Annotated in this window: 60 protein-coding genes, 1 tRNA gene and 1 pseudogene (2 of these 62 cut by a window edge); 29 read left to right on the top strand and 33 right to left on the bottom strand. The window is 56.3% G+C overall.

Going from position 1 to position 55,173, the window contains the following annotated elements; genetic code table 11:
- The 8 genes from dmpH to G411_RS0111195 form a co-directional block, all read left to right on the top strand.
- Nucleotides 1-74: the 3' end of a 2-oxo-3-hexenedioate decarboxylase gene (dmpH, locus tag G411_RS0111165; RefSeq protein WP_028968357.1), read on the top strand. Its footprint begins 721 nt before the window's first position; only the last 74 of its 795 coding nucleotides appear in the window; its start codon lies off the left edge, out of view; its stop codon occupies nt 72-74.
- Between the two features lie 11 nt (nt 75-85).
- On the top strand, nt 86-277 hold the full coding sequence (locus G411_RS0111170) for a 2-hydroxymuconate tautomerase (protein WP_022959295.1): 192 nt from the start codon (nt 86-88) through the stop codon (nt 275-277).
- Nucleotides 278-318: 41 nt separating this feature from the next.
- A complete protein-coding gene (locus G411_RS0111175; RefSeq protein WP_022959296.1) occupies nt 319-957 on the top strand; it encodes a hypothetical protein in 639 nt (212 codons plus the stop codon).
- Between the two features lie 2 nt (nt 958-959).
- Nucleotides 960-1,913: a ketopantoate reductase family protein gene (locus tag G411_RS0111180; protein ID WP_022959297.1), complete on the top strand. Its 954-nt coding sequence runs from the start codon at nt 960-962 to the stop codon at nt 1,911-1,913.
- A 247-nt stretch (nt 1,914-2,160) separates the two neighbouring features.
- Nucleotides 2,161-2,334 (top strand): hypothetical protein, encoded by a 174-nt coding sequence (locus tag G411_RS22120; protein ID WP_157581232.1) that lies wholly within the window; start codon nt 2,161-2,163, stop codon nt 2,332-2,334.
- A gap of 358 nt (nt 2,335-2,692) precedes the next feature.
- The gene (locus G411_RS0111185; RefSeq protein ID WP_022959298.1) at nt 2,693-3,724 is read left to right on the top strand and encodes an isopenicillin N synthase family dioxygenase; all 1,032 of its coding nucleotides are present in this window, start codon (nt 2,693-2,695) and stop codon (nt 3,722-3,724) included.
- A 10-nt stretch (nt 3,725-3,734) separates the two neighbouring features.
- On the top strand, nt 3,735-4,682 hold the full coding sequence (locus G411_RS0111190) for a hypothetical protein (protein WP_022959299.1): 948 nt from the start codon (nt 3,735-3,737) through the stop codon (nt 4,680-4,682).
- A gap of 80 nt (nt 4,683-4,762) precedes the next feature.
- Nucleotides 4,763-5,794 (top strand): putative urea ABC transporter substrate-binding protein, encoded by a 1,032-nt coding sequence (locus G411_RS0111195; RefSeq protein WP_374962305.1) that lies wholly within the window; start codon nt 4,763-4,765, stop codon nt 5,792-5,794.
- Nucleotides 5,795-6,066: 272 nt separating this feature from the next.
- Here the strand turns inward: G411_RS0111195 and hsdR are convergent, their stop codons facing one another.
- The 6 genes and pseudogenes from hsdR to G411_RS21870 all read right to left on the bottom strand — a co-directional run bounded on the left by hsdR (nt 6,067) and on the right by G411_RS21870 (nt 13,640).
- Nucleotides 6,067-8,478 (bottom strand): EcoAI/FtnUII family type I restriction enzme subunit R, encoded by a 2,412-nt coding sequence (gene hsdR, locus G411_RS0111200; protein ID WP_022959301.1) that lies wholly within the window; start codon nt 8,476-8,478, stop codon nt 6,067-6,069.
- Nucleotides 8,479-8,509: 31 nt separating this feature from the next.
- Nucleotides 8,510-9,490 carry a virulence RhuM family protein/type II toxin-antitoxin system death-on-curing family toxin gene (locus G411_RS0111205; protein WP_022959302.1) on the bottom strand — a complete coding sequence of 327 codons (981 nt, stop codon included), beginning with the start codon at nt 9,488-9,490 and terminating at the stop codon, nt 8,510-8,512.
- Nucleotides 9,491-9,573: 83 nt separating this feature from the next.
- Complete coding sequence (locus G411_RS0111210; protein ID WP_022959303.1) at nt 9,574-10,725, bottom strand: restriction endonuclease subunit S; 1,152 nt, start codon at nt 10,723-10,725, stop codon at nt 9,574-9,576.
- The gene (locus G411_RS0111215; protein ID WP_028968361.1) at nt 10,725-12,191 is read right to left on the bottom strand and encodes a class I SAM-dependent DNA methyltransferase; all 1,467 of its coding nucleotides are present in this window, start codon (nt 12,189-12,191) and stop codon (nt 10,725-10,727) included. Before G411_RS0111215 ends, G411_RS0111210 begins: the two co-directional genes overlap by 1 nt.
- 177 nt (nt 12,192-12,368) lie before the next feature.
- Nucleotides 12,369-12,506 (bottom strand): annotated as a pseudogene (locus G411_RS22565) (Arm DNA-binding domain-containing protein); the annotation flags it as partial.
- Between the two features lie 294 nt (nt 12,507-12,800).
- A complete protein-coding gene (locus tag G411_RS21870) occupies nt 12,801-13,640 on the bottom strand; it encodes a tyrosine-type recombinase/integrase (protein ID WP_211218304.1) in 840 nt (279 codons plus the stop codon).
- A 496-nt stretch (nt 13,641-14,136) separates the two neighbouring features.
- Here G411_RS21870 and G411_RS22350 point away from each other — a divergent pair, with 496 nt between their 5' ends.
- Nucleotides 14,137-14,373, top strand: coding sequence for a hypothetical protein (locus G411_RS22350; protein WP_157581235.1), 237 nt, complete (start codon nt 14,137-14,139; stop codon nt 14,371-14,373).
- Between the two features lie 119 nt (nt 14,374-14,492).
- Here G411_RS22350 and G411_RS0111235 read toward each other — a convergent pair whose 3' ends face one another.
- The 14 genes from G411_RS0111235 to G411_RS21490 all read right to left on the bottom strand — a co-directional run bounded on the left by G411_RS0111235 (nt 14,493) and on the right by G411_RS21490 (nt 22,224).
- The gene (locus G411_RS0111235; RefSeq protein ID WP_022959306.1) at nt 14,493-15,611 is read right to left on the bottom strand and encodes a zonular occludens toxin family protein; all 1,119 of its coding nucleotides are present in this window, start codon (nt 15,609-15,611) and stop codon (nt 14,493-14,495) included.
- The gene (locus G411_RS21480; protein ID WP_022959307.1) at nt 15,611-15,901 is read right to left on the bottom strand and encodes a DUF2523 family protein; all 291 of its coding nucleotides are present in this window, start codon (nt 15,899-15,901) and stop codon (nt 15,611-15,613) included. Before G411_RS21480 ends, G411_RS0111235 begins: the two co-directional genes overlap by 1 nt.
- Entirely contained in the window at nt 15,898-17,103 is a 1,206-nt protein-coding gene (locus G411_RS22125; RefSeq protein ID WP_157581238.1) for a hypothetical protein, read from the bottom strand. Before G411_RS22125 ends, G411_RS21480 begins: the two co-directional genes overlap by 4 nt.
- Before the next feature lie 116 nt (nt 17,104-17,219).
- Entirely contained in the window at nt 17,220-17,357 is a 138-nt protein-coding gene (locus G411_RS22270) for a hypothetical protein (protein WP_022959309.1), read from the bottom strand.
- Nucleotides 17,358-17,380: 23 nt separating this feature from the next.
- Entirely contained in the window at nt 17,381-17,677 is a 297-nt protein-coding gene (locus tag G411_RS20215) for a hypothetical protein (RefSeq protein WP_022959310.1), read from the bottom strand.
- Nucleotides 17,678-17,679: 2 nt separating this feature from the next.
- Nucleotides 17,680-17,973 carry a single-stranded DNA-binding protein gene (locus G411_RS20220; protein ID WP_022959311.1) on the bottom strand — a complete coding sequence of 98 codons (294 nt, stop codon included), beginning with the start codon at nt 17,971-17,973 and terminating at the stop codon, nt 17,680-17,682.
- 17 nt (nt 17,974-17,990) lie between these two features.
- Nucleotides 17,991-19,070: a phage/plasmid replication protein, II/X family gene (locus tag G411_RS0111265; RefSeq protein WP_157581241.1), complete on the bottom strand. Its 1,080-nt coding sequence runs from the start codon at nt 19,068-19,070 to the stop codon at nt 17,991-17,993.
- Nucleotides 19,071-19,391: 321 nt separating this feature from the next.
- A complete protein-coding gene (locus G411_RS22130) occupies nt 19,392-19,559 on the bottom strand; it encodes a hypothetical protein (RefSeq protein ID WP_157581244.1) in 168 nt (55 codons plus the stop codon).
- Nucleotides 19,559-19,699 (bottom strand): hypothetical protein, encoded by a 141-nt coding sequence (locus G411_RS22135; protein ID WP_022959314.1) that lies wholly within the window; start codon nt 19,697-19,699, stop codon nt 19,559-19,561. The genes G411_RS22130 and G411_RS22135 overlap by 1 nt, the downstream gene beginning before the upstream one ends.
- On the bottom strand, nt 19,692-19,919 hold the full coding sequence (locus G411_RS22140) for a hypothetical protein (RefSeq protein ID WP_157581247.1): 228 nt from the start codon (nt 19,917-19,919) through the stop codon (nt 19,692-19,694). The genes G411_RS22135 and G411_RS22140 overlap by 8 nt, the downstream gene beginning before the upstream one ends.
- A 409-nt stretch (nt 19,920-20,328) precedes the next feature.
- Nucleotides 20,329-20,404: transfer RNA gene (locus G411_RS0111285), tRNA-Phe, on the bottom strand.
- An 85-nt stretch (nt 20,405-20,489) separates the two neighbouring features.
- Complete coding sequence (locus G411_RS0111290; RefSeq protein ID WP_022959315.1) at nt 20,490-20,762, bottom strand: oxidative damage protection protein; 273 nt, start codon at nt 20,760-20,762, stop codon at nt 20,490-20,492.
- Nucleotides 20,763-20,767: 5 nt separating this feature from the next.
- On the bottom strand, nt 20,768-21,847 hold the full coding sequence (gene mutY / locus G411_RS0111295) for an A/G-specific adenine glycosylase (protein ID WP_022959316.1): 1,080 nt from the start codon (nt 21,845-21,847) through the stop codon (nt 20,768-20,770).
- Nucleotides 21,826-22,224 (bottom strand): acetyl-CoA sensor PanZ family protein, encoded by a 399-nt coding sequence (locus G411_RS21490; protein ID WP_022959317.1) that lies wholly within the window; start codon nt 22,222-22,224, stop codon nt 21,826-21,828. The genes mutY and G411_RS21490 overlap by 22 nt, the downstream gene beginning before the upstream one ends.
- A gap of 82 nt (nt 22,225-22,306) precedes the next feature.
- Between G411_RS21490 and hisB the strand changes: the two genes are divergently transcribed.
- The 6 genes from hisB to G411_RS0111330 all read left to right on the top strand — a co-directional run bounded on the left by hisB (nt 22,307) and on the right by G411_RS0111330 (nt 27,273).
- On the top strand, nt 22,307-22,900 hold the full coding sequence (hisB, locus tag G411_RS0111305) for an imidazoleglycerol-phosphate dehydratase HisB (RefSeq protein WP_022959318.1): 594 nt from the start codon (nt 22,307-22,309) through the stop codon (nt 22,898-22,900).
- Nucleotides 22,901-22,915: 15 nt separating this feature from the next.
- On the top strand, nt 22,916-23,581 hold the full coding sequence (gene hisH / locus G411_RS0111310; protein WP_022959319.1) for an imidazole glycerol phosphate synthase subunit HisH: 666 nt from the start codon (nt 22,916-22,918) through the stop codon (nt 23,579-23,581).
- A gap of 21 nt (nt 23,582-23,602) precedes the next feature.
- Nucleotides 23,603-24,334: a 1-(5-phosphoribosyl)-5-[(5-phosphoribosylamino)methylideneamino]imidazole-4-carboxamide isomerase gene (gene hisA, locus G411_RS0111315; protein WP_022959320.1), complete on the top strand. Its 732-nt coding sequence runs from the start codon at nt 23,603-23,605 to the stop codon at nt 24,332-24,334.
- Between the two features lie 15 nt (nt 24,335-24,349).
- Entirely contained in the window at nt 24,350-25,126 is a 777-nt protein-coding gene (gene hisF / locus G411_RS0111320) for an imidazole glycerol phosphate synthase subunit HisF (RefSeq protein ID WP_022959321.1), read from the top strand.
- A gap of 174 nt (nt 25,127-25,300) precedes the next feature.
- Nucleotides 25,301-26,410, top strand: coding sequence for a PilT/PilU family type 4a pilus ATPase (locus G411_RS0111325; protein WP_022959322.1), 1,110 nt, complete (start codon nt 25,301-25,303; stop codon nt 26,408-26,410).
- Nucleotides 26,411-26,562: 152 nt separating this feature from the next.
- A complete protein-coding gene (locus G411_RS0111330; protein WP_022959323.1) occupies nt 26,563-27,273 on the top strand; it encodes a hypothetical protein in 711 nt (236 codons plus the stop codon).
- Between the two features lie 2 nt (nt 27,274-27,275).
- On the opposite strand, the gene G411_RS0111335 is transcribed toward G411_RS0111330, so the two are convergent.
- The 5 genes from G411_RS0111335 to gpmM form a co-directional block, all read right to left on the bottom strand.
- Nucleotides 27,276-27,689 carry a PaaI family thioesterase gene (locus tag G411_RS0111335; protein ID WP_022959324.1) on the bottom strand — a complete coding sequence of 138 codons (414 nt, stop codon included), beginning with the start codon at nt 27,687-27,689 and terminating at the stop codon, nt 27,276-27,278.
- A gap of 55 nt (nt 27,690-27,744) precedes the next feature.
- The gene (locus G411_RS0111340) at nt 27,745-28,467 is read right to left on the bottom strand and encodes an SDR family NAD(P)-dependent oxidoreductase (protein ID WP_022959325.1); all 723 of its coding nucleotides are present in this window, start codon (nt 28,465-28,467) and stop codon (nt 27,745-27,747) included.
- 33 nt (nt 28,468-28,500) lie between these two features.
- Entirely contained in the window at nt 28,501-29,850 is a 1,350-nt protein-coding gene (locus tag G411_RS20230; protein WP_022959326.1) for a S41 family peptidase, read from the bottom strand.
- Nucleotides 29,851-29,941: 91 nt separating this feature from the next.
- Nucleotides 29,942-31,072, bottom strand: coding sequence for a murein hydrolase activator EnvC family protein (locus G411_RS0111350; protein WP_022959327.1), 1,131 nt, complete (start codon nt 31,070-31,072; stop codon nt 29,942-29,944).
- A 28-nt stretch (nt 31,073-31,100) separates the two neighbouring features.
- The gene (gene gpmM, locus G411_RS0111355) at nt 31,101-32,660 is read right to left on the bottom strand and encodes a 2,3-bisphosphoglycerate-independent phosphoglycerate mutase (protein WP_022959328.1); all 1,560 of its coding nucleotides are present in this window, start codon (nt 32,658-32,660) and stop codon (nt 31,101-31,103) included.
- 231 nt (nt 32,661-32,891) lie between these two features.
- On the opposite strand from gpmM, the gene G411_RS0111360 reads away from it, so the two are divergent.
- Genes G411_RS0111360 through G411_RS0111375 form a run of 4 tightly spaced genes read left to right on the top strand, consistent with a single transcriptional unit; the run spans nt 32,892 to nt 34,615 of the window.
- Nucleotides 32,892-33,308: a rhodanese-like domain-containing protein gene (locus G411_RS0111360; protein WP_022959329.1), complete on the top strand. Its 417-nt coding sequence runs from the start codon at nt 32,892-32,894 to the stop codon at nt 33,306-33,308.
- A 13-nt stretch (nt 33,309-33,321) separates the two neighbouring features.
- Nucleotides 33,322-33,579: a glutaredoxin 3 gene (gene grxC, locus G411_RS0111365; protein ID WP_022959330.1), complete on the top strand. Its 258-nt coding sequence runs from the start codon at nt 33,322-33,324 to the stop codon at nt 33,577-33,579.
- A gap of 37 nt (nt 33,580-33,616) precedes the next feature.
- Nucleotides 33,617-34,111: a protein-export chaperone SecB gene (gene secB / locus G411_RS0111370; RefSeq protein ID WP_022959331.1), complete on the top strand. Its 495-nt coding sequence runs from the start codon at nt 33,617-33,619 to the stop codon at nt 34,109-34,111.
- Nucleotides 34,112-34,150: 39 nt separating this feature from the next.
- On the top strand, nt 34,151-34,615 hold the full coding sequence (locus tag G411_RS0111375; protein ID WP_022959332.1) for a tRNA (cytidine(34)-2'-O)-methyltransferase: 465 nt from the start codon (nt 34,151-34,153) through the stop codon (nt 34,613-34,615).
- 5 nt (nt 34,616-34,620) lie between these two features.
- On the opposite strand, the gene ntrC is transcribed toward G411_RS0111375, so the two are convergent.
- From ntrC to glnA, 4 genes are all read right to left on the bottom strand, one after another.
- A complete protein-coding gene (gene ntrC, locus G411_RS0111380) occupies nt 34,621-36,048 on the bottom strand; it encodes a nitrogen regulation protein NR(I) (protein ID WP_022959333.1) in 1,428 nt (475 codons plus the stop codon).
- Nucleotides 36,045-37,121, bottom strand: a complete 1,077-nt coding sequence (gene glnL, locus G411_RS0111385) for a nitrogen regulation protein NR(II) (protein WP_028968366.1) — start codon at nt 37,119-37,121, stop codon at nt 36,045-36,047. The genes ntrC and glnL overlap by 4 nt, the downstream gene beginning before the upstream one ends.
- Before the next feature lie 242 nt (nt 37,122-37,363).
- Nucleotides 37,364-37,864: a DUF4124 domain-containing protein gene (locus G411_RS0111390; protein ID WP_169530669.1), complete on the bottom strand. Its 501-nt coding sequence runs from the start codon at nt 37,862-37,864 to the stop codon at nt 37,364-37,366.
- Nucleotides 37,865-37,981: 117 nt separating this feature from the next.
- Nucleotides 37,982-39,388: a glutamate--ammonia ligase gene (glnA, locus tag G411_RS0111395; protein ID WP_022959336.1), complete on the bottom strand. Its 1,407-nt coding sequence runs from the start codon at nt 39,386-39,388 to the stop codon at nt 37,982-37,984.
- Nucleotides 39,389-39,784: 396 nt separating this feature from the next.
- Here glnA and thiI point away from each other — a divergent pair, with 396 nt between their 5' ends.
- Complete coding sequence (gene thiI, locus G411_RS0111400; RefSeq protein ID WP_028968367.1) at nt 39,785-41,239, top strand: tRNA uracil 4-sulfurtransferase ThiI; 1,455 nt, start codon at nt 39,785-39,787, stop codon at nt 41,237-41,239.
- Nucleotides 41,236-41,679: an acyl-CoA thioesterase gene (locus G411_RS21495; RefSeq protein ID WP_022959338.1), complete on the top strand. Its 444-nt coding sequence runs from the start codon at nt 41,236-41,238 to the stop codon at nt 41,677-41,679. Before thiI ends, G411_RS21495 begins: the two co-directional genes overlap by 4 nt.
- A gap of 9 nt (nt 41,680-41,688) precedes the next feature.
- Here the strand turns inward: G411_RS21495 and G411_RS0111410 are convergent, their stop codons facing one another.
- The 3 genes from G411_RS0111410 to G411_RS0111420 are packed head-to-tail and all read right to left on the bottom strand — an operon-like array spanning nt 41,689 to nt 45,752.
- A complete protein-coding gene (locus G411_RS0111410) occupies nt 41,689-42,126 on the bottom strand; it encodes a hypothetical protein (RefSeq protein WP_022959339.1) in 438 nt (145 codons plus the stop codon).
- Nucleotides 42,127-42,148: 22 nt separating this feature from the next.
- Complete coding sequence (locus G411_RS0111415) at nt 42,149-43,495, bottom strand: sodium-dependent transporter (protein WP_022959340.1); 1,347 nt, start codon at nt 43,493-43,495, stop codon at nt 42,149-42,151.
- Nucleotides 43,496-43,550: 55 nt separating this feature from the next.
- Nucleotides 43,551-45,752, bottom strand: coding sequence for a molybdopterin-containing oxidoreductase family protein (locus tag G411_RS0111420; protein ID WP_022959341.1), 2,202 nt, complete (start codon nt 45,750-45,752; stop codon nt 43,551-43,553).
- A gap of 216 nt (nt 45,753-45,968) precedes the next feature.
- Here G411_RS0111420 and G411_RS0111425 point away from each other — a divergent pair, with 216 nt between their 5' ends.
- The 6 genes from G411_RS0111425 to G411_RS0111450 all read left to right on the top strand — a co-directional run bounded on the left by G411_RS0111425 (nt 45,969) and on the right by G411_RS0111450 (nt 51,498).
- Nucleotides 45,969-47,042 carry a phosphotransferase family protein gene (locus tag G411_RS0111425; RefSeq protein WP_022959342.1) on the top strand — a complete coding sequence of 358 codons (1,074 nt, stop codon included), beginning with the start codon at nt 45,969-45,971 and terminating at the stop codon, nt 47,040-47,042.
- Nucleotides 47,039-47,650, top strand: coding sequence for a TetR/AcrR family transcriptional regulator (locus G411_RS21500; protein WP_022959343.1), 612 nt, complete (start codon nt 47,039-47,041; stop codon nt 47,648-47,650). Before G411_RS0111425 ends, G411_RS21500 begins: the two co-directional genes overlap by 4 nt.
- Nucleotides 47,651-47,674: 24 nt before the next feature.
- Nucleotides 47,675-48,541, top strand: a complete 867-nt coding sequence (locus G411_RS20245) for an SDR family NAD(P)-dependent oxidoreductase (protein WP_022959344.1) — start codon at nt 47,675-47,677, stop codon at nt 48,539-48,541.
- A 10-nt stretch (nt 48,542-48,551) separates the two neighbouring features.
- Nucleotides 48,552-49,364 carry an SDR family NAD(P)-dependent oxidoreductase gene (locus G411_RS20250; RefSeq protein WP_037509195.1) on the top strand — a complete coding sequence of 271 codons (813 nt, stop codon included), beginning with the start codon at nt 48,552-48,554 and terminating at the stop codon, nt 49,362-49,364.
- Nucleotides 49,364-50,392: a medium chain dehydrogenase/reductase family protein gene (locus G411_RS0111445; protein WP_022959346.1), complete on the top strand. Its 1,029-nt coding sequence runs from the start codon at nt 49,364-49,366 to the stop codon at nt 50,390-50,392. Before G411_RS20250 ends, G411_RS0111445 begins: the two co-directional genes overlap by 1 nt.
- A gap of 80 nt (nt 50,393-50,472) precedes the next feature.
- The gene (locus G411_RS0111450; RefSeq protein ID WP_022959347.1) at nt 50,473-51,498 is read left to right on the top strand and encodes a hypothetical protein; all 1,026 of its coding nucleotides are present in this window, start codon (nt 50,473-50,475) and stop codon (nt 51,496-51,498) included.
- 36 nt (nt 51,499-51,534) lie between these two features.
- Here the strand turns inward: G411_RS0111450 and G411_RS0111455 are convergent, their stop codons facing one another.
- Nucleotides 51,535-52,527, bottom strand: coding sequence for an NAD-dependent epimerase/dehydratase family protein (locus tag G411_RS0111455; RefSeq protein WP_022959348.1), 993 nt, complete (start codon nt 52,525-52,527; stop codon nt 51,535-51,537).
- 193 nt (nt 52,528-52,720) lie between these two features.
- Here G411_RS0111455 and typA point away from each other — a divergent pair, with 193 nt between their 5' ends.
- Complete coding sequence (gene typA / locus G411_RS0111460) at nt 52,721-54,538, top strand: translational GTPase TypA (RefSeq protein WP_022959349.1); 1,818 nt, start codon at nt 52,721-52,723, stop codon at nt 54,536-54,538.
- A gap of 84 nt (nt 54,539-54,622) precedes the next feature.
- Nucleotides 54,623-55,173, top strand: partial view of a prolyl aminopeptidase gene (pip, locus tag G411_RS0111465; RefSeq protein WP_022959350.1) — the 5' portion only. 427 nt of this gene lie beyond the right edge of the window; 551 of the gene's 978 nt are visible here — the first part of the coding sequence; its start codon is at nt 54,623-54,625; the stop codon falls past the right edge of the window.

The following is a 55,173-nucleotide window of genomic DNA, read 5'->3' on the forward strand; positions in this document are numbered from 1 at the left end:
TTGCGGTTGAGGCAGGCGATAATATCTGTGTGCGTTATCAGGGCCTGGGGTCAGTCTCGACACGTTTTGAATAAGGAGGGCGTTTATGCCAATAGCACAGCTTTACATTATTGAAGGTCGCAGCGATGAGCAAAAGGAAACGCTGATCCGCGAAGTGACAGAGGCCATGTCGCGCTCGCTGGACGCGCCGGTGGAGCGCATCCGCGTGATGATTACCGAAATGCCCAAGCAACACTTCGGGATCGCCGGGCAGTCGGCCAAGCAACTGGGGCGCTGAACGGCGCTCCGTCACACTAAAACCAGAAGGGCGAGCGGCGTATGCAGAGAGTGCCGGTGATTTACCTGTCATCCAGCATGGAAGTTCTGCTGAGCAGCAATGGCCGCTCGCCGCTTCATCAGGTCTTTGCACCGCTTGGCGAGGTTGAAGCGTTGCTCTTCGTTTCGCAAAGTGATTTGGGATATACCGTCAAAATCTGCCATGGCGGCGAGGGTGGGCCCTATGCATCGCGGCTTAAAACCAAGTGCGCGGCGGCAGGTATTGATGTGGAGATGGACAGATACATCTCCTCGAGCCTGACCTTGCTGGCCGGTTCTCTGCTTCCAAAAAGGCAGGTGTCGGTTATGGAATTGCGCTTGCCACCGGGGAGATCTGCCGAGGAATACATAAGATTGGGTGAGCATATTGCCCAAGGGGTGGAGGACGGTGTTGCCGTTGTCTGTCTCGACCGTCAGGGCAGTCGCGAAAACCTGACAGGGCATCGGGATGTGCAGTCGGCTTTGCAGCGATTGAAGGGGCTGAAAATGCCGTCAGGGAAGTGCACGTCGTTGCCCGGCGATCTGGTTCGCGATCTCATATACATAGCGGTCGGCATATCCGGTCGTTTGGCGCCCTCGCATCTTTTCGGCAGTGCCCCCGCCGACAGTCAGCGAGCCTTTAACGGCTGCGGCTGGTTTTAGTCATGCGCTGGTTGATTCTGGGAGCGGGGGGGATTGGTGGATACTACGCCGCCCGGCTCGCTGCCGCAGGTGATCAGGTGATGGTAACTGCACGTGGCGAACATCTCGCTGCGATACAGGCGCGCGGACTCAGGCTGAAGTGGGAAGGCGGTGAGCTGCATCAAGGGCTGCTGGCAGTGGATCAGTCCACATTGATTCGGGCATACCGTGCCGAGGATTTCGACGTCATTGTGCTGGCGATCAAGGCGGGCGCCACGGCGGCGGTCATGGCGGCGCTTGACGGCTGGCTGGCAAATGCGGCAGTGCCGGTACTATCGCTGCAAAATGGTGTGGACAATGAGGGGGTTATTGCTGCACAGCTCGGCAATGAACGCACACTGGGCGGCCTTGCAGTGAAAATCGGTGGGCATATTGTCGCCCCTGGTGTGATCAGCGCCGAGGGGGAGGCCAGGGTGGTGATGGGCTGTTGGCCGCACTATACCAATGTGGCAGACCGGCGCATGCCGCTGCTGGGTAGGATGAAGAGCGCCTTTGATGTCGCGGGAATCCCCGCTGATATCAGTGGCGACATTCGCCACGCATTGTGGCGTAAATTGATTATTAACAACGGTGTAAACCCCCTTTCTGCCCTTACAGGGCTGGATACTCGTCAGCTTACTCATCACGCTGAATTTAGCCGTATTGTGCTGGGAATGATGGATGAAGTGGTTATAGCCTCCGCGGCCGACGGCGTTAACCTTACCGCCTGTGACCGCGACGAGATGTTTGAACTTATCAGCCGGTTTAACGCTATCAAAACCTCTATGCTGGTGGACGTTGAAAAACAGCGACCGCTGGAGATAGACGCCATCTGCGGCGCAGTGGTCGAGCGCTGTCGAGTGCTGGGGCAGGAGCCTGTCTACACCGCGACTGTAATGTCTCTGCTTAGGCAGCGTAACGCTGATGTTTCGCTCTAGTTTCTCCGCTGCTTAGGTATTGGAGAAGCTCGTTGTTGCATCCTGGGTAGAGACGTCCACGCTGACACCGTATCGTTTCGGAAGAGCTTTGTTCAGATATAGTGCGCCAAATGTTATATTTTGGGTCATGTGATCTTATTTGGTGCGTCGACAGGGTGTTGTCGCAGCCGGACGACAACCCAATAGGCCCATGATGGCGAGAGCAGGGCGTTCGGAACGTTTTCTTATATCAGTAAATGAGGTAGTTATGCGTTCTCTCTCCATGATGACGGTGTTGTTGTTGGCGATATTTTCAGTGGGCTGTGCGTCGACACCCGATCAGCAAAACCGTCAGTCCAATGCGGTTTCTGAGCTCGATAATGGTGCAAAGTGTAAGGTCAAGATTGTGGCGAATACCCATCGTCGAGTGAAAGTCTGCTGAGCTGGTCCCATCCGCTCAGGCAATAAGGGTGGCTATAGGCCGCCCTTTTTTGTGCCTAGCCGGTGCCGTGGTGCAGGTTTTTTCCGTAGCGCAGCCCGTAGAAAACGATCCTCTTGTGGTGCGCTGCTATATTCCCGTGCACTGCAATGGCACCTGTTAAACCGTCCTGGGCTTTTTGCGCCTTTCCAATAATTGCTTGTGGCTCAATCTCTTAGGTTTATTTTCAGGTGTTGGTACAGGCCTTGCTCTAGCTAGGGCAAGAAGTATCCGGGACGACCCGGAGCGGTCAGTGCCGTTTCTTTGTCTGGACGACCAGGCGACATTTTGAATATTCAACATTATTCAGGAGGTTGCCAAAGTGTCAGACAAATCCTCGCCACACTCTGCCTTTACCCAGCTACCCACCGTCGATATCAGCGGTCTTTTCAGTGATGACCCGTTGTGCCGATTGGCGGTGGCCAATGAGCTGGGCCGCGCGGCACGCGACGTTGGCTTTTTATACATTACCGGCCACGGTGTCAGCCCCGCCCTGCAAATGCGTTTGATCGAGCAGGCTAAGGCCTATTTTGCCCAGCCGCTGGACGACAAAATGCGCTTTTACATCGGCCAGTCGGAGAACCACAGCGGCTACGTACCTGAGGGTGAGGAGCGCTTCGGTGATGGCGTCGCCGATTGCAAAGAAGCCTACGATATCAATTACGACTACCGCGCCGAACTCGGTCGTCGTCCCATGCTGGGGCCCACGCAATGGCCAGATGCGCCGAGCTTTAAGGACGACGTGCAGGCCTATTATCAGGCGGCGCTCCACGTGGCGGATGCCTTGTTCCGCGGTTTTGCGCTGGCGCTGAACCTCGAAGAAGACGCGCTGAGCCGCATGGTGAATCACCCGCCGAGTCAGCTGCGGATGATTCACTACCCCTACAATGAAAATGCGGTTCACGACCGCCCGGGTATCGGGGCACACACCGACTACGAGTGTTTCACCATTCTCATGCCAACGGCTCCCGGTCTGGAGGTGCTGAATGGCGCGGGAGAGTGGATTGACGTGCCGCTGAAAGACAACGCCTTTGTGATCAATATTGGCGATATGCTCGAAGTGCTAAGCAACGGACAGTTCGTAGCTACCTCGCATCGGGTACGCAAGGTAAAGGAAGAGCGTTATTCCTTTCCGCTGTTTTGCGCTTGCGACTATGACGCAGAGATTTCGCCGATTGCATCCCTGCCCAAAGGCCGTGAGGATCGCGACTACGGAAGTCTGAAATGTGGCGACCATCTTTACGCACAAACCATTCAAACCTTTTCCTATTTAAAGCAGCGTCTGGCGAGCGGCGAAATTTGCCTGCCCGAGAATGCGCGCAGCGTGGATAGCTTCGGCTATCACGGACAATAGGGAGCGGAGCATGCATTTAGCTGAACTTCTGCAACATCATCAGTATCGGCCGGACGACGGTGTGCCCGACTGGATGCTGGGCTATTTCAAGCGCCGCAGCATCAGCTTTGCCAATGGCGATACGGATACCCGCACTCACGTCTGCTGGCTGCAAAGCCGCAACTTCACCATCGACCTGCGCCTGCCGGTGGACGCCGAACAAGTCGCCGCCAAAGCCTGGCGAGATTACAGCGCGGCAGAGTTGCGCGCGATGGGCAATTACGAAGGCTGGGTGGCCGACAGCGTGTGGGATGGCGAAACCCTGTCCTGGCAGAACGAAAAGGCCCTGCAGCTCCACGGCCGCTGGCAGGAGCCCGCCTATTTAAAACGGGTGGGCAACTGCATGATGGAGTTTTGCCCCAGCAATGTTTATGTCGAGGATTGGCGGCTACAGCCCAGCCAGCCCGGCCCGCTGATTGGCTTGCGGCTGCTGCAGGAGACGAATCTGAGCACGGGAGAGCAGTATTCCCGCGACGGTGGTCTCATCATCTGTGGCGACTATGCCGCGCTGGTGCTTGCGCGGCCCGAAGCGATTTTCGCCGAGAGCGACAATGCCCTGCGCGCGAAGGCCGAACAGGCCGTGGGTGATGCCGCTGCGCTGGCGCAACTGTTCAATTTCGAAACCTCCGTCGCCAGCGGCTCGCTGGCTCAGGGCTATACCGTTGAACTGAGCACGTGCCCAGAGCGACAAGGGCAGACACTGTTATCGCTGGACGGCTTTTCAATGACGGCCAATGGTCGCGCACTTACCCAGCGCATTGCGCAGCAAGACGGCCGCGACATTGAGCGGCGATTTGTCATCGATACCCTGGAAGTGTCTTGCGCCTTCCCACAATTCACTCAGACAAGCGCACAGGCAAACCAATGGTTTGAGCGCGAGCGCGAAACCCTGTGTCGTTATACCCAACCCTGTTACTGATGCCGAGAGGTCAAATGATGAAGAAGTTTTTTACGCGAATGAAAGACAGTCGAAAGCGAGTGGCCGCCGCCCTGTGCCTGATGGTCTGTGCAATGGGTGTTGGTGCTGTCCACGCCGAGGAGAAAAAATCTTTTACGGTTGCCTGGTCGATTTACTCCGGCTGGATGCCCTGGGCCTATGCCACTGATAAAGGCATTATCAAAAAGTGGGCGGACAAGTACGGCATCGAAATTGAAGTCGTGCAGATGAACGACTACATCGAATCCATCAACCAGTTTACGGCCGGGAAATTTGACGCCTGCGCCATGACCAATATGGACGCCCTGACTATCCCGGCCGCCTTCGGCGTGGAAACCACCGGGCTGATTCTTGGGGACTACTCCAACGGCAACGACGGCCTGGTACTCAAAGATGCCAAGAGCATTGCCGATATCAAAGGCCGCCAGGTGAACCTGGTCGAGCTGTCCGTTTCCCATTACTTCCTTGCCCGCGCGCTGGATATGAATGGCATGTCTGAGCGCGACGTGACGGTGGTGAACACCTCGGATGCCGACGCCGTGTCGTCCTTCATGACCGACGACGTGACGGCGGCTGCCGTGTGGAACCCGCAGCTCGGCATCATCCTCGACAATGCCGAAGACGCGATTGAGGTCTTCACCTCCAAGCAAATCCCCGGCGAAATCATCGACATGATGGCCGCCAATACCGAAACCCTGAAAGCCAATCCGGCCTTTGGGAAGGCGCTGGTCGGCGCCTGGTTTGAAACCCTCGCGCTGATGCAGGGCGATTCTGCCGAGGCTATCGCCGCGCGCAGCTACATGGCCGAACAAGCCGGTACCGATCTGGCAGGCTACGATGCCCAGTTGGACGACACCATGCTGTTCTACAGCCCCGCTGATGCCTACAAATTTGCCAGCAGCGACGAACTGCCCGTGGTGATGGACAAAGTCCGCCAGTTCTCCTTCGACAAAGGCCTGCTCGGTGAAGCCAGCCCCAGCCCCGACGTGGTGGGTATGAGCTTTTCTGATGGCTCGGTGCTGGGCGACAACAGCAACATCAAACTGCACTTCGATGCCAGCTACGTGAAAATGGCGGCTGACGGCAAGCTTTAAGCCCTGCGTCGTCTAATAACACAAGCCTCGGGGGCGTTAAGCTCTCGAGGCTTTTTTATTTGGCTCAGGGAAAGCGGTATTGCGCTAATACGCCGCAGCGAACTACGGGCGGATTGAGGGTGTGTGAGCAGTGAGAAACTGAGGAAGAAGAGTGGTGCCAGAGGCATCTCGCTATCTTTTTCGTAACTGTTTGATAATTTTATATTTATCCCGTTTACTAAATTCCATGTACCCCTAAATAGCAGCCCTTTCTAGCTGTGCCTAAGCTGGGTTTAATCTGTTTTTTGCTCATACAGGTGGCGCTGAAATCCAAAAAAAGTGTCTTTTATCAGTGCTGGTGAGCCTAGCTCTGATGCTGCGTCGCTAATGGTGTTGTAGCGAATTTTTACCAGGCCACTCATATTCTTGATGGAAAGCTGTCCTACGCCATCCTCAATATATTTATCCAACACAAAGTTTATAAAGGCCTGTTGCTCATTGTTGGTAAAGGCCTGACTGATTGCCGGTTTCGCCAGTCTTACCCTGTCGGTGCGAGTTTGTGTTTCAGCGGCATAGGCGACAAAGGCCAATACGTCGTAAACATCACTGTCTTTGGCGTCGATCAGTTCCTTCATGCTATTGAGCTTTTCGGTGTCGTAGCCTTCCTCAGCCAAATCGTCTAGCAGCTTCTCTCTGGTAGTCGGATCACTCCATATTTGACGAAGCTGGTCTTCGTTGCTGAAAAACCGGGGTAGGTCGTCAAACATCCGCTCAACAAATTCCCGCGCGGTGATGGGCTTGCCATCAGGGCTCCAGTACATTGTTGAGGAGATATGGCGTATCTGCCGGGCTTTGCCGTCACTTAACTGGATGGTGATTTTTTCGGGTGTGGTTTCAGACTCGGGGCCTCCGGCAATCGGGCCTGCTGGCTCTTTTACTCCGCCAGAAGGGGGCTCCGGTGTTGGATACGAATCATCGGGCTCTTCGACTATCGGCTCACCATCCCACTCCGGGTCGGCAAAGTTGTAATGCGCTTTAACAAAGTCGTAGATGGTGAAGAAATCTTTGCCGTCGTACATGCGCGTGCCACGGCCGATAATCTGCTTAAACTCGACCATATTGTTGCAGGGGCGCATCAGCACGATGTTGCGCACGTTGCGGGCATCAACCCCCGTTGAGAGCTTGCGCGAAGTCGTCAGCACCGTGGGAATGGTTTTTTCGTTGTCTTGAAAGGTTTTTAGGTCATTTTCGCCAGCCACACCATCATTGGCGGTAATGCGCACACAATAGCCGGGGTTGCTCGTCCAGCCTTTCTCCACGGCGTATTGGTTGATGTAATCCCGCACCATGCCCGCATGTTCCTGTGTGGCACAGAATACGATGGTTTTCTCCCGGGGATTGAAGTGATCCATCCAGTAGCGAACACGCTTTTTCTCGCGCTCGGGAATAGTAATAATGCGGTTAAAGTCGCCCTCTTTATAAACTTTACCCGGCTCCGGGTTACCGGTGATCACCACCCCATCACCGAGGGTATACACGTACTCGTCCATCGTGCCGACAATGGGCAGCACCTTGAACGGGGTTAGAAAACCGTCGTTTATGCCGTCTTTCAACGCGTAACTGTACACCGGCTCGCCAAAGTAGGAATAGGTATCGGCGTTTACCGTGCGCTTTGGGGTCGCCGTTAAACCCAACTGCACCGCCGGGGAGAAGTAATTGAGTATCTCTCGCCAACTGCTTTCATCGTTGGCACCACCCCGGTGGCACTCGTCGATAACGATAAAATCGAAGAAGTCCGACGGGTATTCACCAAAGTATGGGGTTTTATTGCCGCTGTCGTCTTCTGGCCCGCTCATAAAGGTCTGGAAGATGGTAAAGAACACACTAGCGTTCTTGGGCACGGCCCCTTTCTTTTTAATCTCCCCCGGTTCCAGCCGCACGATGGCATCCTCGCCAAAGGGGCCGAAGTCGTTAAAGGCCTGGTTAGCCAATACATTGCGGTCAGCCAGAAACAAAATGCGCGGACGCTTTTTGGCAGCTGCAGGATCGGTTTGGGCCGTCAGGCTCCAGCGGCTATGGAACAACTTCCAGGCGATTTGAAAGGCGATGCAGGTTTTGCCGGTGCCCGTGGCCAGGGTCAGCAGAATACGCTGCTTGCCCTGAGCGATAGCCTCCAAGGCATTGTTGATGGCGTTTTCCTGATAGTAACGAGGCTGCCAATCGCCTTTACATTCGAAGGGGATCTGGGCGAAACGCTGGCGCCAGATGGCAGTAAAATCAGGTTCAGGCAGATCAGCATCGGGCCCCTGGGTAGGATCAAAGGTCAGCTCCCAGAGTTGATCCGGCCCCAGAAACTGTTCGACCAGCTTTTCCTCGCCTGTGAGCATATCCATCTGATAGATGTCGTGGCCATTGGCGGCATAAGCAAATCGGCACTGCAGACGCTGGGCGTAGTCCTTGGCCTGTCGTACGCCTTCGGTATAACTCAGGCTCTCCTTTTTGGCCTCAATCGCCGCCAGCTTGCGGCCTTGGTATTCCAACACATAGTCGCTGCTTAACGCCGATGCACGTTTTCCACCACCAATGATGCGGCCCTGAGTAATACTGACTTCACGACGGATATAGCTGCTTTCCACTTGCCCCCAGCCCGCCTCAACCAGCTTGGGGTCAATAAGCTCCGCGCGTGTATTTGCCTCGTTCCGCATCCGTTCGCATCCTGATTCTGGTATCGCCTGATTATTGCCTGTTTGCCAGCATTGTCATAATCAGGCGAATAATCACATCTTTTTGTTTTGGGTCAGATTCTGCTACCAACAACGTCAAGGCAGCCAGTCCCGTGTCGTTGATCACCGGCTCGTCGCGAGCATTTAGCAAACGGCCATTGCGGTGCAAAAAATCCACAAACAAAAAGGCGCCACTTCGCTTGTTGCCATCGCTGAACGGGTGATTCTTCACAACAAAGTACAGCAGATGGGCCGCTTTGCTTTCAATACTCGGGTAAGCAGGCTCACCAAACACGCTTTGGTCGAGATTGCCCAAAATGGCGGCCAAGCCATCCTCTCGCAGTTGGGCAAACAGCTCGGTGGCTTCGCCCCGCGCCATTAACTGCTCTTTTAGCTGCCTTAAGCTATTCATGGCCTCGGCCGCTGTCGGCAGCTTGCCGCCGGTTTGCCCGCCCGGTTCTTCCAGCAAGCCCTCGTCATACTGCTGGAGCCAGAGAAAAGTCTGGGTATAGCGACTGACAATTTCGACCAGACCGCCGCCAACTTCTGCCGTCAAATTGGGGGACTGGGCGGCTTTTTCGATCAGTGCCAGCGCCTGTTTTAGGGCTTCGGCGTTCTGCTCGAAACGCTGCTGGTTCAGGGTATAACCCTGTAACAGATGTTCTTTTAAGCGCTGGGTCGCCCAGATACGGAACTGGGTACCCGTCTTGGAGTTCACCCGATAACCTACAGAGAGAATGGCATCCAGATTGAAGTATTCAACCTGATAGGTTTTGCCATCGGCGGCAGTTGTTGCACTTTTTGCAACAGCTGAATCCCGCTCAAGCTCCTGATCTTTAAAGATATTTCTCAAGTGCCGCGATATTACTGACTTGTCCCGTCCAAACAGGTCGGCGATTTGCTGCAAGCTCAGCCAGAGCGTTTCAGCATCGCTGTCAAAGCGAACTTCTATGGTTTGCTGGTCGGTTTGGTAAATTTCGATGGGCTTGGTCATGATTCACATCCTTGTGATGACGTTGGATAACAGGGGCCTTACCGCCCCTGCCGGAGTATGCGGTTGGCCGGTTGCCTGTGGCATCAGGCGGCGGCCTCTGAGCTAGAGTTTGTCAGTTCGCCGGAGAAGGCTTTTTGGAGGAGGGATTTTTTAAGTTCGTCGAGAGCCTCTAATTTAGAGGAGTAAAGACCCTCCAAATGTTTTGTGTTTTCAAAAATTCGGTCCAAATTCTCAGCAATGCTCTTCTGCTGCTCTAGAGGCATGAATGGAACATGGATGTTTCTGAGCAATTTCAGCGACACCGTTTTCTGTGCAGTTCCCGTAGCACCACTTTCAGCCTGAGTGAAAACAATTGGAGACATTAGAAGATAGTACAGCCACCTGCTATCTACCGAGTCTAATGGCCGCAGGAGCCCAATATGTCGCTGAAAACAAAACGCCCGATCACTTGGAACAACAACTGGAATGCCAAACGACCCCGTCACGGTATAAAGAACATCTCCAGCTTTTGGAACTCTAGTCTCTTTCAAATTCTCAAAATACTGTTCCGGCACTTTAAAGGTATCCGAGAAATCAATTGTGTTTGTGGACTTGTCGATGTTCGATATTGTAATAAATGGAATTCCCTCTGCAGATTTTGGCGGCGGCGCGTGATCCCCATCTGAAATACATTCCGTTATTTCAGCTAGCGCCACGTCAACCCACCCCTCCCCACGCTGGCTAAACACCTGCTGCAAATAGCTTTCAAACAATTCGCGGGCGTTCTTGAGGTTTTGTTCGGTTAAGGCGCGAGCTTTGTCGATGTCGGTAAAGGCCTGATCGAGGATGGCGACAATGCGTTTTTGTTCATCCAAATCCAAGGGAATTAGAACATCTTCATCGTGCACATGGTTGCGATTTAGTGTTGGAACACCGGCACCACTTGTATATCGGCCTAGATCAAAGCTTTCCAACAGGTAGTAGATGAATCGAGGGTAATTGCCATGGAATTCTTTGATATACAAAGATGTATTTAACGGCCAAAAGTCTTCTTCAACAAAGTAAACCTGACCAATACTCCCAGATCGACCAGTTACCACCCCAGGCCCAGTCACTTTTGCTTCGTCATGGAAATCAATTATTCCACTAGAGCTGACAAGCGGGAAATCTCCACTCTTACGATCATTTTTGGGTAAATCGAACCCCCTTTGTAAAACACAAACGTCTTTGAATTTTTTAGTTACCCAATGGGACATCACACCAGCTCCTGAATCTTAGCCAGTATCGCCTCGCTCTCTTTATCCAGCGCAATAATCTCAGCAATGATGTCCTTCGGCTCGCGAAGCTCAGCCTCGTCCTTGGCATTGGGGTTTTTCACCGACAGATCGCAGGTGGACTGATCCAGCTCCGCCACATTAAGTGACCAAGAGTTATTGGAATCCGCAGAGGTCTTCTGCAGCTCCACAAACTCTTGCAGATCGTTGTCGTTCAGCGGGTTGGTTTTACCCAAGCTACGGCCTGGATCGAGCTGGTAATACCAGACTTTTTGCGTCGGTTCGCCTTTGGTGAAAAACAGCACCACGGTTTTTACACCCGCTCCGAGGAAGGTTTTGGCCGGACAATCCAACACAGTATGCAGGTTATGGTTTTGCAGCAGCTCTTTTCTCAGGGCAACGGTAGCGTTGTCGGTATTGCTTAAAAAGGTGTTCTTGATCACCACCGCCGCCCGGCCACCGGGTTTGAGCATTTTCATAAAGTGCTGCAGAAACAGAAAAGCGGTTTCGCCAGTTTTTATGGGGAAGTTCTGCTGCACCTCTTTGCGCTCTTTGCCGCCAAAAGGCGGGTTGGCCAGAATGATGTCGTGCTGGTTGCTGGGCTGTATGTCCTGCAGGTTTTCCGCCAAGGTGTTCGTATGAATCACATTGGGGGTTTCGATGCCATGCAGGATCATATTCATGATGGCGATGACATAGGCCAGGGATTTTTTCTCCTTGGCGTAGAAGGTGCGCTCCTGCAGGGTTTTCAGGTCTTGGGTGGAGAGCTGCTTTTTCTCCCTGCCGCCTTGGCGCAGGTAGTCATAGGCCTCACACAAAAAGCCCGCTGAGCCCGCCGCGCCGTCGTAGATGGTCTCGCCGATCTTGGGCTGGGTTATGTCGATCATAGCGCGGATTAGGGGCCGTGGCGTGTAGTATTCGCCCCCATTGCGCCCGGCATTGCCCATATTCTTGATTTTGGTTTCGTAGAGGTGGCTAAGTTCGTGCTTTTCCTCCTGGGAGCGAAAGCGCAGTTCGTCGACCTTTTCGAGGGCATCGCGCAGTGAATAGCCGCTCTGAATCTTGTTTTTGATCTCACCGAAGATTTCACCGATTTTGTATTCGATAGTGTCGGGGCTGTCGGCGCGCTGTTTGAAGCCTTTTAGGTAGGGGAACAGCTCGCCATCTACATAATCAATTAAGTCTGCGCCGGTTAGCGCGTTGTCGTGGTCGAAATTGCCGCTGGCGTCCTTCGGCGCTGCCCAGCTGCTCCAGCGATGCGCCGAATCGAGAATGTACTGATAATCCTCACCCATCAGCTCCGCTTCCATGGCGCGCTCCTGCTCGAAATCATCGAGATATTTCAGGAACAACATCCACGAGGTCTGCTCGGTGTAATCCAGCTCGCTAGAACACCCTGCATCTTTGTGTAGGATGTCGTCGATATTCTTAAAGGCTTGTTCAAACATGGGGTTTTGGTGCGTCCGTGTCGATACTGCTCGGCTGTTGGCTTTGGCTGATTTTGCCTTATCTACAATGCGGTGTCTGGTTTTATTCCGGTGCGCGCAGGTAAGCCGGGGTGTCGTACAGGGAGTAGTCGCGAAGTTCCAGCTGCCAATTGGTGGCGATTCAGCATTACCTTCTTTGCCGTTGAAGTAGTATTTGTGGCGCCAGTATTTTGCTCCGTTGGGCATTACATGCAGGCGAAGGCCTTTTTCGTCAGAGAGTTTGTACATCTTGTCTCTGGGTTTGGCTTGCCGTATCGCTCTATCGGTGAGTGCTATTCGGTGCTCCCTACTTGTGGGGGTACCTTAAAACGGGGAGTGGACATGTACCCCCGTTTGTACCCCGTAAATTCTCCGGCTGGAGCTGGACGGGTATGGACAAGCTGGGAGTATTGTTGCGAGAAATTAGCGGATCTGGAAGGGTTTGAGGACGTGCTTGTATTTTTTTGGATTTAGAAATGGTGCCCAGAGGCGGAATCGAACCACCGACACGAGGATTTTCAATCCTCTGCTTAAAAATCAAAGACTTCGGCGCAATTCTTGTCAACTCTCTGAGCAGCAGCGACCAACTGATCACCGCATAAGTGCGCGTACCGCAAGACCATATCCAGCGTTTTCCATCCCCCCCAATTCCTGTAATTCGTAGAGACTGGTTCCGTTCTGAACATGCCAACTGGCCCATGTGTGCCGGAGATCGTGCCAGCGAAAATCCTGTATGCCTGCTCGCTTTTTGGCTTTTGTCCATGCGGCCGTTGAGCAGCGAGAGACAGGATTACCCTGGTAAACAAATACATAGTTGGGATGGGTGCCGGACCACTCAGTAAGGACTGATTGAGCAGCGCGATTGAGAGGCACAGAAAAAGATCGCCGAGATTTGCTATCTGCTGCATTAACCCACGCCAAAGAGCGCCGCATATCTATTTGATCCCACCGCAGGTAGCTGACATTGCTCTGGCGAAGTCCTGTTGCAAGGGTAAAGCGAGCCATTGCAGACAAGTGGGGAGGGAGCTGGTATATCAGATTTCGAGCTTCTAACGGCCTTAACCAGCGTACGCGGTGCTCAGGCTCTGGAAAGAAGCGTATTCGAGGCACCCAGTGTATCCAGTGCCAATCATCACGGGCTGCCCGAAGTATCGATCTGATCAGTGCCAAATGACGGTTCGCAGTTGACGGTGAGGCTTCCTGCTTTTTGATATGGGAAACCTGAAAAAGTAAATCCTCGTCTATGTCAGACAAACGAAGCCCAGAGAAGTAGGGCGCCAGCCACTGAAGCTTCGCAATATCACGGTGGTGATCAGCTTTATGAGAGGTGGTCATCACCCACCGATCGGCAGCCTCATCCCAAGATCGAGACTGCACACGCCTTAAACCATAGTCCCTTAAAACCTGCTCAATATCAGCAGAGCTATTCACACGTGATCATCCATAACGGCAATGACATAAAAATAGAGCCATAAAATCACATTAAAAACAATAGGTTGCGAATGGCTTAACCTGGCGTTGCAGATCCTCGGCGCATAACGTCCGGGGTATGCGCCGCAGGCTGGGGCGACTTGCCCCAGACCCCCGTCAGGCTGCGCCTGAACGCCATATCCCAAAGGCACGTTTGGCCGGTGATTAAAATTTGTCGCCGCTAATGCCCTCCTTCACATGCTCCCGCCTCGACCCAAACAAAGCGGACGCCTTAAAAACTATTTGCTCAAGGTTATACGGAGCGCGATAGGACGCGACCTTGCTCAAATAGTTTTTAAGGCGTTATCCCGCTTTGGGTCGATACGGGAGCATGTGAAAACAGGAGGGCAAACGCTATGAAGACAACAAATTTTAAAAGCATCACCGGCCAAGCCGCCGCGAAGGGTTCCACCCCTCGCCTCCCCGGGGCCTCCCCAAGAGCATGTGGGGGTGCAAGATGATAAAGCAGATCACCGAACAGTTAGAGCTGCCGTTAGAGTGCATTTATCAATTGTCGCTAAAGATCGCCACGACCGTGAAGATGGCCCGAAAATCGGTGCCGAGAATACCTGGGTATATCCAGCTATTGCTGGACTTCGACTCACCTGTAACGAACAAACAAAAATACCTCAAGTGGTGGATAGCTGGACTAATAGGCATAGCAGGAATCCTCTCAGGATTGGCGATAGGATGATCGCACGTGGATCAACGGGCCGCACCAACCCCTTGACGGAGATAGGCCTCAGAACGCCGATGAGGGACTACAGGAAGTACCCGAGTATCCCTGTGATGGCTGCCCCTGCGGTGCAGGCATCACAGGGATGCTCGGGTGTCGTTGTCTACCCTGCCCGGCTTGTCGATGGGCCAAGCGCGTGCGATGTGGGTTTTGTTGGCCTTGCTGAGGTGCAGGCCTGAGGGGCGGTAAGTGACTTTCCAGCCTAGATCACGAATAGCCGCAAGATCGAAACTATCCTGCACATGGTAACGAGCATCGAGGACGTCTACCTGCACATAAAGCTTTTCAGGGTCTTTTTCCGACTGAACATAGGCAGATAGTCTCAGCCGGTTACGCTGCGCCAGCTCGTCAAACATATCGATCGGCGGTGGCTCTGGTGGTGGCTCTGTGGACTGAACCTGCTTTGCAGGTGATGGTTTTTCAAGCTTGGCTGGTGCAGTGCTGACAGTCCTTGCCTTCGGGGCTTGAGTTACCGGCTGGACAGGCTCCGCATCAGTGAAAAAATCGTAGATCGTTGAACCGGCGAAATACAAAACCATCGGCAGCGCCAGCGCCGCAAATCGTAGTTTCTTGTCTGCGAACACAGTGGCACGTTTATCAGCGTAGACACTTTTATTCTCTGTGCCGTCGGTGTGGCTCTTGTAGCAACCGTAATACGTAGGGTCATAGCTGCGAGTGCCGCCGGTGGTCTTTTTAAATTTCTCGGGGTGCGTTGCCTCATAGCATACCCAGCGATATTTTTTATCAAGACCAACAGCCGATAATTTGTTGAATGTGATCACTCGCTGAATTCGACGGCGCCACATGGAATGGCAGTCGCGGCGGTCCTGCCCCATAAGAAGGATATCTAAGCCGTCATGCCGGTGCTCAGTGATGTAGTGATTCCATAAGTCTGAAAGCTTGGCGCGCTCTGAGGGGAACAGATTCTGAATTTCATCGATGATGACCAGAGCATCTTTGCCGGATTCCGCGAGTATGCGTTCTTTCTGTACTTCAATGTCGGGATCATAAATACAGATCAGCATTTTTTTAACGACGGGCAACGGGATGCCTGAAAGATCGGCAAATTTCGCATGGTCGATGCCTTCGATATTGGTCACAACACGACGACCCGCCTTGAGCGCCGGGAGAATGTGAAACACGCAGGCCTCGTAGCTTTTACCCGATCCGGGCAGCCCTTCATGAAATACGATCATTACCAGATACCCAAGGTGAGAATGCGGCGCAGAAAACGGAACAGCAACGCCCCGCCGATAATGCCCAATGCCGTATCAACACCCGACATCGCAAGGAACCATGCGATATCTGAATGGATGTAATCGGCAGGGCTGAAGTTAGCAACGAAGTCAGGCACCGGGATCGTTTCGAGAATCGAAGCAATGCCGTTTAATATGCCCTGCAGAACGATTTTCGGCAGGTCAGTAAAGAAGGCCCACACAGCCGCAAAGGCATCTACGATCCACTGTGATACAGCATCCCAACTCATCCGAATGCAATCCTACCCGCTGTCATCAGCGAGACGAAAATAATGCAGTTAAAGACCAAGTCCCAAGGGATATCAGGTGAGCACCACTGATCTAGCACAACGGTAAAAGGACCTGTAGAGACTTGGTAAACCGGGCAGCTACCACCAAGGCTTAGGTTAAAGTAATTGCCCAGGGCACCGGTCAAATCTGTCGCCATTGCGCGATCGCGAAAGTCTGACAATATGCCCTCATAAGTCAGGTCTTCGGCTTCTGAGCCGTCGTACAGATCACCGGGAAGCTCGCCAATGCCTGAACCGTCAGAGCCGTCTACATCACCATCACAATCAGTGTCGGCACCACAACCAGCATCGCCGCTACCGTCACCACCTGAACCACCGCCACCTGTACCCCCATCACCTGAGCCACCGTCTCCGCCGCCGTCTCCCCCATCACCTGAACCACCGTCTCCGCCGCCGTCACCGGGATCGCTTGGGCCAGTGGGGTGACCATAGGGATCAGACGACCAATTAGGATCATCTGTTGGGCCGTCACCACTGCTACCACTGGGAGCGCAAATGCCGACCCCCTCATAGGTGCCGTATACACTGCCATCGGGACAGCCGCCATCGGGATTATTTTGGTCAGGATGATCCCAATCACGACAGGTGCCAGATTCATCTTTTACATCGCACCATTCCGGGGTGCCCGGATCGTTCGGGGAGTTAGTAACCGCGTCATTTTCATCAAATTGAGCAGGCCAGCCGGTAAACTTACAAATCTGCTTATTACCGGTCGTACCGTTGCCGTCAGCGCCGGAGCTAATCAACAAAGAGCACGTCGCAAGGCAGTTGTTCTGGTCGACATGAGCAGACGGAGAATGCGTAACAATGTCATGACCACCTTCAATCGTATGACCCTCAAGATCACTACAGTCGGGCGGGTCTGCGTAGAACGTAAATATTTGACCTAGATACCCATCATTTTCTTTCGAATACATAGGCATGCCGTGGTAACGCTGGTAAGCCGTTCCGATCCCTCCGCCACATGTTCCGGGTGTCTCCATCATCGTGCCGGGTGCACCAAGATAAACGTCAGCAGAGTTGTATGTCGGAAACGACGCCGACCAGTTGTCATTACCCTTTCGATAACAAACAATCGGATCACTTGCGTAGATATGAGGTGACGCTACGGCAAAGGCGATAAAAAAAATAAGCCTATACATGGCGAAATCCCTGCATGATCCCAAAGCAAGTGAGCATGCCGAGCGTGAAGGAGAAACAGAGAATAATCATAGTGATGCCCTGAACGGTAACCGGGGGCCGAAGCCCCCAGCCAACGTCAGCCCCGGAACCAGCCGATGACCTTGTTGTAACCCCACTTGGCAACGCCGGGGGAGATTTTGATTGCCGCGAGGGCAGTGATAGCAGCAACGACAGTCGTTGCATCGACAGCAGAAGTGACAGCAGTAAAGTCCATGAGAAGTCTCCTATATTGGACTGTTAGGGGTTATCGTGGTCACGGGTAGCGAAGTCGATCACGACCGAATACGCCCACGCCGTAAGCCACGCAATTAGCGGGATAGTGCACCCCGCCATAAACGCCGCCTGAATTTCGGCGGTGTCCGGTGTTGAGAAAATCAGTTCAAGCCACTGGCTCAAGTTGGTTTCGGCCAACTTCTCGATCAGCTCGCTTTCAGTGACGTTCTCAAGCGTTCCGGTGCAGCGCATCTGAGCACCAGACAGAGTGCCGTACTGCTCAAACTGGCCCCCAGTACACGCTGCGTAAAAGTCGGCCATCGTTACGAGGCCTTCGCCTGTTGCGGCGCTTGAGCAACAGGAGCGCGGGCAGGAAGTAGCTTGATCTGAAACGGATTGATCTCCAGATCGCCATACTTACCAACGCGAAAAGACGAATTGTCCAACGTGTAATCGCCGACGAGGTAAGCACCATTGGGGTCAGCAAGAGGAATGCGAATCTCAGCAGGATAAGCGCCGCCAAAATGGGCATATGCGATCTGATGCCAGCGGGTGCCTTTCTCAGTGTTGCGAGAGACGGGCTGATCAAAGCCTTTAACGATAGATATTTTCAGCATGGTATTTTCTCCAGTAATTACGCCGCGATTTGCGACCAGTCATTGACCATCTGTGCATCGATGATCCGTTTGCGAAGCGCGACGACATTACCCGCGCTGATGTCCGCGTCACCGAGTCCGGCAGCACGCAGAATCTTTAAATTTCGATACCATGTTGGGCGCGAACTACATTCGCGGGCTGCCTCCCAGCCTTGCGCCTTGATGATGCACCAGAGGCCCCACGCGGCCCGGCCTTGGCCCTCTGTGGGGGCAGCTTCTAAAATTCGTTTCTTGAGATCGTGTTCTGTGCTCACTTCGGCACCCCCTATCATTCGCTCAAAATATGAGTCCCACTCGGCCTTCAAATCGGCTGGGGTTAAGGCTTTCCAATCATCACAACGGGCGAAAAATTCGCGTTTCAACGACAGCTCAAGACGCAGCAACTGACTGGCGTCTGATAATTCCTGTGGTGTGTAAGATCGCCCGGTGTAGTCGGGCTTTTTCATCATGTGGGCGAGATGCGGGCCTTTGGCGTAAGCCTTGCCGCTACGATGTTTGGAGCTGTGAGACCAATAGACGGTATCGCCCTGCTGCTGGCTAACCCGGTACCGACCGCCCTCACAATTGCGCAAGATCGATAGGGCTTCCCGGACAGCACCCAAGTCCTTGAGCTTCAGATTACCGGTGACGTCAACACGAGTGACTTTCCAAAGATCAATAGCCGGTAATTGACCCGCGCCGAGATAGTCCTGAACAAACTGGGTCATGCGGTTAACGCAACCGACAAGATCAAGGGCGCGGGATGCGCCAGATCCGAAGACAGCGCAACCGTCACCCATGAGGCGAGCGGGACTCCCCTGTATCCAGAGATCACCAGTGCAGCGGATGGATACCTGATGGCTGTCTGAACGGATGGAGTCCCATGCTTGAGACTCATAGCGTATTTCGCCAGAGGTCGGGCAGTAGCGGCAAATACGGTCACCAAGTGCAAGGGCTGCGGCGCGCACTTGTTCGCTGCAATGCTCGAGATTTACACGGACAGTTACCCAGTCAATAAGCATTATTTTGGCGCCAGTGATCTGCGTAATTTTTGAGCGATTTGCGGTGGTGAGTCTCACCCATGAGACAAAGGGGCGGTGTTACAGGGACCGCCCCTGCCAGCTCGGCGAGTTCGGCAAGCTCTGCGAGGTATTCACGACGAAAAATATCAGTGCGAGCGATACAGCCACCGCCTCGGAGACAGGTGAGCGCGTCGCGACGTGATCCGTGGTGTGCAAGCTCGGCTTGATAGGCAATAAAGCGCTCGCGTCCCTGCAAGCGGTGGTAAATATCAACGTGGGCGTGATGCTGTGATCTTTCCCACTGGGACAAAAGCTCATACACCCAGTAGGGGGCATGTTTGCGAGTAGAGCCATCAGGCTCCTTCCAGATCGGGAGCCTCAGCATTTAACGTCATCCATCGAGCAGGCGGCGCACTTGCCGTTATGGTCGAGCCAGTCCCAGTGGAAGCCGCAGGATGCGCATAGCAGTGTTGGGCGTGGCAGCAGATCGAGTACCGGAGGGGATGGCAAAACTACCTGGTCAAATAGCGGGAGCTGTTCAGACATTACATTTTCCCCAGCATCCAGCCCGCGACCACAGCAGCGACGCCAAGGGCAAAAAATACAACATCACCGGCGAATGTCTGCGACTCATACTCGGTGACGAGCTGGAGTGTTTGGATTTGCTCAGGAGTCAGCTCAGGCATGACGAGCACCCCGCCAGCGTAAAAAACGCCCCAGCAAGTCGAGACCACGGAGCACGACCCAGAGAGCAGTCATTGCGGCGGTAACGATATGGGGCAAACCGAGGGCAGTCAGAGACAGGGAGAGCCAGAGGAAAACGGGGCAGGCGATCAGGAAGAAGGCATCACAGGCCAGAATCTTCACTGGAGTAAGTTTTGCTGAGGAACTATCCGTTGTAATCACAGCGCTGACTCATTAAAGTGTTCACAGGTGTGACGAATGTTCACACTTGAAAACACTGATTGTCAACACCTGTGAACAAAAAGGTGAGTTATGAATAGAGAAAAATTTGCTGGATACTCGCTAACGGATTACATCCGTGAGGCCGAGAAGGCATCAGGAGCAAAAAACGACAGTGATCTGGCAAAGAAGCTGAACATCACTCGATCGGCACTAAGTAACTACAAAAGTGGCGCCAGAATCATGGATGATTACTGCGCGATGCAGGTTGCTGGAATTCTTGAAATAGATCCGATGCTGGTTATTGCTAAAGCAAATGAGATGAGAGAAAAGTCAGAGCCAAGAAGGAATTTCTGGAGAGATATCCAGATAAGTTTAACGCTAGGAAGTGGTCATTTAGTGGGAAAAAGAGTGGTGCCCAGAGGCGGAATCGAACCACCGACACGAGGATTTTCAATCCACTGCTCTACCGACTGAGCTATCTGGGCATAGGCGTCGCTGCTGATGAGCGTCGCAAGAGGCGCGTATTAAACCTGTTCCGTTTCGGGGAGTCAAGCCCCTTAAAACAGTGACTTACTCGCTGGGGGGCACGTAGCCTTCGGCCTTTTCGAAATCCTCTCCGGCGAAGAATTTCTCCATTTCGCCCTGCAGAAATTTGCGGGCGCTGGGGTCGACCATGCTGAGTTGTTTCTCATTGATGATCATGGTCTGGTGGGCCTGCCACTCTTCCCAGGCTTTCTTGGAAACGTTCTCGAAGATGTCCTGGCCTTTGGCGCCGGGGTAGGGCGGCTTGTCGAGGCCTTCGAGTTCTTGCTGGTATTTCTTGCAGAAGACGGTGCGGGTCATGGTGATCAGTCCGTAAATAAATCGTTTTGCAGCAGGCTGTCGAGCAGCTTTTTCACCGGGGCGGCGAGCCCCAATGGCTGATGTTGGGCACCCTTATACCAAAGCTGGCGGTCGGCTTCCATGATGCGGGCCGGTTCGCGGCTGAGGCGGATGTGCTGGGGCTGGATGTCGAGGTGGTAGTGGCTGAAGGTATGGCGCAGCTCGCCAAGGGCTTGCGGCGGTGCCTCGAAGCCGATGAGTCGCTCCAGCGTGTCGGTGATATCGCCATCGTCCTCGACTTCCGGAAGGCTCCACAGGCCGCCCCAGATACCGCTGGGGGGACGCTTTTCCAGCAGGATTTCTCCGGCCGGATTTTCAATCAGCAGCATGTGGGTGCGCTTTACCGGCAGGGTTTTGCGCGGCTTTTTGCCGGGGTAGTCGCTCTGACGCTGCATGGCTTTGGCCTTACAGTCGTCGGCCACCGGACAGCGCTCGCAGTCGGGTTTGCTGCGGCGGCAGAGGGTGGCGCCGAGGTCCATGATCGCCTGGGTGTAGTCGGCGGTGCGCTCGCTGGGCGTGTATTGTTCCGCCAGCGCCCACAGTTGCTGTTCGACCTCGCGTTTGCCGGGCCAGCCACCGATGGCGGCGTGGCGGCTGAGTACGCGTTTGACGTTGCCATCGAGAATGGCGGCGCTGCCACCGCAGGCGATGCTGGTAATGGCGGCCGCAGTGGAGCGGCCGATACCGGGCAGGGTTTGTATATCGTCCTGCTGGCGGGGGAACACTCCCTCCCAGTCGCTTATTACGGTTTGGGCGGCGCGGTGCAGATTGCGGGCGCGGGCGTAGTAGCCCAGCCCGGTCCACAGGGCCAGCACCTCGTCGATATGGGCGGCAGCCAGCGACGCCACATCCGGGAAGCGCGCCATAAAGCGCTGGTAGTAGGGAATGACGGTCGCGACCTGGGTTTGCTGGAGCATGATTTCCGACACCCACACCCGGTAGGGGTTGATGTCTTGCTGCCAGGGCAGGTCTTTGCGTCCGTGCTGGTCGAACCAGCGCAACAGGCGCTGGCTGAAGCTGTCGCTCACGATTGCGGGCGCTGCCATTGCCAGCAGTGGCCGAGATTTTCAAAGCCCAGCTCGGTGAGCAGGCTGCTCAGCTCAGGGGCTTTGCTGATGTCGGCAGACATACTGCGTAAGTCATCGGGCAGGTCTTTCATGCACTGAATAAGCAATTGTCGCGCGGTACCGCGCCGGCGGGTGATGTCGCGCACTGTAAGGCGCGCCAGCTCGTAATCGCCGCCGTGGATCGGGGTGAGTGTCAGCGCCGAGATCAGGCTGCCGTTGAAGCGCCCGCCAATCAGTAGCAGGCGGCCCTGTTTGGCGGCGTCAATCAGCGTCTCGGCGTCATTGGGGTAGAGCTTCGCCAGGGAGTCTTGATCCTGCTGCGTAGGCTCGCGGAGGTATTCAGAATATACGGGCATTTATCCGCACTCAGTTGGCTGTCATACAGGGGGGGAATTTTCTATAATGCGCCATTGTACGCAATCTTCTGTAGAGACGTCGATGAATCAGCGCAAGGCGACAATCAGCCGCAACACCCTCGAAACGCAAATTACCGTGAGCATCAATCTGGATGGCACCGGCCAGTCCAGCTTTGAGACCGGCGTGCCGTTTCTGGATCACATGATGGATCAGATCGCCCGCCACGGCTTGATCGATCTGGCCGTCAATGCCAAGGGCGACCTGCACATCGACGATCACCACACCGTGGAAGATATTGGTATCACCCTGGGTCAGGCCTTTGCCGAAGCCGTGGGCGACAAGAAAGGCATTACCCGTTACGGCCACGCCTATGTGCCGCTGGACGAAGCCCTGTCGCGGGTGGTGATCGACTTCTCCGGCCGTCCCGGTCTCGAGTACCACGTGCCCTATACCCGCGCCAGCGTGGGCGGTTTCGACGTGGATCTGTTCTCCGAGTTCTTCCACGGCTTCGTCAACCACGCCAAGGTGACGCTGCACATTGATAATCTGCGTGGCACCAACACTCACCACCAGGCCGAGACGGTATTCAAAGCCTTCGGCCGTGCGCTGCGCATGGCGCTGTCGGTGGATGAGCGCATGGCGGGCATCACCCCGTCGACCAAGGGCTGTCTGTAAGAGCGAGAATCACGCATGAGTAAATCGACTGTTGCCGTCATCGACTATGGCATGGGCAACCTGCACTCTGTTGCCAGCGCTCTGCACAAAGTAGGCGATGGCGTTAAGGTGCAGGTTACCGACTGCCCTGAGACTATTCTGGCCGCTGATCGGGTGATTTTCCCCGGCGTGGGCGCGATTCGCGATTGTATGGCTGAGCTGAAAAATCGCGGCCTCGACGAGCTGGTGCAGGAAGTCGCGGCTTCTAAACCCATGCTGGGTATTTGCGTGGGTATGCAGGCGTTAATGGAGCGCAGCGAAGAAAACGGCGGCGTCGACTGCCTCGACGTGCTGCCCGGTACCGTGAAGTTTTTTGGCAATGATCTGAAAGACGCCAACGGCCAGCGGCTGAAAGTGCCACACATGGGCTGGAATACGGTGAAGCAGACCATCGACCACCCGCTGTGGGACGGCATCGAGGACAACAGCCGTTTCTATTTTGTGCACAGCTACTATATTCACGCCGACGATTACGTGGCCGCGACTGCCGACTACGGCGTAGAGATTCACGCTGCGCTGAGTTGTGAGAACGTCTTCGCCGTACAGTTTCACCCGGAAAAAAGCGGTGATACCGGTTTGCGTCTGCTGAGCAATTTCCTGCGTTGGGATGGCGGCCAGCCCGTGTTCCGGCCCGTCTCCTAAGTATTTCAAGGTTTCTGAATTATGTTGATTATCCCCGCTATCGATCTGAAAGACGGCCAGTGTGTGCGCTTGCGCCAGGGTGAAATGGGCGACGCCACGGTGTACGGCAGCGACCCGGTAGAAATGGCGGCCCGCTGGGTGGAACAGGGTGCGCGTCGCCTGCATCTGGTCGACCTGAACGGTGCCTTCGACGGCAAGCCCGTTAACGGCGAAGCGGTGATGGCGATTGCCAAAGCCTACCCCGATCTGCCCATTCAAATCGGCGGTGGCATCCGCTCGCTGCATACCATCGAACAGTACCTGGCGGCGGGTGTGAACTACGTAATCATCGGCACCAAGGCGGTGAAAGAGCCGGATTTTGTTACCGAAGCCTGTAAAGAATTTCCCGACGCAGTGATTGTGGGACTGGACGCCAAAGACGGGCTGGTGGCCACTGACGGCTGGGCGGAAGTGTCCAATATTCAGGCCACCGAGCTGGCCAAGCGCTTTGAGCAGGATGGCGTGTCTTCCATCGTCTACACCGACATCAGCCGCGACGGCATGATGCAGGGGGTGAATGTCGACGCTACCGTTGCTATGGCTCAGGCCTCCAGCTTGCCGGTCATCGCCTCGGGCGGGGTGACCAATATGGACGACATTCGTGCGCTGCAAAAAGTGGCCGAGGCGGGCATTCTCGGCGCCATCACCGGGCGCGCGATTTACGAAGGCGAGCTGGATTTGGCGGAAGCGCAGCGCTTCTGCGACGGTCAGTAATCGAGGGTAAGGCAGATGGCTCTGGCAAAACGCATTATTCCCTGTCTGGATGTGGACAAAGGCCGCGTGGTGAAAGGCGTGAATTTTGTCGGGATTCGCGACGCCGGTGACCCGGTGGAAGTCGCCAAACGCTATAACGAGCAGGGCGCCGACGAGATTACCTTTCTCGACATTACCGCCACCCACGAAGAGCGCGACACTACCGTGCACACCGTGGAACAGATTGCTGCCGAAGTGTTTATCCCACTTACCGTCGGCGGCGGTATTCGCGAGATCAAAGATATTCGCGCCATGCTCAATGCCGGGGCCGACAAAGTCGCCATCAACTCGGCGGCCATCCACAACCCCGAATTTGTGCGCGAGGCGGCTGAGCGTTTTGGTTCGCAGTGCATTGTGATTGCCATCGACGCCAAGCGCGTGGATGACAACGCCGATGGCAGCCCGCGCTGGGAAATCTTCACCCACGGCGGCCGTAAACCCACGGGCATTAACGCCGTGGAGTGGGCGGTGAAAATGGTGGAGCTCGGCGCCGGTGAAGTGTTGTTGACCAGCATGGACGGCGATGGCACCAAGGCCGGTTACGATCTCGCACTGACCCGCGCCGTCGCCGATGCCGTGCCCGTGCCCGTGATTGCCTCCGGCGGTGTCGGCACCCTCGACCACCTAGTGGAAGGCGTGACCGAAGGCGGCGCCGATGCGGTGCTCGCTGCCAGCATCTTCCACTTTGCCGAGCACACCGTCCCCGAAGCGAAAGCCTATATGGCGGAGCGTGGCGTCGAAGTTCGTCTGTGAGTCCGTGCCGCCATCTCGCGGCGGCACAATATCCTCTTCCTGTTCACCGGCCTCTACGGATTGATGTCTGCATGCCGCTGTGTTTCTAATGGACGAGTCTGATAGCAATTTTTGCGACGATCTTTTCTGTCGCGGTATAGCGAGTGCCAGGCCGTTATAGAACTGGAGGGGTGCATGACTCAGGGATTGGTGGATTATCTGCTGCTGATGGTGTCGAAAGATGCCTCGGACATGTTCTTCAGTACCGGCGCGCCGCCGAATATAAAAATTGAAGGCGTCAGTTACCCGGTAGGCAAGTCGCCACTGGCTCCCAGCCAGGCCAAAGAGCTGGCCTACTCGATTCTCACTGACGACCAGAAAAAAACCTTCGAGCGCACTATGGAGCTCAACTTCGCTCTGAGCTTTGATGACATTGGCCGCTTTCGCTTCAACCTCTATCGGCAGCGCGGTGAAGTATCGATGGTGGTGCGCTATATCAAAAGCATCATCCCCAGTTTGGATGCCCTGTCACTGCCGCCGATTATGAAAAAGCTGATCGGCCTTAATCGTGGTCTGGTGCTGGTCGTGGGCGCGGCGGGTTCTGGTAAGTCCACCACATTGGCGTCGATGATCGACTACCGCAATCGCCGACAGTCAGGCCATATTCTCTGTATTGAGGACCCCATCGAATTCCTGCATTCCCACCAGCAAGCCATTGTCGATCAGCGTGAAGTCGGGCTGGATACTGAAAGTTTCTCGGCGGCGTTGAGCAATGCCATGCGTGAAGCGCCCGACGTGATATTGATCGGCGAAATTCGTGACCGGGAAACCATGCAGCATGCGATCGCCTATGCCGAAACCGGACACTTATGCCTGGCCACGCTGCACGCCAATAACGCCAACCAGGCGTTGAATCGCATCATCAATTTCTTCCCTGATACCGCTCATCGCCAATTGCTCGCCGACTTAGCGTTAAACCTTAAAGGCGTGGTCGCCATGCGATTAGTGCCGGGTGTTGACGCCAAACGCGTTCCCGCCGTTGAAGTGATGCTGCAGTCGCCCTTTATTTCCCAACTGATCGAAGAGGGCGATGTCGATGGCATAAAAAGCGCCATGGAGCAGAGTAAAGATGCGGGCATGATGACCTTCGATGATGCTCTGTTCACGCTGTTTAAAGACGGCAAAATTTCCAAAGACACCGCCATCGACTCCGCGGATTCCAGCAGCAATATGATCGTCAGAATGCGCCTCAGTCACAGCGTGGAGTTTTCCGATTCGGAAATGGAGATTGATCGCGGGGAGTGAGTTGCTCAACGTCCTTTCTCTTGCTGACAGGCTGGGAGTCGTTAAAACACTAGTTTTATCGACAGTCAGCTACTTCCCAAATATCGCCACTGCGTTATTATTTCCGCATATCCGCGCCACCCCGGCGTGACCACCCTCCTGAGGAAACCACCATGCTGCGAGCCTTACTCGCATTCGCCACGCTGTTGCTGGCGGCCTGTGCCAATCAACCGTTGACCCACAATTACCAGGGGGATGTGCAGATGCGCAGCCTGACGGTGGATTTTCAGTCGCTGAATGAGCTGACCGAGTCGGACGACAAGGATCAGCGCCGCATCAACGAAGTGCAGCGAATTTTTCAGGCGGTAAGCCGTGCGCTGGACGAGGAGGCATCGGCAGCGATTGATGCCCAGTTGCGTCAGTTTGAGCGCATTGTGGTCGGCGGTGTAAGGGAAGCGTCGGGAATACCGCTAATGCAGGCGGGGGAGTCGGAGCTGGTTATGGTGTATGGCAAAGACAATGAGCTGACGGCGATTCGCTTTGAGTACCCGGTGGTTGAAGGGCGAGCTTATATGAACCTCTACGGTTATCTGTCCTACCCCTCCAGCGATATCACCCGTGCGGGGATCGGCGTGCTGGAGCAACTGGTGGTCAGGGTGACGCCCAAGCTGGCTTTGCAGGTTGTCGGGGTAAACGAGGCGGATGAGCGCTTCTGGAATACGTCGGTGAGTTATAAGTCGGAAAAAGAATACGTAGTGAGCGAACGCTATCTGCTGGGTGTATCGATGGATGGCGTCAGCGACGGCGATATCTTCCTGCTGCCGCTGGGTCAGGGTGTGGTCAATGCGCTGGAGAAATCACTCATCAGCGCGCCATCCCTGTAAGCTCAGGCCTTGGGCGTTGCTTTGGTGATAGTGCCCTGTGCAACCGCGACGTGGCGCTCACCCTGTTCGCCAATGACGGAGATAATGCACTGGCAAACCGCCTGGGTTTTCCCCGACGAAATAACGGTAGCGGTTGCAATGAGACGGTCGCCAATCGCCGGGCGCAGATAGTTGATTTTGTACTCGGAGGTAACGGAATCGCCGAGCATTGATCCACCCGCGTAGGTCAAGGCGTTGTCGGCAAGGTAACTTAGCACGCCGCCGTGTACGAAGCCGTGTTGCTGCTTGAGCTCATCGCGCACGGTCAGTGACAGTACCGCTTTGCCAGGCTCAAAGGTCGTGAGCTCTGTTCCCAGTAATGCACTGAAGGGCTGGCTGGCTAGAATTTGCTGACCAAAGTCAAAGAGCTCGCTCATTTTACTTTTCTCCTTTCCTTCCTTTCCTCTTTCTAGCCCCTTTGTTAAGGCGGGGCTAGAAACGTGGATCCTTGATTGCGGGAAGAACCAGTTCGCGGACAAATGACGCTTCGGATAGCGTCAGCAATGTTTTGACGAGATTGACAACGTCGTGGACAGGAATCAATTCGCCATTACCGTTATGCGCTGCGGTGTCTCTCGGTACCGATAGGTCATCATCCGTGTTGAGATAGCCGAGTTGCAAAGAGGTAACCGCCAGCTGTTCTTCTCGAAAGTTCTCCCGGAGCGCGTCGGCAATTCCATTTAGAGCAGTTTTGGATGCACCGAAGGCCATTTCGGGGCGACCACTTTGTCGCAAGCCAGATGTCGAACCAGTGAGCAGTATCTGAGGCTTGGCGCTATTGCTGCTCAGGAGCTTGGGAATAAGGCGTTTGAGTAGAAGCAGTATGCTGGTGATGTTCACGTCTACCAATGAGATGGTCTCATCGTCAGTCTGCTGCAAAAATGCGTAGCTATCGCTAAACGCCGTTTTCTCCCAGATGCCGATGTTACAGATCAGTGTATCCAATGTGTCCGGGCTTTCCGCTTCGATATGTTGCACCGCTGTACGGGGACTGCTGAAGTCAGCGCATATCCATTGCTGGTATGCGCCCCGGGGGAGCTTTAGATCGCGAGGCAGTGAACGAGACACGCCAATCATTGTGTTGCCGGGCTCGGCAAGTCCCTCGAAAAGTGCGCGCCCCAAGCCGCGGCTGGCACCAATGATCATTATCTTCATGCTCGTCTTCCTTAACGCACCTGTCTTCGGGCACTAATCTTCCGTCTGTTGTGGCTGCGAGTCTTGCAGCCGGCGCTTGGCCAGTTGCTGGCTGTTGGCCGACATGATGTTCAGCCCCTTTAGCAGGTTCAGGGCTTCGTAGAGCTGGTTGTCGGTTGCGGCGAGTTCGCTGGCGGCACTGTCGATCATACGGTTGTCGCCGTTGCTCTCCTTGCCGTCTTCGTTGCCGAGGTGGCGGGCCAGGTCGGCTTCGGTTACACGATCTTCTTCGCCCAGTGATTCAATGCGGGCGCGATCAACGACGATGTCGGGGATGATTCCCTGTGCCTGAATGGAGCGTCCGCCGGGAGTGTAGTAGCGGGCGGTGGTCAGTTTGATTGCGCTTTCCTCCGACAGCGGTAACACCGTTTGTACGGAGCCTTTGCCGAAGCTTTGCGTGCCGAGGATGATGGCGCGGCGGTGGTCTTGCAGGGCGCCCGCAACAATCTCGGAGGCCGAGGCAGAGCCGCCGTTAATCAGTACGATCAGTGGTGTCGTGTCAGCCGGGCTGCTCTGGCTGGCCATATAGCGGCTGAAGGCATTGGGCAGGCGCCCTTCGGTGTAAACAATCAGACCTTCATCTATGAAGGTGTCCACTACCTGCACCGAGGCTTGCAGCAGGCCGCCCGGGTTGTTGCGCAGGTCGAGTACCAAACCCTGTAAACCGCTGCGGCTGGCCTTGAGCTTTTTCAGCTCTTTGCGCAGATCCTCGCCGGTGCGGCTCTGGAATTGAGAGATGCGCAGGTAGCCGTAGCCGGGTTGCAGCATTTCGCCGCGCACGCTGGCCACCGTAATGATGTCGCGCTTCAGGTTCAGTTCAATCGGCGCTTTCACGCCTTCGCGAAGAATATGCAGACGCACGCTGCTGCCCTTCGGGCCGCGCATCAGGGCCACGGCTTCCTGAAGACTGAGGCCTTTGATGGGTTGTTTGTCGATTTGAATAATCAGATCGCCGGGCTGGATCCCCGCTTTCTGGGCAGGGGTATCGTCGATAGGGGCGACGACCTTGATAAAGCCGTTTTCCATACCGACCTCAATGCCCAGTCCGCCGAACTCGCCGGTAGTGTGGCTTTGCAGGGTGTCGAAGGAGTCCGGGTCGAGGTAGTCGGAGTGGGGATCCAGCCCGCTGAGCATGCCGCGAATAGCATTTTCCATCAGAGTTTCGTCGTCGACTTCTTCCACGTAGGCGCGGCGAATCTGGTTGAACACGTCGGCGAAGTTGCGCAGGGATTGCAGTGGCAGAGCGCCCTGCTGGGTTTCGTCGCTGTTGTTGGTGTCAGCGAAGCCCAGCGGGGCGAGCAGAACAAGTTGAAGGGCGAGTATCTGGCGAAGTCGACGCGGCATTTCAGGTTTCCAATACGGCTTTACACAGGGCAGCGCAGCGCGCGGCCGGTTGAATGGATTCATTGTAGCGGGCTTGGCTGGGGCTTGTCGCCTAGCGGCACCATGAGGCGGGATTAGTTGGGCGGCCTTTGTAGCGGATTTCAAAATACAGACCGTTCTGGCGCAGGCCACCACTGTTGCCGAGGGTGGCAATGGCTTCGCCGCCGCGCACCCAGTCGCCCTCGCTGCGCAGCAAACTTTGGTTGTGGGCATAGAGGCTGAGGTAATCGTTGCCGTGGTCGACAATAATGAGCAGGCCCGCGCCGCGCAGCCAGTCGGCGTACACCACGCGGCCGTTGTGAATGGCGCGCACCGGATCGCCTTCTTTTCCGGCGATTTGGATGCCCTGCCAGCGAATGGCGCTGCCCTGACGAGGGGCGCCGAAGCGGTTGAGGCGTTTGCCTGCTACCGGCCAAGGCATGGCGCCGCGCATCTGTTTAAAGGGGCGGTAGTTGTCGGGAATAGCGATATTGGTGATTTCCCGACCAATCGCTTCCAGTACGCCTTCCAGGTTTTTACGTTCTTTATCGAGAGCGCCGAGATCGAGTTGCTGGCCGCTGAGTTCACGCTCCAGCTTGGCTAGGCTACGTTCGCGCTTTTGCTGCTGAACCTTGAGTTGTTCCTGTTGCTGAGCAAGGCGTTTTTCAGTATCACTCAGGGCTTCGGTTTCCTCGGCGATTTCGGGGATCAGTTCGCTCAGTGCCGTCAGTGTGCTCTGGTATTCGCGGAGCTGCTGACTGCGCGCCTTGTTCACATAGTCGTAGTAGCTGATCAGGCGGCTGAGGGATTGTGGGTCTTCTTGGTTGAGCAGCATTTTCAGCTGGCCTTCGCGACCCTGTACATAGGCGCTGCGAATCTGTTCGGCGATCAGGGCTTTCTGGCGTCCCTGCTTGTTGCGCAGTTCCCCCTGTTGGCGTTCCAGTGTGCCCAAACGTTGCTGGCGCTTGTCGCGTTCTTGCCGGGTGCGGTGCAGTTTGGCAGCCAGTTTGCCGATTTCTGTTTCAACGTCCTGTAGTTCTCGGGCTGCCCGGCTTTTGGCTTTTTGGGTCTGGCCGATATTCTGCTTAAGAACGCCGATCTGCTTGTTCAACGCGTCGAGCTGACGGCGGGTGTCGGCAGAATCTTCCGCCATGGCGGCACAGGCGAGCAGGCCGCCGAGCAGCAGAATCAGGCAATGGCGCATGACGATGCTCGGCGCGATGGTGTCGTCCTCAGGCCGGATTAATCAGGTTGACGCCGGTCATTTCTGAGGGCTGATCAAGGCCAAGCAGGGCCACCATGGTGGGGGCGATATCGGCAAGGCGACCGCCGACCGGTTTCAGGCTGGCATCGGCTTTGCTGCCCACATAGACTAAGGGCACCAGCTCGGTAGTGTGCTGGGTGTGGGGCTGCTCTGCATCGTAGTCGACCATCTGCTCGCAGTTGCCGTGGTCGGCGGTAATCAGACAGTGGCCGCCAACCTCTTTGACCGCGTCGGTAACCTGCTTGAGGCAGTCATCCAGTGCTTCCACCGCCTTGACGGCAGCGTCGAACACGCCGGTGTGGCCGACCATATCGCCGTTGGCGTAATTGCAGATAATGGCGTCATAGTTGCCGCTGCGGATGGCGGCGACCAGTGCCTCGGTGACCTCTGGCGCACTCATTTCCGGCTTGAGGTCGTAGGTGGCGACATCGGGAGAGTTGATCAGGGTGCGATCTTCGCCCTCAAACAGAGCTTCGCGGCCACCGCTGAAGAAAAAGGTCACGTGGGCGTATTTTTCGGTTTCGGCAATGCGTAACTGGGTTTTGCCGTTGTTGGCCAGCAGCTCGCCCAGGCTGTTGTGCAGGGTTTCCGGCGGATAGGCCACGGGTGCGTCGATGCTGTCGGCGTACTCGGTGGTCATGACAAAACCGGCGAGTGCAGGTTGCTTGCGGCGGGTGAAACCATCGAAGTCGCTGTCGACAAAGGCGCGGGTAATTTCCCGGGCGCGGTCGGCGCGGAAGTTCATAAAGATAACCGTGTCACCGTCGTTAATCGCGCCGCTGGGCTGGCCGTCGGCCTGAATAATCGAGGCGGCGACAAATTCGTCGTTCTCGTCGCGCTCGTAGGCGGCGGCCAGTGCCTCGGTGGCACTTTCGTAACGGTGCTCGCCTTCCGCTTCGGTCAGCAGGCGGTAGGCTTTTTCTACGCGGTCCCAGCGGTTATCTCGGTCCATGGCGTAATAGCGACCGACCACTGACGCAGTGCGGCCACAGCCCAGTTCGGCAAATTTGGCGTCGGCTCGTTCCAGCGAGGCTTTTGCGCTGCGGGGCGGTGTGTCGCGGCCGTCGAGGAAGGCGTGGAGATAGATTTTCTTAGCACCCCGTTTGGCAGCCATTTCCATCATGGCGAAAAGGTGGTTCTCATGGCTGTGAACGCCGCCGGGAGACAACAGGCCGAGAATATGCACAGCCTTGTCGGCGGCTACGGCTTTATCGATATTCTCTTTATATACCGCGTTGTCGAAGAAGCTGCCGTCTTCAATCTCTTTGTCGATCCGGGTGATGTTCTGATAAATGATGCGACCGGCGCCCAGGCTCATGTGACCGACTTCTGAGTTACCCATTTGTCCGTCGGGCAGGCCCACGTCGAGACCGGAGCCGGAGATCAGGGTGTGAGGCTGGTTTTTCCACAGGGCATCCCAGGTGGGCGTGTTGGCGTGGTAAATGGCGTTGTCCTCGGGGGCTTCGCGGTAGCCAAAGCCATCGAGAATAATCAGTACCACCGGAGTTTTTGCCTGTGTGTCAGCCATAGTGCGGGAATCCGTTTTCAGTCGTGGAGGCCTTGCATGAAAGGTGTGGGCAGGGCCGCGAACAGTAAATGCCCCATTGTAACTTTTCCTGTGGGAAGCGACCACGCCCGGCGTGGTGAGAATTCCCGACTAGCCGTGTATACTCAGGCCTTTTCGCGCGCCGGAGCTGCCTTTCCGGTGCTGCGGTATCGGTCTGGCGCCCGGTCGTCGGGTCTCATTCAGAGAGAATTCATGGAAAAACTGATCTTGTTTGTTGCAGAACAGTGGATGCTGGTTGGCGGTCTGCTGTCCTGTGTGATGTTGCTGAGCTTCCACGAGTCGCGCCGCGCCGGGAAGCAGCTTACCCCGCATCAAGTAGTGTCGCTGGTGAATCAGGAAAGCCCTGTGCTGCTGGATTTGCGTGATAAGGGCGATTACAACAAAGGCCACATCATCGACTCGGTGAACTTGCCTTATGCCAAGCTCGACGGCGAGATTGAGCGTGTTGCCAGTGATAAATCCAAACCGGTCGTGCTGATCTGCAAGCTTGGTCAGCATTCCAGTGCGGCCGGGAAGAAACTGGCCGCTATGGGTTACAGTCAGGTTTACCGCCTTAAAGGTGGTGTCGGCGAATGGCAGGCAATGCAAATGCCTTTGGTAAAAAGCTGAGTCGGATGCCGCGATGCGTGATGTAACCATTTATACCACCCGCTTCTGCCCCTACTGCGTGCGTGCCAAACAGTTGCTGACGCACAAGCAAGTGGCGTTCAAGGATATTCCCGTCGATGGCCGCAGTGACCTGCGCCAGGATTTGCTGCAGCGCACCGGGCAGCGAACTGTGCCGCAGATATGGGTGGGCGACACCCATGTCGGTGGCTGTGATGAACTGTTTGCGCTGGAGCGCGCAGGCAAGCTGGACGCCATGCTGGCCGACGGCTAATAAAACGATAAACCTTTTCAGGAGTTGAGACTCGACAATGGCTGAACAAGACAACGCCCAAGCCCAACAAACCGCCCCCAAATTTGCTTTGCAGCGTCTGTACGTAAAAGATTCATCTTTTGAGTCGCCGTCCAGCCCAGCCGTTTTTTCCAAGGTCTGGAAGCCGAAAATGCACGTCGACCTGAATACTCGCAGTCAGCCTGCTGCAGATAACGTGTATGAAGTGACGTTGACAGTAACAGTGACCGCCAAGCTGGAAGAAGACGAAACGGCGTTTCTGGTGGAAGTCCAGCAAGCCGGTCTGTTCATTGCCGAAGGCATTGAAGGTGAGGCATTGACGCAACTGCTGGGCATCGCCTGCCCGAATATGCTGTTCCCTTATGTACGCGAAGCGGTTGATGCCCTGGCTGTAAAAGGTGGCTTCCCGGCGCTGGCACTGCAGCCCGTCAACTTTGAAGCGCTCTATCGCCAAGCCAAGCAACAGGCCGAGCAGAAAGCGGCCGAAGCTGGCGACAGTGCCACGACTCACTAGTCGATGACTGCCGGGGTGTGAGCCCCGGCCATTCCCCTCGTGTTTCACATTGCTCTTCACGAGCCGAAGATCGCTCCCAATACCGGCAATATTATTCGGCTGGTGGCAAATAATGGCTGCCATCTGCACCTGATTGAGCCGCTGGGTTTTGATCTGGAAGAGAAGAAGCTGCGCCGTGCAGGGCTGGACTATCGCGACTTGGCGAGAGTGACGCGTCACGCGGATTACGCGGCGTTTCTGCAGTCCGTTGCCGGACGACGAATTTTTGCGCTGACCACCAAGGGCAAACGCAGCTATGCCGATGTGAGCTACCAGCCCGGAGACGTGTTGTTATTTGGTTCGGAAACGGCAGGTTTGCCCGCCGATATCCGCGAGTCGCTGGGTCCGGATCACTGCCTGAGAGTGCCGATGATGGCAGACGCACGCAGCCTCAATTTATCCAACACCGTGGCACTGGTCAGCTACGAGGCCTGGCGGCAGCAGGGGTTTGAGGGCGCGTTGTAGACGACTTATTCGTCGTCTTCGTCGCCACCCATATTCAGCTCTTTGATTTTGCGGGTGAGGGTGTTGCGGCCCCAGCCCAGCAGGTTGGCTGCATCGCGGCGGCGGCCGTGAGTGTGTTTCAGCGCGACCTCAATCATCACTTTCTCAAACTCGGGCACCGCGCGATCCAGCAGCTTGTCGCGGCCCAGCAGTAATTCCTGATCGGCCCAGCGACGCAGATTCTCCTGCCAGTTTGAGGCCGGGGTGCCGGTCTCTCCGCTTTCACTGCGCTGCAGCAGCTCGGGCGGGAGGTCGTCGATATGGACTTCCCGGCCCGAGGCCATCACCGTCAGCCAGCGGCAGGTATTTTCCAGTTGGCGGACGTTGCCCGGCCAGTCCAGTTGGCTGAGGTATTCCTCGGTATCTGGCAGCAGGCGTTTGGGTTCAACGTTCAATTCGCTGCCCGCCTTGGTGAAAAAGTGCTGCATCAGTTTGGGAATGTCTTCGCGACGTTCTGCCAGTTTCGGCAGGTGAATGCGAATCACGTTGAGGCGGTGAAAAAGGTCTTCCCGAAAGCTGTTGTTCTGCACCAGTTTTTCAAGGTTCTGGTGGGTGGCGGCGATGATGCGCACATCCACTTTCACCGGTGTGTGACCGCCAACGCGGTAGAACTCACTGTCGGCCAGCACCCGCAACAGGCGGGTCTGGGTTTCGGCGGGCATATCGCCGATCTCGTCCAGAAACAGTGTGCCGCCGTTGGCCTGTTCAAAGCGTCCACGACGTTGAGCGGTGGCGCCGGTAAAGGCGCCTTTCTCGTGGCCGAACAGTTCCGATTCCATCAGGTCTTTGGGAATGGCGGCCATGTTCAGCGCAATAAAAGGTTTGTTCGCGCGGGGGCTGTGGCGGTGCAGGGCCTGTGCGACGAGTTCTTTGCCAGTACCGGATTCACCGTTAATCAACACCGTGATGTTGGACTGCGAGAGCCGACCGATGGCGCGAAACACTTCCTGCATGGCCGGGGCTTCACCAATAATTTCGGTGCTTTCCAGCGGTTGTTCTTCCGGCAGGGTCGCTTTGTTTTTCTCGGCGTGCTGCAGGGCGCGCTGGGTGGTGGCGACGACTTCATCCACGTCGAAGGGTTTGGGCAGATACTCAAACGCGCCGCCCTGATAGGAGGCGACCGCGCTATCGAGGTCGGAGTGAGCGGTAGTGATAATGACTGGCAGGCCGGGGTGAATGTCGCCAATACGTGACAGCAGCTTCAAGCCGTCCATGCCGGGCATGCGGATATCGCTGATCACCGCATCGGGGGCGCCGGTTTCCAGGTGGGCGAGCAGTGCATCGCCGGTCTCGAAACTACGAGTGTCGATACCCGCCTGGGTAAGGGCTTTCTCCAATACCCAGCGGATGGACTTGTCATCGTCGGCAACCCATACGGTGCTGTTCTGTGTCATTGCTCATGCTCCACGGGAATAAACAGCGAGAACTCCGTTCGACCGGGTTCGCTGCGGCACTCTATAAGGCCTTGGTGGTGGTTGAGGATGGACTGGGAGATGGAAAGCCCGAGTCCTGAGCCGTCGGCGCGGCCACTGATCATAGGCAGGAAGATGGATTGCGCGATATCGGGAGGGATGCCCGGCCCATTGTCGATAATGTCCACACGGCAGACGAGGCGGTGGCGGTGCGATCCGATGGTGAACTGTCGCAGCGTACGCGTGCGCAGGGTAATGCTGGGCGTTTCGTGTTCCGGTGGTGACTGGTTCAGCGCCTGCAGGGCATTGCGCATGATATTGAGCACGGCCTGGATAAGCTGTTCCCGGTCACCGGTGATGTCGGGGATGCTGGGGTCGTAATCGCGAATAATGCGCACATTGCCGCTGCTTTCGACCTCAATCAACTGCCGCACGCGCTCCAGTACCTCGTGGATGTTGGTGGGCTTTTGATCGGGTACCTTGTTGGGGCCGAGCATATTGTCCACCAGATTGCGCAGGCGGTCGGCCTCTTCAATGATGATGTTGGTGTAGTCGTGCAGGCGCGGGTCATCCAGTTCTCTGGCCAGTAGCTGCGCCGCACCGCGGAGACCGCCGAGTGGGTTTTTGATCTCGTGGGCGATGCCGCGCAGCAGAGCCTTACTGCTTTGCTGTGAGGTCAGCAGACCTTCTTCCCGGCTGATGCGCAGCAGCCGATCCAACGGCTGCAGTTCGATGATCAGTGATGTGCGGCGGGTATCAACAATCGGCGTTACCGCGTAATCGACCGTGATTTCCTCGCCGGAGCGCAATGTGAGTACGGTCTCGCGCTTGGTGTAGGCCTCGCGGTTATTGATGGCATCCAACAGTTTCACGACGGTGTCTTCTTCCTCGTGAAACAGCGTGGTGATGGCTTCTCCGTGGATACGCTGATCAGACACCGCAAGCAGAGACTCCGCCGCCGGATTGATATAGCTGACGGTCAGATTGGGCTCGACCAGCAAGATTGCTGTCTTCAGGTTGTCGAGTATGTGGTGGTGCAGATTGTTTGGGGGCATAGCGTCGCGGCTGTCTTCGTTATGGGGCATAAGAAAGCAATATCCAGGCCAGCGCCCTAAATCGGGGTCACAATCCAGCACATGGCATGGCAGGCTGCGGAAGGCCTTGCCCTGCGCTGGGTCGGGCGATTATTCGCCGCCCGTAATTGGGTCGCGATGAGTGTTGTAGAAAAACAGTATGCACCAAGATAGTGCTTGGCGCGTGAAGGGAAGCGCGTTTATTTGGTGTTTTTTCGCCGAGGTTAATTATTCGGCCAGCGACTGATGACCGTGACCTGGTCGCGACTGACGATACGGCCATTGTGATCCACTAATTCTGCGCTGATTTGGTGCTCGCCGCGGTGTAGGAAGGGGATGCTGGTGGAGGTGGTTGCGCCCTCACTCAACACCTTGCCGTCAACGCGAATGCGGATGCGCTGCCCGTCTTTGAGCGGCTGGGCAAGGCGCACGGCGACAGGCGTGGGAGTGCGGCCATTGGGCAGAACCTGGCCATTGCCGGGCTGCTGAATGTTCAGTGTGTTAGGTGCGGGGCCGAGTACTTTTGGGAATGAGTGTGGCTGGGTGCTGGGTGACACCGCAGGAGTGGTGTTAGTGGGGGCTAGCTCCACAGGGGTAGAGCCCGGCTTTGGCGCGTCGCTGAATACCGCTTGTCCCTGGTCGTCAGTGCTGCGGTAGATCTCACCATAAACTGCTGTAGCCAGCAGTGACAGGAATAAAAATAGCAGCGTAGGAGCGTGGCGCATGGTCATCTGTCCCGGTATTTCCGTTCAGTGTGCGATGCCAAAGCGCCGCTGGCAAGTCTTTGCCGCAGGCATAAAAAAAGCCCGCCGAAGCGGGCTTTCTGCGATCAGGCCCAAGCCTTATACGCTGTAGTACATGTCGAACTCAACAGGGTGAGTGGTCATGTTCAGGCGCTCGATCTCTTGTGATTTCAGCTCGATGTAAGCGTCGATCATGTCGTCGTCGAAGACGCCGCCAGCGGTCAGGAAGGCGCGGTCTGCATCCAGAGCTTGCAGCGCTTGCTCCAGGCTAGAGGCAACAGTTGGGATTTCCGCGGCTTCTTCTGCAGGCAGATCGTACAGATCTTTGTCAGCAGCATCGCCGGGGTGGATCTTGTTCTGGATGCCGTCCAGGCCAGCCATCAGCAGGGCTGCGAAAGCCAGGTAGGGGTTCGCAGAGGGATCCGGGAAGCGAACTTCGATACGGCGCGCTTTCGGGTTGCTGATGAACGGAATACGGATAGAGGCAGAGCGGTTACGGGCAGAGTAGGCCAGCATAACGGGCGCTTCGAAGCCGGGAACCAGACGCTTATACGAGTTAGTAGAAGCATTGGTGAAGGCGTTGATAGCGCGAGCGTGCTTGATAACGCCGCCGATGTAGTACAGCGCAGTTTCAGACAGGCCGCCGTAAGTGTCGCCGGTGAACAGGTTCTGGCCGTCTTTGCTCAGAGACATGTGTACGTGCATGCCGCTACCGTTGTCGCCGACAACAGGCTTGGGCATGAAGGTGGCAGTTTTGCCGTAGGCGTGGGCCACGTTGTGTACACAGTACTTCAGTACCTGTACTTCGTCAGCTTTCTTAACGGCAGAGTTCGGGCCGACACCGATTTCACACTGACCGGCGGTGCCGACTTCGTGGTGGTGTACTTCAACTTCCAGACCCATGTCGGTCATGGCGTTACACATGGCGGCACGCAGGTCGTGCAGGCTGTCGACCGGCGGTACGGGGAAGTAGCCGCCTTTAACGCCGGGACGGTGACCCGTGTTGCCTTCTTCGAAGCTGTTGCCGGAAACCCAGGCCGCTTCGTCAGAAGAGATGGCGTAGCTTGCGCCTTCCATAGCCACTTTCCACTTCACGTCGTCAAACACGAAGAATTCGGGCTCGGGGCCAAACAGGGCGCTGTCGGCGATGCCGGCAGAGCGCATGTAATCTTCAGCGCGCTGAGCAATGGAGCGAGGATCGCGGTTGTAACCCTGCATGGTTGAAGGCTCAACGATGCCGCAGCGGACGATGATGGTAGGCTCGTCGGTGAACGGGTCCAGAACGGAAGCTTCGTCGTCTGGCATGAGAATCATGTCTGACTCGTTAATGCCTTTCCAGCCCGCAATAGATGAACCATCGAACATTTTTCCGTCTTCAAAGAAGCCGGCGTCGATTTCGCCTACAGGCATAGTGACGTGTTGCTCTTTACCTTTAGTGTCGGTGAAGCGCAGGTCGGCCCACTTCACGTCATTATCGGCGATTAACTTCAGAGTCTTCTCTGACATTACTGACATCCTCCAACAGAGTCTTCTTAGTCGATTCGGCAAGGGGCCGAAGCTTTGCGATTATAAGTTCATTGCATTGTGCCGCATAGCGACAGCGGCTGTGAACTGCTGTAAAGCTGCATTTTCGAGCAGAGGAAATCTCTACAGTTCATGTTCGTACTCGTGGCAGCAATATGTGTGCCATATTTTTGTGCCGAAATTTTATGCAAAAGCGGTGAGAAACCGTCGGTTTGCGAGATAAGTGTGCGCGCGCACCTAAATTGTGCACCAATGTTGGGCTGGTGTGTTCTAATTTGGTGCGCACCGCCTGTGGGCACCGCGCTGCGGTTGTCGGCAGAGGCTGAAGCCTCGCCCCGGAGTGGCTATAATGCGCAGCTTTTCCGCCGCGGTGCCGTCATGAAGTTTATCGTCAAGCTCTTCCCTGAAATCATCATCAAGAGCAAGCCTGTCCGCAAGAAATTCATCAAGCAGCTTCGTGATAATTTGCGCAAGCTGCTGCTGCCGATTGATCCCGAGCTGCAGATCGGTCGTGAGTGGGACCGGATTACTCTGGAAACCGGCAGCGATGACGAAGCGGTGTTGGCGTCGCTGCTGGAGGTGATGGTCAATACACCGGGAATTGCCCACATTATCGAAGTCGCCGAGTATCCGCTGGTGGACATGCACGATATTTACGAGAAGACCCGCGACGCAGTAGGCAACAGTCTGGAAGGTAAGACCTTCGCCGTGCGCTGCAAGCGGACCGGTGAGCACGATTTCAATTCCGGCGATGTTGAGCGCTATGTGGGTGGTGGCCTGAATCAGCATGTTCCCTCGGGCGGCGTGAAGTTAAAGAATCCCGACGAAGTCGTGCGCCTGGAAATTCGCAAAGACCGCTTGTATGTCGTCAAGCAGCGTCACGAAGGGCTGGGAGGGTTTCCGATTGGCGCGGTAGATTCGGTAGTGAGCCTGATCTCCGGTGGCTTCGATTCCACAGTGTCCAGCTACATGGTGATGAAGCGTGGCATGCGCACTCACTTCTGTTTCTTCAACCTCGGTGGGCGCGAACATGAAATCGGCGTGAAAGAAGTGTCGCTGTATCTGTGGCAGAAGTTCGGCGCTTCGCACCGGGTGAAATTCATCACTGTTCCCTTTGAAGACGTAGTCGCCGAGATTCTTAAGAACGTCGAAAATTCTCAGATGGGCGTGATCCTCAAGCGCATGATGATGAGGGCTGCGTCGAAGGTCGCGGCTGAGCTGGGGTCGCCTGCGCTTGTTACCGGTGAGGCGGTGGCTCAGGTGAGCAGTCAGACATTGGCCAATCTGTCGATTATCGACAAGGCTACCGACACCCTGGTACTGAGGCCACTGATTACGGCTGACAAGCTGGATATCATCAACACGGCTGCAAAAATCGGTACCGAAGCTTTTGCGGCGAATATGCCTGAGTATTGCGGGGTGATTTCTGTGCGGCCCACGATCAAGGCCCGTCCTGAGCGCATTGCCGAGCAGGAAGCCCGGATGGATATGGGGGTGCTTGAGAGGGCGATTGCCAACGCCAAGTACGTCAATATCGATGCGCTGGCCGACGAAGAGGCGGTGAGTCACGACGTGGAAGTGTTGCCGATTCCCCTTGCCGAGGCGGTGATTCTGGATGTGCGTCATCCCGATGAAGTGGAGCGTCAGCCGCTGAAACTTGATCGCAATACGGTGCAATGTCTGCCGTTTTACGAGTTGCATCGCCGGGTTGAGGAGTTGGATCCGAAGCGGGTATATCAGCTCTATTGCGATAAGGGCGTGATGAGTCGTTTGCACGCTGCCCACCTGATGGATCAGGGGTTTACCAACGTGAAGGTGTACCGTCCGTCATGAGTCAGATTGATATGGAGCGCTACCAGCGCGTCCAGCCATTGTTTGATGTTTTGGTCGAGCCCCGTTGGGGGGACCAGGACAGCCTCGGACATATTAATCACGTTAATTACTTCAGCTATTTGGAAGAGGCCCGCGTACGCTGGCTGGAGGCTGACGGACTTTGGGGCGATCAGCCGTTTCTGTTGGTGCTGGCCGCGATCGGTCTCAACTTTCGACGCGAGTGGCACCACGGTCGCCCGCTGCGCGCCCGGGCGTGGTTGTTAAAGCTGGGTAACAGCAGCTTTCAGCTTCGTCAGGCCTTGTTTACCGACGATGGCAGCGAGCTTGTGGCGGAAGGCGACGCGACCCTGGTACATGTGGACGCGCAGCACCGTGCGACGCCAATTGAGGGCCGCATCCGCGATATTCTGCAGGCGTCGCTGCTGGATGTCGGCGCTTGACGTCAGTGCTTAGTCGGCGCGGCTAAGGTTGAAGTTGTAGAGTTTGAAACGCTGATTCTGAAGGGTCAGCGTTGCGGTCATGACAGCCGCCCCCTGCTCGAAATAGATTTTACCGCTGTAGCTCAGTCGGGGGGATTCGGCGAAGAGTGACAGGGCGCCGCTCAGTCTGGAAAAGTGCAATTCATCCATGCGGTCGAAGGCCCCCAGCGAGCGGTATTGTTCTGCCAGTGCCGCCAGTTGTTCGTCGCTCACATGGCTGAGTGTTGCCTGGCTCAGCTCTTCTTTCAGGGCATCTGTCTCCCAGCTGGAGATGCGTTGCAAGGCGTTGCTCAGATAGCGTCGGGCGTTGTCTTCGTAGTGCTCTTTCACTTCGCCGCTGTAGTAATAGAGGCTGCCAAACAGGACCAGACCAGCCACAATAAATACCCGTAATGCCGTGTTTTTCACGCGTGCTCCTCGAAAGCGCTGCTCAGCGCATTACCCAGCCCATCAGGCCCAGGCTATGCAAAAAGATAGCGATGATTCCAAGCGGCGCAATATAACGCAAGGCGAATCGCCATACGGCGAATATTCGCGGGTGGCTGATGCCGGTTTCATCCTGCACTCGGTCGCGTTGCATGATCCAGCCGGCGAAGATGGCAATCAGCAGCCCGCCCAATGGCAGCATGATGTTGGTGGTGAGCTTGTCGAGGATATTGAAAATGGTTCCTGAGTGGATTGACGCGATGCCGCCAAGCCAGGCGATACCCGCCAGGCTGAAGGTGGATATCGGGCGTTTGATGCCGTGTTTTTCCAGCCAGGCAACGCCGGGTTCGATCAGGGAGATCGAGGAACTGAGGGCGGCGATACTGACCAGCGCAAAAAACAGGCTGCCAAAGAACATGCCGCCGCTCATATTGGAGAAGGCGATAGGCAGCGTGACAAACATCAGGCCGGGTCCCTGGCCGGGGACGAGATCGTTGGCGAATACCAGTGGAAACATTGCCATGCCGGCGAGCAGAGCAATAATGGTGTCGAGGGCGGCGATGGTCAGCACGGTGGTGCCGATGGAGGAGTGGCCGGGGAAGTAGGCGCCGTAGGCCATGATGGCGCCCATGCCGAGGCTGAGTGTGAAAAAGGCATGACCCATCGCGACAAGCACGGCTTCGCTGGTCAAACGACTGAAGTCGGTGTCGAACATGAAGTGCAGGCCAGCAGAGAAATCGCCGTTAATGGCACTGTAGCCGACCAGTAGCAGCAGAAAGCCAAACAGTAATGGCATCAGAATATCGACTGCCTTGCCGATGCCGCCGGTGACCCCTGCGGCCACAACGCTTGCCGTCACCAGACTGAACACGCTATGCCACAGCAGCTGACGATCGCTGCTTGCCAGCAGTGAGCTGAAATTGCTCTCGATTGCCGTGGCGTCGAGGTGGCTGTAGGCGCCGGTCACGCTCTGCGAAACGTACTCCAGTGCCCAGCCGGCGACCACGCTGTAGAACATCATGATCATCAGTCCGGCGATCATGCCCACGGCCCCCAGCAGCCCCCATTGGCGCGGTGCATTACTCTCGCGGGCAAGCTTCGTCATGGCGTCGGCGGGGTCGGTGCGGCCGGCCCGACCGATCATCACCTCGGCGATCATCACCGGAATGCCGATGGCCAGAATGCAGGCCAGATAAACCAGAACAAAGGCGCCGCCGCCGTATTCGCCGGTAATGTAGGGAAACTTCCAGATATTACCCAGGCCGACTGCGGAACCTGTGGCAGCCAGAATGAATGTCCACCGCGAGCCCCAGGTGACGGAGGTCGATGTTGGCGTAGAGCCTGTGGCCATAATCGTTGCCTTGTTTATTGTGGTTAAAAGACTCGAATTGTAGACATAAAGCCTGCTACTGCCCAAGTTTCTGTGCAGTAGCTGTTCGGGTCGACCGAATATTGACGGCGATACCGTTAAACTGCGCCATGCCCGACACGGGTTCGATGGCATCGGGGCCGTCGGCGGCGAGAATATTGGCGTTGACGCCGCAGGTTTTACGGGCAACGCTCAGCCCGCTCGCGCTTTCGTGGCCCCAGCCGTGGGGCAGCGCGACAGTACCGGGCATCAGATCGTCGCTGACCGCAAGGCAAGCAATCACTGCGCCAATCTCATTGCTGACCTCCACCTCTTCGCCGTCATTTGCGCCGAGTTTTTGGGCGTCGTCAGGGTGGATATACAGGTAGTTTTGTCGGCGTTTGCCTTTGATGTAAGCGGGATCGTTGTGGGTCCAGCTATTGTGGCTGAAGCGCTCGCGTTTGGTGATCAGCTTAAAGCCGTCGCCGGATTGGCGGGCTTGTTCATACCTGTCGGCGAGTCGCTCGTTGGCGAGGTTCACCAGTAGCGCCGGAGCGAGCTGAACCTTGCCGTTGCGGGCCAGAACGCGTTTGCCCAAGTAGCTGTTGCCGTCAATGGCGGGCAGCGCAATGCCATGGGGATGCTTGCGCAGCGCGCCCAGTCCACCCAGTTTGCCGGCGCGGCTGATGAGTCCCAATAGTCGCTCGGGCATCGGCGTGAGTCGCGCCCCGAGTCCCGGTAGCTGCCCCAGTTTCTCGCCGATGTTCATGCTGCCCTGCAGCAGTCGGGAGCCAAACAGCGGCGCGCGGCAGTGCTTGGCTAGCTGGCGAATTATCCAGCTCTCGTCGCGGCAGTCGCCGGGTGGCGGCAGCAGGGCATTGGTATATTGAAACCACGGTTCCGGCATCAGACCGGAGAAGCTGAAGAAGGTGAAGGGAATGTCCGGGCGCTCGCTAAAATGCGTACCGGGCAGGAAGTAGTGCGCGTATTCGGCGGTTTCATTGCGCAGAATATCGACGGCGACCAGCAGTTCGAGGCTGGCGAGCGCTTTGGCGGTTTTGCGGCTGTTGGTGCTGGTGAGCAACGGGTTGCCGGCGATCACGAACAGGCCGCGAATGCGGTCCTGACCCTCTTCGAGAATTTCGTCAGCGAGCAACGGCGTGGGCAGGGTGCCGAGAAAGCTGCGGGTATGACCGATGCGCGAGTGAAATACCTGATCATCGGCGCCGGTGGTGGCCTTGGCGTAGTCGAATATCCCCCTTCCCATCAGGCTGCCGCCGCGTTTGTCCAGATTGCCACTCACGGCATTGATGCACTCCAGCAACCAGAAGGCGACGCTGCCATTGCTGCCCTGATTGATGCCGGTCGAGCCATAGAGGGCGGCGCCCTTCGCGCTGCCGTAACGCTGTACCAGTTTGCGAAGGCTATCCGCGCTGATGCCGGTAACGGCGGCCTGGCGCTCGGCGGTCCACGGTGAGACGAGGGCCTCCAGTTCTTCCAGCCCTTCCATGAATTGGCTTGCGCGCTTGCGATCGACGGCGCCCTGTTCAAACAGTTCGCGCAGGAAGGCGGCCAGAAAAAATACATCGGTATCCGGGCGAATAAAACATTGCTCGCCTAATGCTTTTGCGGTTTCCGTGCGTCGCGGGTTGATATGAATCACGCTGCCACCGCGCGCCTCTATGGCTTTCAGGCGACGGACCGGGTCGGGCAGATTGATGAAACTCATTTTCGACACCGAGGGATTGCTGCCCAGCATGATCAGGCAGTCGAGATGATCGATGTCGGGGAAGGTCAGTGCCATTGGTGAGCCGTACATGTGCTGGCTCACCAGAAACTTGTTATTGCAGTCCAGACTGCCGGTAGTGAAGAGCTTTCGGGTGCCGAGCCCCTGGGCAAAGCCGGTAAAGAAAATTGGCATCAGGGGGCTGAAGCTGATGGGGTTGCCAAAGTACAGGCCGAGGCTGTCGTCTCCGTGATCACCGCGCAGTTGGCGGACTTTTCGCCCGATTTCCTGAAACGCCTGTTGCCAGCTGATGGCGTGCCAGCGCTCCCCGTCGCGCTTCATTGGCGTGGTGATGCGGTCGGGGTTGTCGCGCATGTTCTGGAAGCTCAGTCCCTTGATACAGGCATAGCCTCGCGAGGCGACATGTTCAGTATCGGGCTCAATATGCGTGATGCGTTCGCCGTCGAGGCTGACGCGCAGACCGCACTGATTTTCGCAGATGCGGCAGAAGGTGGTTTTCTGCGTTGTGCTCATGGTGTGTCCCGGTGTTGTTATTGGTTTGGGCCGGATTCTTTATTCAGTATCACATAAAAACATTTCTCAAGAATGGTTTTTTGTTACACACTGTGTGTCAGGCAGCACAACGTGAATATCCATAATCCAATAATAAATGACGGTGTGGCGATGCTGCCCTGCTGTGTTGAACGGCCAGTCCCTCGTCATTTTGCTCAGCAATAGAGGTGATTAGCCGTGACCGACGATATGCGTCCCACCCCAAAACTCAGTAACCCCGAAGAGGTACGTCAGCGGCTGGAGAGCTGGCTGGCGGAGACGGTGTATCCCGGCTCGGCGGTGCGTATCTGTGACTTCGAGATTCCGGAAAACAACGGTATGTCGAATATTACGGTGATGCTGAGCTGTGAAGTTGATGGTGGAGAGCGCCGCGACATGGTGGGGCGCTTGCAGGCTCAGGGTGATGCGCTGGTGTTTCCCGACTACGACTTGCCACTGCAATATGCGGTGATGGATATGCTCGGTGGGGTGCCCGGCATTGCGGCACCTGCGCTGGTTGCACTGGAAGGCACTGGGCAGGTGCTGGGTATGCCGTTTTACATCATGGCAAAAACACCCGGTTTGATTCCTCCGGATATTCCTCCTTACCACATGGATGGCTGGCTCTGTGAGTCTACGCCCGCTGAACGCAAGCAGGTCTGGAACGCCGGAGTGGATATGATGGCTGCGCTGCACAACTTGCCTGTTGATCGACCGCCGCTGAAAGCGTTCATTGATGAACATACGTTTCCCAAGAGTCTGGCCGAGCAGCTTGCGTACTGGCGTCACTACCTGAGCTGGGCGTTGGGTGATCGCCGCAGTCCAGCTTGTGAAACTCTGCTGACCTGGCTGGAGGGACATCAGCCGGCAGAACAGACGCGCCGCCTGTGTTGGGGGGACTCGCGCATGGCGAATGTGATTTTCAGTGAAGATAAAACCCGCGTCGCCGCGTTGTTGGACTGGGAAATGCTCTGTATGGGCGATCCCGTGCAGGACCTTGCCTGGTGGATTTTTATGGACGAAATGTTCAGCCATGGCCTGGGTGTTCCGCCGCTGGAAGGCATTCCGGGACGGGAGCAGAGTGTGCAGCGGTGGCGTGAGAAGACCGGGCTGAGCGCCGATGAACTGCATTATTACCTGGTTTTTGCCGGGATGCGGATCTCGGTGATGTTGGCGCGCATGTCGCTGGCCACCGGCGACGGCAGTATGGTTGAGGGCGGTTTTGCGATCGACTATTCACTGAAGGTACTCGGCGAGGCTGACGAGCAGTGACGCAGCCACAGCCACTCGGCAGGCAGGCACAGAAAACCCAGCAAACGCAGGAAAACATTCTGTCGGCGGTGGTCTCGCTGATCTGTGAGGGGGGATATGCGGCTGCCACCTCGAGCCAGATTGCCGAGCGTGCCGGCGTGAGCTGGGGGGCGGTTCAGCACCAGTTCGGCAGCAAGGAGCGTTTGCTGCTGCAGGTTATTCAGCGCTCATTCGATACGCTGAATGCCAGTCTGGCGGCCCCCTCACTCCGGGAGGGAGGCCTGGATAAACGTATCAGCAGCTTTGTCGACACTCTTTGGCAGCATCACAGCAAAGACATTGGCTGGGCATCGCTGGAAATTCTGCTGGCATTGCGGCGCGAGCCGCGTACCCAGCAGCAGGCCAAGCTGGCCTCGCTGGGAATCAGCGAGAGCTGTACGGCAAGTATGCGTGAGATTTTTGCCGACTGTACGCTGGCCGACGATCAGGTGCTTGATGCGCTGATTTTTGTGCACTCTGCGTTGCAGGGGCTCAGTATTCAAGATGTGTTCGACGTAGAGCCCGATTACCTTGCGCGCCATATCCGGCGGCTAAAACAAGTGCTGTACGCCATGTTGAGTGGCTACTGACCAATAATAAAAATGGGGTGTGCTATGCAGCAATTTGACGATCGCGTTGCGGTTATTACCGGCGCGGCCAGTGGTATAGGTCTGGCTATTGCCCGCCATGCGGCGGAGTTGGGGATGCATCTGGTGCTGGCGGATATTGATGAGCTGGCGTTGGTTGAGGCGGCGAAATCGCTGAATTTAAAAAGCGAGCGACGACTCCTTTGCAGACAGCTTGACGTGAGCAAGGCGGCATCAGTGCAGGCCCTGGCCGACGCGGCGTTTGATAGCTGCGGGCAGGTGGACTTGCTGTTCAATAACGCCGGCGTTGGGGGTGGCGGGAATGTGTGGGAGCTGGATGAGGACTACTGGCAGTGGGTGCTGGGTGCGAATCTTTGGGGGGTTATCCACGGTATTCGTTCCTTTACCAGCCGGATGATGGCTCAAGGCAGCGGCCATATCATCAATACCGCGTCGGTGGCCGGCTTGATGTCTGCGCCGGGCACTGCGCCGTATACCGTGAGCAAACACGCGGTTGTCGCCTTGTCTGAAGTCTTGCTTGGCGATCTGAAAAACGCCGGGTCGGCCTTGGGGGTGAGTGTGCTGTGCCCGTCGTTTGTCGACACCAAGATTTACGCGGCGGCGCGCAACCGGCCACTGCCGGAGACCTTGCGCAATGATCCAGATTACCAGCGTGAGCAGCGCGACATGGAAGCCTTGGCGGCGGCATTCTTTGAAACCGCGCAGTCACCAGCCACGGTGGCCGAGCAGCTTTTCGACGCGATCCGGCAGCGGCAATTTTATGTGCTGACTCACGCGCAGGGGTCGCGGGAGCAGGTTGCACAGCGGATGGATGACATTATGAAAGGTCGCGAGCCGGGTAGCGCCGGTCCTGTGGCGTTTCCCATGGTGTGAGGGGATGAGTATGGAGACAGTCAAGAATAAGGTCGCTGTGGTTACCGGGGCCGGCTCGGGAATTGGTGAAGCTATCGCCCGCGAGGCGGCGGCTCGGGGCATGTCGGTGGTTGTGGCGGATATTGATGAGGCGGCTGCCGAGCGCGTGGCAGGCGAGTTGAGCGCCAGTGGCGCCCAAGCCATTGCTGCGCAGGTCGATGTCAGCAACCTGGTCTCGGTAGAAACGCTCAGACAGACGGCCATTGATGCCTTTTCGGCGGTGCACCTGCTTTGTAATAACGCTGGAGTGTGGGTTGGAGCGCAGATGGCTGACGCGGATATCCGCGATTGGCGCTACCTGATTGACGTCAATCTTTATGGCGCAATCCACGGGGTGAAGGTGTTTTTGCCTGACATGCTGGCCAGTGGCGAGGGGCATATTGTCAACACGGCTTCGATGGGTGGCTTGTTATCCGGGCCACCGGAGGGACTGTACTGCACCACCAAGTTTGCCATTGTCGGTTTGTCGGAATCACTGTTGCTGGAAGTGGCTGATAAGGGAGTGGGTGTGTCGGTGCTGTGTCCGGGGTTGGTGAATACGGCCTTGATTGAAAGTTCTGCCCGACTGCGTCCATCTGCCTTGCAGCACGGGCGCAAACACGATGTGGTCGCTCCGGCGGTAGAGACCGGCATGTCGCCGCAGGAGCTGGGACGACGGGTGATCGATGCCGTGATCGACGGTGACTTCTACATCATTACACACCCAGAATACCGCGACATTCTCGCCATGCGGCACGCGGGGATTCTCGATGCATTGGATAGACAGGCGGAGCGCTACGGTTGATGTCATACATACATGTTGATGTGCGGGAGTTTGGTGGGCCGGAGTGTCTGGAGGTCGTGGAGGACGCGCAGTTGCCGGAGCCGGGGCCGGGGCAGGTTCGCGTCAAGGTACTCACGGCGGGAACCGGCTTTACCGACACTATTATTCGCCAGGGGCAGTATGTGCAGGTCAAGGATAAGCCGCCGTTCACGCTGGGCTATGACTGGTTCGGCCTTGTCGACAAGCTGGGCGAGGGCGTCTCCGCACTTCGGGTCGGGCAGGCTGTGGCTGACCTGTCGGTGATCGGGGGGTATACCCAATACCTGTGTGTGGATGCCGAGCAGCTGGTGCCCGCCCCCGATGGGCTTGAACCTGCGGCGGCGGTGGCGATGTTGCTGTCGTACACGACGGCCTACCAGATGCTGACTCGCTATCGAGAGATTCCTGCAGGAAGTCACTGCCTGGTGCATGCCGCTGGTGGTGCTGTCGGCTCTGCGTTGATGGAGCTGGGGCAGTTGATGGGGCTGAACATGATCGGTACGGCGTCGTCAGGCAAGCATGCATTGCTGCGCCGTTTTGGGGGCATTCCCATCGATTATCGGCATCAGGATTTTGTTGAGGAAGTGGGGCGCCTGACCGGAGGGAAGGGTGTCGATGTGGTATTTGACACCATCGGTGGTAAAAATTGGTCGCGTTCCTATCGCTGCCTCAAGCGCGGCGGCCTGTTAGTGGGATTTGGTGCGCTCCAGCTCACCACCGGTGAGGAGCGTGTGCCAAGCTTGCTTTGGGGTTTTTTCAAACTGCTGCTTGGCTGGAAGCTCATTCCTGATGGCAAATCCTCCTGTTTTTACAATATCCAAAGCCGCCGCGAGGCCAAGCCCGATGAATTTAAGGCCGATGTCGCTGCGTTGTTCGCCTTGCTTGCCGAGGGCAAGCTGTCGCCAGCGATCGACTGTGTGATGCCGTTGCGCGACGCCGCGGAAGCTCACCGTCGTATTGATGCGGCGCAGGTGACCGGCAAGATTGTTCTCGACTGCCAGTCAGCGTAAGCCACCCCCCTGAACCCGGTCTTTTCCCTTGCTGTGATGCTGGCTAGCCTGCGGTAAAAAATCACTGCAAGGGAATACCCATGAAAAACTGGATTACGCTTCTGTTTACCTTGGCGCTGGTGACCGCTTGCGCCAGTCCCGGCGACCCGACGGGGGCGGAAGCCAGCAAGCGCGGTCGTGTAGACAGCAAAAACACCCAGAATATCGCTGACAAAAAGCAGGTTTATATCGGGGATTTTCGCGTGTCATTTATCCTTCGGGACAAGGACGGTACCACGGCGAAAAACTCCATGTTTGATCGCCGGGCCGACAAAGGCGATTACGCGAAGTCCTTTATGAGTGCGCGTCTGACCGGGGTTTCCGAGGACGTGTTCCAGCAGATTACTGACCAGGCCTATGAAGACTTTCGTCAGCGGCTCGCGGCCAGCGGTTATACGGTGCTGAACCGTTCCGGTCTCGAGGCGAGCAAGGCCTGGAATAAGGTGAGTAAGGAAGAGAGCCCCAATCCTCCTTACGCAAAGGCCTTTGACAACAGTACCTCGTCGAAGCTGATGAAAGGGGTGCTGGGCGTAGGTCATGTCGACGCAATCACTTTCGCGCCCAGTTCAATGGAGATGGTTAAAGCCTCCAGTACTATGATGTTCCCCTACCAGTATGGTGTTGCTTCTGAGGAAGTGGGTAAGCCGCTGGTGAGTGCTCACTACACTGTGCACTTTGCCTGGTTCGGTGGTGAGTCCGATGTGACGATGAACTACCTCACCAATGAGCGGGAAATGTCGGCAGAAACGACGATGGGGCAGGGCATTCAGGTCATTCCGGGGGCGGCGGTGGTGTTTACGCTGGATCAGGGCGGCACGTTCAGTAAAAGCGGCTATGTCTCCTTGAAAGATCCGGTGGTGGTCGCCGGTGCCTACGGTGTGAACGAAGACACCACCAGTGGCGCGACGAAAGCGGTGAATGCCTTGAGTTCAACATTGGGCTTCTTCAGTGGCAAGACCACCTCCAGCAAGGAAATTTCGGTGAAAGCGACCCCCGCCTATTACAAGCAGGGCGTATTGCGGGCGCTGTCTGAGGCCAACGGTCGTCTGTTGAAAGAACTGCCCTAAGGGAATTGGCGCCGCAAGGCGGCGCCTTTTTTGGGCTTATGTGGCTGGTGGCTTACAGAAAAAGTCGACGGCGCGATGGATCGCTTCGTGAATGGGGCGCGGCTGCCAGTGCAGTTCGCGCATGGCTTTGTCATGGCTCATCGGGCTCATGATATGCATGAGCCGAAGTGACTGCCGACACAGTTTCAGGTCTTTGCCGGTCAGGCGGCGGGCAATATCTCCCATGGTCGCAATGCCGTACATCAACGGCAAGGGCAGCGCCACCGCCGGTGGCATTTGGCCCGCATAGCGTGCCGCGTGGCGATATAGCTCAGCCATGTCGGCATAGCGCTCTGAAATAATGTATCTCTCCCCGATGCGGCCGTGTTTGCCTGCCTGGACAAGCGCCGAAGCGGCATCTTCTATCGCCACCACTTCTGCTTTGGTACCGGCAATCACGGCTGGCAGTTTACCCTGAGCGGCTTTTCTCACCAGATCGCCGTGGGGTGTGGGTTGCCAATCTTGAGCGCCGTAGGTGTTCGCAACGCAGAGAACAATGGCGTTGAGCTGACCGTTTTTTACGCACTCCAGTACCGCATTTTCGGCTTCAACCCGGCTTTTGATATAACCGCCACCCTGATCCTGCCAGTTACAGGCCAGCTTCTCGTCAGCCAGCCCGCTGTCGACGCGGCCAATGGTGCCTATCGTGCTGGTAAACACAAATCGTTCCAGCGGGTGCTGGCAGAAGACGGCGAGCGCCTGTTTCAGTCGCTGTACATTGGTTTCAAACAGCGGTGCCGGGTCGAGCAGCCAGGCTCGGGTATCGACAATGCAGTAATACACATGTGAGACACCTTGCAGCGCGGTGTGGAGGCTCTCGGGGTGATCGAGGTCAATGTGGGCAACTTCGCAGTCGAGGCCCTGCAGTGCGCGCAGATCTGCGGTGGCTCGCAGGCCTGCCCGCACGGTGTTCCCGGCCTCCAGCAGCTGGCGCACGACGTGCGATCCCAGAAAGCCGTTGGCGCCCACGACCAGATGGGTATTTTCCATAAGCGCAGAATCCCTGTTATGTCATTTTTATGGATCGCAGCCAGTGTAGTTGATGATCACTATTTACGCTGGGAGATCGCCGCAAATGCATGTTCGATTGCCTCAAAGGCAGGTATAATCGCGGGCTTTCTAATATCTGCTCGCCATGAAGAAGGTGACAGATTCAATTCGTCCATCTTCCGAGCGACCCTGTATGTCAGATTCTATTTCCGCGTTGCGCAATATCGCGATCATCGCCCACGTTGACCACGGCAAAACCACACTGGTGGACAAGCTGTTGAGCCAGTCCGGTACGCTTGATCGCCGCAACCAGGATGCCGAGCGCATCATGGACTCCAACGACCAGGAAAAAGAGCGCGGTATCACCATCCTGGCCAAGAATACGGCGATTCGCTGGAACGACTATCGTATTAACATCGTGGATACCCCTGGACACGCCGACTTCGGTGGTGAGGTCGAGCGCGTGATGTCGATGGTGGACTCGGTATTGCTGCTGGTCGACGCGGTAGACGGCCCCATGCCGCAAACCCGCTTTGTGACCCAGAAAGCTTTCGAGCGTGGCCTGAAGCCGATTGTGGTCGTTAACAAGGTTGACCGCCCCGGTTCGCGTCCGGACTGGGTAATCGATCAGGTCTTTGATCTGTTTGACCGCCTCGGTGCCACCGATGAGCAGTTGGACTTCCCCATTGTGTATGCGTCGGCACTGAATGGTGTGGCGGGCATGGAGCCGGATCAACTGGCGGATGACATGACGCCGCTGTTTGAAATGATCGTGGATAAAGTCCCCGTGCCTGAAGTCGATATTGACGGCCCGCTGCAAATGCAGATTTCGGCGCTGGACTACAACAGCTATGTGGGTGTTATCGGTGTGGGCCGTATTACCCGCGGCAGCATGAAGCCCAACGAGCAGGTTGTGGTGGTTGGTGCTGACGGCAAACAGCGCAAAGGGCGCGTGTTGACCATTATGGGTTACCACGGGCTGGAGCGCGTGGAAGTTGAGCGTGCTCAAGCGGGCGATATTGTCTGTATCACCGGTATTGAAGGCCTGAATATTTCCGACACGCTGTGTGCGCCGTCGACCCCTGAAGCGCTGCCGCCACTGAGTGTGGATGAGCCTACTGTCAGCATGACTTTCCAGGTCAACGACTCGCCGTTTGCAGGTAAAGAAGGAAAGTTTGTCACCTCGCGCAATATCAAAGATCGCCTGGATCAGGAGCTGATCCACAATGTGGCACTGCGCGTTGAGCAGGGCGACAGTCCCGACAAATTCAAGGTTTCCGGTCGCGGCGAGCTGCACCTGTCAGTACTGATTGAAACCATGCGCCGCGAAGGCTTTGAGTTGGGTGTTTCCCGCCCCGAAGTGGTACAGAAAGAAATCGACGGTGTTCTGCAAGAGCCGTACGAGCAGGTAGTGATTGATGTGGAAGAGCAGCATCAAGGCGCTGTAATGGAAGAGTTGGGCCTGCGTCGTGCTGAGCTGACCAACATGGAGCCCGATGGCAAAGGTCGCGTGAAGCTGGAATTTATTGCGCCGGCTCGCGGCCTGATTGGTTTCCGTGGCCAGTTCCTGACGCTGACTTCTGGCAGCGGCATTATGACCACCGTCTTCGATCACTACGGTGAGGTGAAGGGCGGTGAAATGGCCGGTCGCCAGAACGGTGTCCTGGTCTCTATGGTCAAAGGCAAGACACTGGCCTACGGCCTGTTTAATCTTCAGGATCGCGGTCGTCTGTTTCTCGGTCATGCCGAAGAGATCTACGAAGGCCAGATTATTGGTCTGCACAGCCGCAGCAACGACCTGGTGGTAAACCCGACCAAGGCCAAGCAGCTGACCAACGTGCGAGCGTCCGGTACCGACGATGCGCTGACGCTGACGCCGCCAGTCCGTCACACACTCGAGCAGGCGCTGGAATTCATCGAGGACGACGAGCTGGTCGAGGTGACACCCAAAAGCATTCGCCTGCGCAAGAAGCTGCTGACCGAAAACGAGCGCAAACGCGCCGCCAAGTAAACGCCAAGGCAGTCGGTGCGGCAGGCGCCGCCCGACTGCGCTACACTGACAGGCAACCTTGTTGTTGTCTGCTCAGGCGTGGTTATGCTGGCTCTATATCCCGATATCAAACCTTATAAAACGCAGCACCTGTCGGTGCAGCCCCCTCATCAGCTTTATATTGAAGAGTCCGGCAACCCGGATGGCATTCCGGTGCTGTTCGTGCACGGTGGGCCGGGCGGGGGTTGCAGTCCCAAGGGGCGCTGTTTTTTCGACCCCGATGTGTATCGCATCATCCTGTTTGATCAGCGCGGCTGTGGTCGCTCAACTCCCCATGCCTGTCTGGACGAGAATCATACCTTGGCGCTGGTCGAGGACATGGAGGTCATCCGCGAGCATTTGGGCGTTCACCAATGGATGCTGTTCGGCGGTTCCTGGGGTTCCACGCTGAGTCTGGTATACGCCCAGCGCTACCCGAAGCGGGTGCTGGCGATGATACTCCGGGGAATTTTTCTCTGCCGCCCGCAGGACCTGCAGTGGTTTTATGCAGAGGGCGGGGCCAGTCGTTTATTCCCCGATTACTGGCAGGAATTTGACGAAGCCGCACACCGCCAAGGCGATGAAAATTGGATGGAAGCCTATCATCGGCAACTGCA

This window comes from Spongiibacter tropicus DSM 19543, assembly GCF_000420325.1.
Classification (GTDB): Bacteria; Pseudomonadota; Gammaproteobacteria; order Pseudomonadales; family Spongiibacteraceae; genus Spongiibacter; species Spongiibacter tropicus.

What these genes read in the sequence shown, in the direction of transcription:
- G411_RS0111170 (WP_022959295.1), top strand. Translation starts at nt 86, where the DNA reads ATGCCAATAGCACAGCTTTACATTATTGAAGGTCGCAGCGATGAGCAA.
- G411_RS0111175 (WP_022959296.1), top strand. Translation starts at nt 319, where the DNA reads ATGCAGAGAGTGCCGGTGATTTACCTGTCATCCAGCATGGAAGTTCTG.
- G411_RS0111180 (WP_022959297.1), top strand. Translation starts at nt 960, where the DNA reads ATGCGCTGGTTGATTCTGGGAGCGGGGGGGATTGGTGGATACTACGCC.
- G411_RS22120 (WP_157581232.1), top strand. Translation starts at nt 2,161, where the DNA reads ATGCGTTCTCTCTCCATGATGACGGTGTTGTTGTTGGCGATATTTTCA.
- G411_RS0111190 (WP_022959299.1), top strand. Translation starts at nt 3,735, where the DNA reads ATGCATTTAGCTGAACTTCTGCAACATCATCAGTATCGGCCGGACGAC.
- G411_RS0111195 (WP_374962305.1), top strand. Translation starts at nt 4,763, where the DNA reads ATGGTCTGTGCAATGGGTGTTGGTGCTGTCCACGCCGAGGAGAAAAAA.
- hsdR (WP_022959301.1), bottom strand. Translation starts at nt 8,478, where the DNA reads ATGCGGAACGAGGCAAATACACGCGCGGAGCTTATTGACCCCAAGCTG.
- G411_RS0111205 (WP_022959302.1), bottom strand. Translation starts at nt 9,490, where the DNA reads ATGACCAAGCCCATCGAAATTTACCAAACCGACCAGCAAACCATAGAA.
- G411_RS0111210 (WP_022959303.1), bottom strand. Translation starts at nt 10,725, where the DNA reads ATGTCCCATTGGGTAACTAAAAAATTCAAAGACGTTTGTGTTTTACAA.
- G411_RS0111215 (WP_028968361.1), bottom strand. Translation starts at nt 12,191, where the DNA reads ATGTTTGAACAAGCCTTTAAGAATATCGACGACATCCTACACAAAGAT.
- G411_RS22350 (WP_157581235.1), top strand. Translation starts at nt 14,137, where the DNA reads ATGATAAAGCAGATCACCGAACAGTTAGAGCTGCCGTTAGAGTGCATT.
- G411_RS0111235 (WP_022959306.1), bottom strand. Translation starts at nt 15,611, where the DNA reads ATGATCGTATTTCATGAAGGGCTGCCCGGATCGGGTAAAAGCTACGAG.
- G411_RS21480 (WP_022959307.1), bottom strand. Translation starts at nt 15,901, where the DNA reads ATGAGTTGGGATGCTGTATCACAGTGGATCGTAGATGCCTTTGCGGCT.
- G411_RS22125 (WP_157581238.1), bottom strand. Translation starts at nt 17,103, where the DNA reads ATGTATAGGCTTATTTTTTTTATCGCCTTTGCCGTAGCGTCACCTCAT.
- G411_RS22270 (WP_022959309.1), bottom strand. Translation starts at nt 17,357, where the DNA reads ATGGACTTTACTGCTGTCACTTCTGCTGTCGATGCAACGACTGTCGTT.
- G411_RS20215 (WP_022959310.1), bottom strand. Translation starts at nt 17,677, where the DNA reads ATGGCCGACTTTTACGCAGCGTGTACTGGGGGCCAGTTTGAGCAGTAC.
- G411_RS20220 (WP_022959311.1), bottom strand. Translation starts at nt 17,973, where the DNA reads ATGCTGAAAATATCTATCGTTAAAGGCTTTGATCAGCCCGTCTCTCGC.
- G411_RS22130 (WP_157581244.1), bottom strand. Translation starts at nt 19,559, where the DNA reads ATGTCTGAACAGCTCCCGCTATTTGACCAGGTAGTTTTGCCATCCCCT.
- G411_RS22135 (WP_022959314.1), bottom strand. Translation starts at nt 19,699, where the DNA reads ATGCCTGAGCTGACTCCTGAGCAAATCCAAACACTCCAGCTCGTCACC.
- G411_RS0111290 (WP_022959315.1), bottom strand. Translation starts at nt 20,762, where the DNA reads ATGACCCGCACCGTCTTCTGCAAGAAATACCAGCAAGAACTCGAAGGC.
- mutY (WP_022959316.1), bottom strand. Translation starts at nt 21,847, where the DNA reads ATGGCAGCGCCCGCAATCGTGAGCGACAGCTTCAGCCAGCGCCTGTTG.
- G411_RS21490 (WP_022959317.1), bottom strand. Translation starts at nt 22,224, where the DNA reads ATGCCCGTATATTCTGAATACCTCCGCGAGCCTACGCAGCAGGATCAA.
- hisB (WP_022959318.1), top strand. Translation starts at nt 22,307, where the DNA reads ATGAATCAGCGCAAGGCGACAATCAGCCGCAACACCCTCGAAACGCAA.
- hisH (WP_022959319.1), top strand. Translation starts at nt 22,916, where the DNA reads ATGAGTAAATCGACTGTTGCCGTCATCGACTATGGCATGGGCAACCTG.
- hisA (WP_022959320.1), top strand. Translation starts at nt 23,603, where the DNA reads ATGTTGATTATCCCCGCTATCGATCTGAAAGACGGCCAGTGTGTGCGC.
- hisF (WP_022959321.1), top strand. Translation starts at nt 24,350, where the DNA reads ATGGCTCTGGCAAAACGCATTATTCCCTGTCTGGATGTGGACAAAGGC.
- G411_RS0111325 (WP_022959322.1), top strand. Translation starts at nt 25,301, where the DNA reads ATGACTCAGGGATTGGTGGATTATCTGCTGCTGATGGTGTCGAAAGAT.
- G411_RS0111330 (WP_022959323.1), top strand. Translation starts at nt 26,563, where the DNA reads ATGCTGCGAGCCTTACTCGCATTCGCCACGCTGTTGCTGGCGGCCTGT.
- G411_RS0111335 (WP_022959324.1), bottom strand. Translation starts at nt 27,689, where the DNA reads ATGAGCGAGCTCTTTGACTTTGGTCAGCAAATTCTAGCCAGCCAGCCC.
- G411_RS0111340 (WP_022959325.1), bottom strand. Translation starts at nt 28,467, where the DNA reads ATGAAGATAATGATCATTGGTGCCAGCCGCGGCTTGGGGCGCGCACTT.
- G411_RS20230 (WP_022959326.1), bottom strand. Translation starts at nt 29,850, where the DNA reads ATGCCGCGTCGACTTCGCCAGATACTCGCCCTTCAACTTGTTCTGCTC.
- G411_RS0111350 (WP_022959327.1), bottom strand. Translation starts at nt 31,072, where the DNA reads ATGCGCCATTGCCTGATTCTGCTGCTCGGCGGCCTGCTCGCCTGTGCC.
- gpmM (WP_022959328.1), bottom strand. Translation starts at nt 32,660, where the DNA reads ATGGCTGACACACAGGCAAAAACTCCGGTGGTACTGATTATTCTCGAT.
- G411_RS0111360 (WP_022959329.1), top strand. Translation starts at nt 32,892, where the DNA reads ATGGAAAAACTGATCTTGTTTGTTGCAGAACAGTGGATGCTGGTTGGC.
- grxC (WP_022959330.1), top strand. Translation starts at nt 33,322, where the DNA reads ATGCGTGATGTAACCATTTATACCACCCGCTTCTGCCCCTACTGCGTG.
- secB (WP_022959331.1), top strand. Translation starts at nt 33,617, where the DNA reads ATGGCTGAACAAGACAACGCCCAAGCCCAACAAACCGCCCCCAAATTT.
- ntrC (WP_022959333.1), bottom strand. Translation starts at nt 36,048, where the DNA reads ATGACACAGAACAGCACCGTATGGGTTGCCGACGATGACAAGTCCATC.
- glnL (WP_028968366.1), bottom strand. Translation starts at nt 37,121, where the DNA reads ATGCCCCCAAACAATCTGCACCACCACATACTCGACAACCTGAAGACA.
- G411_RS0111390 (WP_169530669.1), bottom strand. Translation starts at nt 37,864, where the DNA reads ATGCGCCACGCTCCTACGCTGCTATTTTTATTCCTGTCACTGCTGGCT.
- glnA (WP_022959336.1), bottom strand. Translation starts at nt 39,388, where the DNA reads ATGTCAGAGAAGACTCTGAAGTTAATCGCCGATAATGACGTGAAGTGG.
- thiI (WP_028968367.1), top strand. Translation starts at nt 39,785, where the DNA reads ATGAAGTTTATCGTCAAGCTCTTCCCTGAAATCATCATCAAGAGCAAG.
- G411_RS21495 (WP_022959338.1), top strand. Translation starts at nt 41,236, where the DNA reads ATGAGTCAGATTGATATGGAGCGCTACCAGCGCGTCCAGCCATTGTTT.
- G411_RS0111415 (WP_022959340.1), bottom strand. Translation starts at nt 43,495, where the DNA reads ATGGCCACAGGCTCTACGCCAACATCGACCTCCGTCACCTGGGGCTCG.
- G411_RS0111420 (WP_022959341.1), bottom strand. Translation starts at nt 45,752, where the DNA reads ATGAGCACAACGCAGAAAACCACCTTCTGCCGCATCTGCGAAAATCAG.
- G411_RS20245 (WP_022959344.1), top strand. Translation starts at nt 47,675, where the DNA reads ATGCAGCAATTTGACGATCGCGTTGCGGTTATTACCGGCGCGGCCAGT.
- G411_RS20250 (WP_037509195.1), top strand. Translation starts at nt 48,552, where the DNA reads ATGGAGACAGTCAAGAATAAGGTCGCTGTGGTTACCGGGGCCGGCTCG.
- G411_RS0111445 (WP_022959346.1), top strand. Translation starts at nt 49,364, where the DNA reads ATGTCATACATACATGTTGATGTGCGGGAGTTTGGTGGGCCGGAGTGT.
- G411_RS0111450 (WP_022959347.1), top strand. Translation starts at nt 50,473, where the DNA reads ATGAAAAACTGGATTACGCTTCTGTTTACCTTGGCGCTGGTGACCGCT.
- G411_RS0111455 (WP_022959348.1), bottom strand. Translation starts at nt 52,527, where the DNA reads ATGGAAAATACCCATCTGGTCGTGGGCGCCAACGGCTTTCTGGGATCG.
- typA (WP_022959349.1), top strand. Translation starts at nt 52,721, where the DNA reads ATGTCAGATTCTATTTCCGCGTTGCGCAATATCGCGATCATCGCCCAC.